51 protein-coding genes and 1 pseudogene (1 of these 52 cut by a window edge) are annotated in these 56116 nt (G+C 62.5%); 24 read left to right on the forward strand and 28 right to left on the reverse strand.

The annotated features are described in order from the left end of the window. On the reverse strand, positions 1 to 3203 hold a 3203-nt coding region (locus tag ACZ3GY_RS20550; RefSeq protein WP_465911796.1), incomplete at its 3' end, for a two-partner secretion domain-containing protein. Positions 3204 to 3516: 313 nt separating this feature from the next. Between ACZ3GY_RS20550 and ACZ3GY_RS20555 the strand changes: the two genes are divergently transcribed. Continuing rightward, entirely contained in the window at positions 3517 to 4200 is a 684-nt protein-coding gene (locus ACZ3GY_RS20555) for a response regulator (RefSeq protein ID WP_465911797.1), read from the forward strand. 74 nt (positions 4201 to 4274) lie between these two features. Beyond that, on the forward strand, positions 4275 to 6017 hold the full coding sequence (locus tag ACZ3GY_RS20560) for a sensor histidine kinase (RefSeq protein WP_465911798.1): 1743 nt from the start codon (positions 4275 to 4277) through the stop codon (positions 6015 to 6017). Here ACZ3GY_RS20560 and ACZ3GY_RS20565 read toward each other — a convergent pair. From ACZ3GY_RS20565 to ACZ3GY_RS20625, 13 genes and pseudogenes are all read right to left on the reverse strand, one after another. After that, positions 6014 to 7081, reverse strand: a complete 1068-nt coding sequence (locus tag ACZ3GY_RS20565; RefSeq protein WP_225836457.1) for a protein-glutamate methylesterase/protein-glutamine glutaminase — start codon at positions 7079 to 7081, stop codon at positions 6014 to 6016. The two genes, ACZ3GY_RS20560 and ACZ3GY_RS20565, sit on opposite strands and share 4 nt — an antisense overlap. 11 nt (positions 7082 to 7092) lie before the next feature. Then, positions 7093 to 7593, reverse strand: a complete 501-nt coding sequence (locus ACZ3GY_RS20570) for a chemotaxis protein CheD (protein ID WP_463563115.1) — start codon at positions 7591 to 7593, stop codon at positions 7093 to 7095. Beyond that, a complete protein-coding gene (locus ACZ3GY_RS20575; RefSeq protein ID WP_225836453.1) occupies positions 7586 to 8407 on the reverse strand; it encodes a CheR family methyltransferase in 822 nt (273 codons plus the stop codon). The genes ACZ3GY_RS20570 and ACZ3GY_RS20575 overlap by 8 nt, the downstream gene beginning before the upstream one ends. A 1-nt stretch (position 8408) precedes the next feature. Beyond that, complete coding sequence (locus ACZ3GY_RS20580) at positions 8409 to 8936, reverse strand: chemotaxis protein CheW (protein WP_463563117.1); 528 nt, start codon at positions 8934 to 8936, stop codon at positions 8409 to 8411. Between the two features lie 3 nt (positions 8937 to 8939). Next, positions 8940 to 10598, reverse strand: coding sequence for a methyl-accepting chemotaxis protein (locus ACZ3GY_RS20585; protein WP_225836446.1), 1659 nt, complete (start codon positions 10596 to 10598; stop codon positions 8940 to 8942). Positions 10599 to 10636: 38 nt separating this feature from the next. Beyond that, the gene (locus tag ACZ3GY_RS20590; protein WP_225836443.1) at positions 10637 to 11149 is read right to left on the reverse strand and encodes a chemotaxis protein CheW; all 513 of its coding nucleotides are present in this window, start codon (positions 11147 to 11149) and stop codon (positions 10637 to 10639) included. Next, positions 11146 to 13317, reverse strand: a complete 2172-nt coding sequence (locus ACZ3GY_RS20595; RefSeq protein ID WP_465911799.1) for a chemotaxis protein CheA — start codon at positions 13315 to 13317, stop codon at positions 11146 to 11148. Before ACZ3GY_RS20595 ends, ACZ3GY_RS20590 begins: the two co-directional genes overlap by 4 nt. Before the next feature lie 5 nt (positions 13318 to 13322). After that, positions 13323 to 13643 (reverse strand): STAS domain-containing protein, encoded by a 321-nt coding sequence (locus ACZ3GY_RS20600; RefSeq protein ID WP_172137506.1) that lies wholly within the window; start codon positions 13641 to 13643, stop codon positions 13323 to 13325. Beyond that, entirely contained in the window at positions 13640 to 14008 is a 369-nt protein-coding gene (locus ACZ3GY_RS20605; protein WP_225836435.1) for a response regulator, read from the reverse strand. The genes ACZ3GY_RS20600 and ACZ3GY_RS20605 overlap by 4 nt, the downstream gene beginning before the upstream one ends. Before the next feature lie 9 nt (positions 14009 to 14017). Then, a pseudogene (locus tag ACZ3GY_RS20610) lies at positions 14018 to 14632 on the reverse strand (methyl-accepting chemotaxis protein); the annotation flags it as partial. Positions 14633 to 15359: 727 nt separating this feature from the next. Further along, on the reverse strand, positions 15360 to 15983 hold the full coding sequence (locus ACZ3GY_RS20615) for a response regulator (RefSeq protein WP_465911800.1): 624 nt from the start codon (positions 15981 to 15983) through the stop codon (positions 15360 to 15362). Beyond that, positions 15980 to 16720: a sensor histidine kinase gene (locus tag ACZ3GY_RS20620; protein WP_465911801.1), complete on the reverse strand. Its 741-nt coding sequence runs from the start codon at positions 16718 to 16720 to the stop codon at positions 15980 to 15982. Before ACZ3GY_RS20620 ends, ACZ3GY_RS20615 begins: the two co-directional genes overlap by 4 nt. A gap of 687 nt (positions 16721 to 17407) precedes the next feature. Further along, a complete protein-coding gene (locus ACZ3GY_RS20625; protein WP_225836427.1) occupies positions 17408 to 18604 on the reverse strand; it encodes a class I SAM-dependent rRNA methyltransferase in 1197 nt (398 codons plus the stop codon). 297 nt (positions 18605 to 18901) lie between these two features. On the opposite strand from ACZ3GY_RS20625, the gene ACZ3GY_RS20630 reads away from it, so the two are divergent. The 4 genes from ACZ3GY_RS20630 (at position 18902) to ACZ3GY_RS20645 (ending at position 22978) form a co-directional block, all read left to right on the forward strand. Next, entirely contained in the window at positions 18902 to 19714 is an 813-nt protein-coding gene (locus ACZ3GY_RS20630) for an HDOD domain-containing protein (RefSeq protein ID WP_463565969.1), read from the forward strand. 80 nt (positions 19715 to 19794) lie between these two features. Continuing rightward, the gene (mutM, locus tag ACZ3GY_RS20635; protein ID WP_463563123.1) at positions 19795 to 20607 is read left to right on the forward strand and encodes a bifunctional DNA-formamidopyrimidine glycosylase/DNA-(apurinic or apyrimidinic site) lyase; all 813 of its coding nucleotides are present in this window, start codon (positions 19795 to 19797) and stop codon (positions 20605 to 20607) included. A gap of 116 nt (positions 20608 to 20723) precedes the next feature. Further along, complete coding sequence (locus tag ACZ3GY_RS20640) at positions 20724 to 21065, forward strand: multidrug transporter (protein ID WP_463563124.1); 342 nt, start codon at positions 20724 to 20726, stop codon at positions 21063 to 21065. Positions 21066 to 21160: 95 nt separating this feature from the next. Next, complete coding sequence (locus tag ACZ3GY_RS20645; protein WP_465911802.1) at positions 21161 to 22978, forward strand: Na/Pi cotransporter family protein; 1818 nt, start codon at positions 21161 to 21163, stop codon at positions 22976 to 22978. 12 nt (positions 22979 to 22990) lie between these two features. On the opposite strand, the gene ggt is transcribed toward ACZ3GY_RS20645, so the two are convergent. The 8 genes from ggt to ACZ3GY_RS20685 form a co-directional block, all read right to left on the reverse strand. Beyond that, positions 22991 to 24682 carry a gamma-glutamyltransferase gene (gene ggt, locus ACZ3GY_RS20650; RefSeq protein WP_465911803.1) on the reverse strand — a complete coding sequence of 564 codons (1692 nt, stop codon included), beginning with the start codon at positions 24680 to 24682 and terminating at the stop codon, positions 22991 to 22993. A gap of 2 nt (positions 24683 to 24684) precedes the next feature. Then, positions 24685 to 24936, reverse strand: coding sequence for a YfhL family 4Fe-4S dicluster ferredoxin (locus tag ACZ3GY_RS20655; RefSeq protein ID WP_463563126.1), 252 nt, complete (start codon positions 24934 to 24936; stop codon positions 24685 to 24687). Positions 24937 to 25088: 152 nt separating this feature from the next. Then, on the reverse strand, positions 25089 to 25571 hold the full coding sequence (gene coaD, locus ACZ3GY_RS20660; RefSeq protein WP_463563127.1) for a pantetheine-phosphate adenylyltransferase: 483 nt from the start codon (positions 25569 to 25571) through the stop codon (positions 25089 to 25091). A 123-nt stretch (positions 25572 to 25694) separates the two neighbouring features. Further along, positions 25695 to 27122 (reverse strand): coniferyl aldehyde dehydrogenase, encoded by a 1428-nt coding sequence (locus ACZ3GY_RS20665; RefSeq protein WP_465911804.1) that lies wholly within the window; start codon positions 27120 to 27122, stop codon positions 25695 to 25697. Between the two features lie 11 nt (positions 27123 to 27133). After that, entirely contained in the window at positions 27134 to 28156 is a 1023-nt protein-coding gene (locus ACZ3GY_RS20670) for a hydrolase (protein WP_465911805.1), read from the reverse strand. Between the two features lie 27 nt (positions 28157 to 28183). Then, the gene (rsmD, locus tag ACZ3GY_RS20675) at positions 28184 to 28786 is read right to left on the reverse strand and encodes a 16S rRNA (guanine(966)-N(2))-methyltransferase RsmD (protein WP_465911806.1); all 603 of its coding nucleotides are present in this window, start codon (positions 28784 to 28786) and stop codon (positions 28184 to 28186) included. Beyond that, positions 28786 to 30276: a M16 family metallopeptidase gene (locus tag ACZ3GY_RS20680; RefSeq protein WP_465911807.1), complete on the reverse strand. Its 1491-nt coding sequence runs from the start codon at positions 30274 to 30276 to the stop codon at positions 28786 to 28788. Before ACZ3GY_RS20680 ends, rsmD begins: the two co-directional genes overlap by 1 nt. Beyond that, a complete protein-coding gene (locus ACZ3GY_RS20685) occupies positions 30269 to 31624 on the reverse strand; it encodes a M16 family metallopeptidase (RefSeq protein ID WP_465911808.1) in 1356 nt (451 codons plus the stop codon). Before ACZ3GY_RS20685 ends, ACZ3GY_RS20680 begins: the two co-directional genes overlap by 8 nt. A gap of 266 nt (positions 31625 to 31890) precedes the next feature. Between ACZ3GY_RS20685 and ftsY the strand changes: the two genes are divergently transcribed. The 4 genes from ftsY to rpoH all read left to right on the forward strand — a co-directional run bounded on the left by ftsY (position 31891) and on the right by rpoH (position 35992). After that, positions 31891 to 33321: a signal recognition particle-docking protein FtsY gene (gene ftsY / locus ACZ3GY_RS20690; RefSeq protein ID WP_465911809.1), complete on the forward strand. Its 1431-nt coding sequence runs from the start codon at positions 31891 to 31893 to the stop codon at positions 33319 to 33321. Further along, the gene (ftsE, locus tag ACZ3GY_RS20695; protein ID WP_225836414.1) at positions 33321 to 33992 is read left to right on the forward strand and encodes a cell division ATP-binding protein FtsE; all 672 of its coding nucleotides are present in this window, start codon (positions 33321 to 33323) and stop codon (positions 33990 to 33992) included. The genes ftsY and ftsE overlap by 1 nt, the downstream gene beginning before the upstream one ends. Then, complete coding sequence (gene ftsX, locus ACZ3GY_RS20700) at positions 33989 to 35005, forward strand: permease-like cell division protein FtsX (protein WP_463563134.1); 1017 nt, start codon at positions 33989 to 33991, stop codon at positions 35003 to 35005. Before ftsE ends, ftsX begins: the two co-directional genes overlap by 4 nt. Positions 35006 to 35137: 132 nt before the next feature. Then, positions 35138 to 35992, forward strand: a complete 855-nt coding sequence (gene rpoH, locus ACZ3GY_RS20705) for an RNA polymerase sigma factor RpoH (protein WP_463563135.1) — start codon at positions 35138 to 35140, stop codon at positions 35990 to 35992. Between the two features lie 203 nt (positions 35993 to 36195). Here rpoH and mtgA read toward each other — a convergent pair whose 3' ends face one another. Beyond that, positions 36196 to 36918, reverse strand: coding sequence for a monofunctional biosynthetic peptidoglycan transglycosylase (gene mtgA, locus ACZ3GY_RS20710; RefSeq protein ID WP_463563136.1), 723 nt, complete (start codon positions 36916 to 36918; stop codon positions 36196 to 36198). 149 nt (positions 36919 to 37067) lie between these two features. Between mtgA and ACZ3GY_RS20715 the strand changes: the two genes are divergently transcribed. From ACZ3GY_RS20715 to trmB, 4 genes are all read left to right on the forward strand, one after another. Beyond that, complete coding sequence (locus tag ACZ3GY_RS20715) at positions 37068 to 37439, forward strand: DUF423 domain-containing protein (RefSeq protein WP_465911810.1); 372 nt, start codon at positions 37068 to 37070, stop codon at positions 37437 to 37439. Positions 37440 to 37521: 82 nt separating this feature from the next. Then, positions 37522 to 37722, forward strand: coding sequence for a sulfur carrier protein ThiS (thiS, locus tag ACZ3GY_RS20720; RefSeq protein WP_465911811.1), 201 nt, complete (start codon positions 37522 to 37524; stop codon positions 37720 to 37722). 45 nt (positions 37723 to 37767) lie between these two features. Continuing rightward, positions 37768 to 38562, forward strand: coding sequence for a thiazole synthase (locus ACZ3GY_RS20725; RefSeq protein ID WP_225836404.1), 795 nt, complete (start codon positions 37768 to 37770; stop codon positions 38560 to 38562). A 149-nt stretch (positions 38563 to 38711) separates the two neighbouring features. Beyond that, positions 38712 to 39383 (forward strand): tRNA (guanosine(46)-N7)-methyltransferase TrmB, encoded by a 672-nt coding sequence (gene trmB / locus ACZ3GY_RS20730; protein ID WP_463565972.1) that lies wholly within the window; start codon positions 38712 to 38714, stop codon positions 39381 to 39383. Between the two features lie 154 nt (positions 39384 to 39537). Here the strand turns inward: trmB and ACZ3GY_RS20735 are convergent, their stop codons facing one another. Together ACZ3GY_RS20735 and crc are read right to left on the reverse strand one after the other, a co-directional pair. After that, positions 39538 to 40422 (reverse strand): EamA family transporter, encoded by an 885-nt coding sequence (locus ACZ3GY_RS20735; RefSeq protein WP_465911812.1) that lies wholly within the window; start codon positions 40420 to 40422, stop codon positions 39538 to 39540. A 153-nt stretch (positions 40423 to 40575) separates the two neighbouring features. Further along, positions 40576 to 41355 carry a catabolite repression control protein Crc gene (gene crc / locus ACZ3GY_RS20740; protein ID WP_225836400.1) on the reverse strand — a complete coding sequence of 260 codons (780 nt, stop codon included), beginning with the start codon at positions 41353 to 41355 and terminating at the stop codon, positions 40576 to 40578. A gap of 93 nt (positions 41356 to 41448) precedes the next feature. On the opposite strand from crc, the gene pyrE reads away from it, so the two are divergent. Together pyrE and ACZ3GY_RS20750 are read left to right on the forward strand one after the other, a co-directional pair. Further along, complete coding sequence (gene pyrE, locus ACZ3GY_RS20745) at positions 41449 to 42090, forward strand: orotate phosphoribosyltransferase (RefSeq protein WP_225836398.1); 642 nt, start codon at positions 41449 to 41451, stop codon at positions 42088 to 42090. Between the two features lie 28 nt (positions 42091 to 42118). Beyond that, positions 42119 to 42712 (forward strand): DUF4124 domain-containing protein, encoded by a 594-nt coding sequence (locus ACZ3GY_RS20750; RefSeq protein ID WP_463563141.1) that lies wholly within the window; start codon positions 42119 to 42121, stop codon positions 42710 to 42712. A 48-nt stretch (positions 42713 to 42760) separates the two neighbouring features. On the opposite strand, the gene ACZ3GY_RS20755 is transcribed toward ACZ3GY_RS20750, so the two are convergent. Next, positions 42761 to 43162: an acyl-CoA thioesterase gene (locus tag ACZ3GY_RS20755; RefSeq protein WP_179539366.1), complete on the reverse strand. Its 402-nt coding sequence runs from the start codon at positions 43160 to 43162 to the stop codon at positions 42761 to 42763. A 302-nt stretch (positions 43163 to 43464) separates the two neighbouring features. On the opposite strand from ACZ3GY_RS20755, the gene ACZ3GY_RS20760 reads away from it, so the two are divergent. From ACZ3GY_RS20760 to ACZ3GY_RS20785, 6 genes are all read left to right on the forward strand, one after another. After that, positions 43465 to 44433, forward strand: coding sequence for a PstS family phosphate ABC transporter substrate-binding protein (locus ACZ3GY_RS20760; RefSeq protein ID WP_465911813.1), 969 nt, complete (start codon positions 43465 to 43467; stop codon positions 44431 to 44433). Positions 44434 to 44600: 167 nt separating this feature from the next. Continuing rightward, positions 44601 to 46886: an ABC transporter permease family protein gene (locus ACZ3GY_RS20765; RefSeq protein WP_465911814.1), complete on the forward strand. Its 2286-nt coding sequence runs from the start codon at positions 44601 to 44603 to the stop codon at positions 46884 to 46886. A 13-nt stretch (positions 46887 to 46899) separates the two neighbouring features. Further along, the gene (gene pstA, locus ACZ3GY_RS20770; protein WP_463563143.1) at positions 46900 to 48576 is read left to right on the forward strand and encodes a phosphate ABC transporter permease PstA; all 1677 of its coding nucleotides are present in this window, start codon (positions 46900 to 46902) and stop codon (positions 48574 to 48576) included. A gap of 87 nt (positions 48577 to 48663) precedes the next feature. After that, positions 48664 to 49497, forward strand: a complete 834-nt coding sequence (gene pstB, locus ACZ3GY_RS20775) for a phosphate ABC transporter ATP-binding protein PstB (protein WP_463563144.1) — start codon at positions 48664 to 48666, stop codon at positions 49495 to 49497. Positions 49498 to 49670: 173 nt separating this feature from the next. Beyond that, positions 49671 to 50399 carry a phosphate signaling complex protein PhoU gene (gene phoU, locus ACZ3GY_RS20780; protein ID WP_225836376.1) on the forward strand — a complete coding sequence of 243 codons (729 nt, stop codon included), beginning with the start codon at positions 49671 to 49673 and terminating at the stop codon, positions 50397 to 50399. Positions 50400 to 50542: 143 nt separating this feature from the next. Beyond that, positions 50543 to 51445, forward strand: a complete 903-nt coding sequence (locus ACZ3GY_RS20785; RefSeq protein WP_463563145.1) for a response regulator — start codon at positions 50543 to 50545, stop codon at positions 51443 to 51445. A gap of 66 nt (positions 51446 to 51511) precedes the next feature. Here ACZ3GY_RS20785 and ACZ3GY_RS20790 read toward each other — a convergent pair whose 3' ends face one another. After that, complete coding sequence (locus ACZ3GY_RS20790; protein ID WP_463563146.1) at positions 51512 to 52945, reverse strand: DASH family cryptochrome; 1434 nt, start codon at positions 52943 to 52945, stop codon at positions 51512 to 51514. Between the two features lie 156 nt (positions 52946 to 53101). On the opposite strand from ACZ3GY_RS20790, the gene ACZ3GY_RS20795 reads away from it, so the two are divergent. Continuing rightward, the gene (locus tag ACZ3GY_RS20795; RefSeq protein ID WP_463563147.1) at positions 53102 to 53695 is read left to right on the forward strand and encodes a MarC family protein; all 594 of its coding nucleotides are present in this window, start codon (positions 53102 to 53104) and stop codon (positions 53693 to 53695) included. Continuing rightward, the gene (locus ACZ3GY_RS20800) at positions 53692 to 54474 is read left to right on the forward strand and encodes an N-acetylmuramoyl-L-alanine amidase (RefSeq protein WP_465911815.1); all 783 of its coding nucleotides are present in this window, start codon (positions 53692 to 53694) and stop codon (positions 54472 to 54474) included. Before ACZ3GY_RS20795 ends, ACZ3GY_RS20800 begins: the two co-directional genes overlap by 4 nt. A gap of 55 nt (positions 54475 to 54529) precedes the next feature. Here ACZ3GY_RS20800 and ACZ3GY_RS20805 read toward each other — a convergent pair whose 3' ends face one another. After that, on the reverse strand, positions 54530 to 56116 hold the 3' portion of the coding sequence (locus ACZ3GY_RS20805) for a KinB sensor domain-containing domain (RefSeq protein WP_465911816.1). The gene runs 198 nt beyond the window's last position; the window shows 1587 of its 1785 coding nt (coding positions 199–1785); the start codon falls outside the window, past its right edge; its stop codon occupies positions 54530 to 54532.

Consider the following 56116-nt stretch of genomic DNA (forward strand, 5'->3'; position numbering starts at 1 on the left):
TAGCTCACACCGTTACCGCCGCTCCAGGCCTGGCCGTTGTAGGTCTTGCTGGCGTCGTTGGCGGTGATGGTCAGTGCAGCCTTGCCGATGTTCGCGGTTAGCCCGGTGGGTTGAACGATGCTGTAGTTGCCGGCATCGGTGCCGCTCAGGGTGTAGCCGCTGACGGTCACGGCTTTGCCAGTGTCGGCGTTCTTGTCGACGAACGTGCCGGTGCCGGTTCCACTCACGTTCACTATATCAGCGCCAATGGCCGTGACGATGGCAATGCCAGAGAGGGTGGCCGCGCGGGCGCCGTCGTAGGTCTTGTCGCCGGCGGTGATGCCGGTGACAGCCAGATCCGCTTTGGCGATGGTCAGGCTAGTGTCGACATCGGCATAGCTGATGTCATAGCCGCGCTGGCCCGAGTATAGGCCGGCAACGAGAATCAACGTGCTATCGGCGCTGCTGTAGGTGCCAGCGTTCTTGCTACTGCTCGTGTAATCCAGGCTGCCCAGCAGTTTACTGGCGTCCGGCGTGTTGCCCTGGCTGTCGGTATAGGTGCCCACACCCGTGGCGGCGTTGCCGTCATAAGTTTTATTACCGCCGCTGACATCGACGGTCAGCGTGACACTCTGCAAGAAACTACGCAGCAGCGGGCCGGTGTGGCCCTCGTAGATACGCCAGATGGTGTTTTCACCGCCGTTGGCGGATATATCCCAGCCGGAAAAGGTGCTGGCTTGCTGCATTTGTTGCGTGGTTTTGGCCGTGCCGCCGGCACTGCTGGCTTGGCCGGTTGTTTGAGTGTCCCAGAAACTGTTCTGGATTAGGCCGTTGTTCGCACCGACCAGTCCGCCGGTAAAGGCGGCGCCGAAACCGAACCTGTTGACGCTGACGCTGCCGCTGGCATAAGCATTGCTAATGCTGCCGTCGTTGCTGCCGACCAGTCCGCCGGTAAAGGCATCGAGGAAACCGAGCGTGAGGACGCTGACGCTGCCGCTGGCATAAGCATTGCTAATGCTGCCGTTGTTGTTCGCACCGACCAGTCCGCCGGTAAAGGCGCCACCGCCATCGGTGATGCTGTTGACGCTACCGGTGGCGTAAGCGTTGCTAATGCTGGCGTCGTTTCTGCCAACCAGTCCGCCGATAAGGATGTCACCACCACTGACACTGCTGGCCTCGACGCTGCTGGTGGCGTAAGCATTGCTAATGCTGCCGTCGTTTCTGCCGACCAGTCCGCCGATAACGATGCCACCGCCACTGCTGCCGTTGACGCTGCCAGTGGCGTAAGCATCGCTAATGTTGCCGTTGTTCAATCCGACCAGTCCGCCGGTAACGATGCCACCTCCACCTCCACCTCCCCTGACACTGCTGACGTTGCCGGTGGCGTAAGCATTGCTAATGCTGCCGTCGTTTCTGCCGACCAGTCCACCGATAACGATGCCACCGCCACCGCCACCGCCACCGTTGACGCTGCCAGTGGCGTAAGCATTGCTGATGGTGCCGAGGTTCCAGCCAACCAGCGCACCGCTGAGCCCGTCGCCCCGCACGGTGCCGCCCACGAGCCCGATATTGTGTATAACGCTGCCGCTGTCGGTAGAGCCAAACAGGCCGGAGTAGCCAGAAGGGGCAGAGACGATGGTGAGGTTGCTGAGGGTGTGGCCCAAGCCATCCAGCCTACCGCTGAACTTTGTTGAGCTATTACCGACTGGCTGCCAATTGGTGATGCTGCTCAGGTCGATATCGCTGCCCACGGCGTAGTTGCCGCTGAGGTTGTTGTTCATGGCTTGCAGCGCAGCGGCATCATTGACCACGGAGTAGGTGATCACGCTGCCGCTCGAGCCTTTCTGGGTGCTGAAGTTGTTGCCGCTTTGCAGGTTGATGGGCGCCTTTATGTTGTAGTCCGCTGCGCCGCCATTGGTGCTGGCCTGGCCGTACTGCAGGGCGACCTTGCCGCTGGCGTGTTCGGCAGTCATGGCGGCGTTGACATTGATATTGCGCTCGGCGGTGAGGGTCAGCGTGTTGCCACTGCTCCACGTGATGGCATCATTGATATGGATATCGCCATTGCCACCCGCCGTACCCATCGTGGCAGTCTGGATCTCGAAGTTGTTGTTCTGCACCGCCGCCGACACCGCTGCGCCGCTCATATCGCCGCCCGTGGCGGCGACGGTGAAGTCGTTGGGGTCGATCAGCCAGGTACCGGTCTTGCCGTTCTGCGCCTTGGTGGTGACCTTGGCGCTGTCAGCCACCTTGACGTGGGCGCCGGAGGTTTCGATAAAACCGCCGTTGCCGCCATTGGGTGCGCTGGCATCCAGGGTGCCGGCCACCTGCACACTGCCGCCGTCAAAGCTGCCAAGCAGAACGATCTTGCCGTCCTTCTCGCCCAGGGTCTGCGCCTCGATCACCCCGGTGTTGTTGACTACTGTCTTGAGCAGCGCTTCGCCGGCATCCGCGGTCAGCAGCACCTGGCCGCCATCGGCCTTGATCAGCTTATGGTTTTCCACCAGCGCATCGACCACCGCCTCATCGACCTGAACGTTGAGCAGGCCATCGCCGGCAAAATCCAGGGTGACCTTGTTGCCTGCCGCCAGGGCCACGCTGCCCTGGTTGGCGACGATTACGCCGTTGTTGCTCACCGTGCCGCCGAGCAGGGCCACCGCGCCGCCGTCGGCGGCAGTGATCTTGCCGTTGTTGATCACGCTGGCATTGCTGCCGTTACCCTTGAACTGGTAGTTGCCGGCTTCGAAGTCGCCGTTGCTGATATCCAGCGTGGAGGCCACCAGGCCGCCGACATTGACCTGTGCGCCCTGGCCGAACAACACGCCATTGGGGTTGATGATAAATACCCGGCCATTGGCATCGAGCTGGCCCATGATTTTCGAGCCATCGGCGCCGAGCACGCGGTTAAGCGCAATCGAGTCGGTGCCGGGTTGGTTAAAGGTCACCTTGTTGCCACTGGCGATATCGAAACTCTGCCAGTTGATGGCGAGTTTGTTACTGGCCTGGTCGATCACCATTTGGTTGGTGCTGGGCGTGCCGATCTGGCCCTGACCCGCCACCACTTGGCCGCCGGTGGGCAGGTCGGCAGCGAGTACCATGGCTGGCAGCAGCAAGGCCGCCGCGAGTACCGCACCGGCGCCCTTGCCGCGCCGGCGGGCGTGCTCATGGGCGACAGTCCAGGTGGCGAGGCTGGGGTTCCAGACAAGAGCGTAGGTACGGTTCATGGAAACTCTCCAGAGCGATGAAAACCGACCAGGCTGCCGATGTGCTGGGCGACATGAAGCGAGTCGGGAGTGGATATGGTGTGCAGGCGAGCGCGGGTCTGCACCTCTGATAGTAGGCGCGTATTAGACGTGAAGGTGTTGGCAATTGGCTATCACTGAAACTAGGTAATTTCGGCCAGAATTTGTTCTGGCCTGGTGAGGGCTGTTATCGCAATCCCCTGCTGGGCAATACCTGATTCTGGTGATAGTCGGATGCCACTACTGCGTGCCACACTCATCGTCCTTATTTACCTTCATGGAGTGCTGCTCGCCGATGTCGACCGCCAGCCTTCCTCCCGATGATGTTCTGCTGCCCGCACCGGTACTGGTTGTCGAGGACGATCCGTTGATGCGCCAGCGGCTGTCGCGGGTGCTCAGCGAGATTGGTTATGCGCACGAGGCGGTGAACTTCTCGATGAGCCTGGCCGAAGCACGGGCGCATGTCCGTAGCCAGCCCGTGGCGATGGTGCTGGTGGATCTGGGCTTGCCGGATGGCAATGGCATCGAGCTGATCCATGAGTTGCGCGTGCTGGATCCGACCTTGTGGGTTTTGGTGATCTCGGCCTGGAGCACCGAGGAGGCGATTCTCGGTGCGTTGCGCGCCGGGGCGACTGGGTACGTGCTCAAGGAGCGCGATGACCTGGAGGTGAGCCTGTCGATTCGTAGCGTGCTGCGTGGCGGTGCGCCAATCGATCCGTTCATTGCCCGGCGTATTCTGACCTTGTTGCCAGCTGCGCCCCGGTCTAACGAGTTGGCGGAGATTGAAACGCTCAGCGCCCGCGAGAGCGAAATTCTCGAATTGGTTTCCCGTGGGTTGAGCAACCGGGAAATCGCCGAACAGTTGACCATTTCCCGCCATACCGTCGAATGCCATATCAAACGGATTTACCGCAAGCTGGCCGTCTCCTCGCGCACCCGCGCGGTGAGCGAAGCCCGGCAACGCGGCTTGTTGTCCTGACGCTGCTGCTCGTCCTGCTGCCATGGTTTTCCAGCCTGGCGCAGGCGAGCTGCCAGCCGCTTATCAGCAGCGTGATGGCGGCCCCCGAGCGGGCTGGTGATGGTGTGCGCCCGCTTGATGGCTGGCAGCCGGTGAGCCTGCCGGATCTATGGCAACGCCACTGGCCAGGCTTTCTCGGGCCGGTGTGGTATCGGTTGGACTGGCAGGCCGACTGCTCAGGTGAGCCGCTGGCGCTGAATATAAATCGCATGGTTATGGCCGGTGAGGTGTGGCTCAACGACGATCTGATCTGGCGTGACGAGAGCCTGGTCGAGCCCTTGTCGCGTAGCTGGAACCTGCCACGCTACTGGCTGTTACCAGCCTCCGGCCAGCAGGAAAGTAATACCCTGTGGATTCGCCTGGTCGGCTCGGAGCATGCGGCGCCTGGTCTGGGTGCGGTGCGCCTGGGTGTGTCCGAGCAGGTCTGGCCCGAGTACCGCCTGCAGTTGCTGCTGCAGCGCGAACTGATTTTCATCGGCCTGCTGATCTCCCTGGTACTGGGTGTGCTGTTCCTGACGTTCTGGCTGTTCCGCCGTCAGGAGCATGCTTTCGGCTGGGTCGCACTGGCTTCGCTACTGTGGTCGTTCGGCATCCTCAATATGCTGCTGACCTCGTCCTGGCCGTTCGCCAATGGCGAGGTTTGGGATCGCCTCAGCCTGGTGGCGTTGTCACTGTATTGCCCGGCGTTCTGCATGTTCATCTGGTCGCTCGGTAGCATGCGTTTTCCACGCTTAGGGCGTGTGCTCTGGGGCGTGACTATCGTGCTGTGCATGGCCACGCTGCTGGTGCCGAAGGCGCAGATTTCGGTGCTGCAGATGCTCTCTGCCTTTGTCCTCAGGGCTGCCTTGCCGGTGGTCTGCCTGCAACTGCTGTGGCATGCCTGTCGTGCACGTGAGGCCTACCTGATCCTGCTTGGCACGTGCATCTTTGGAGGGACTGTCTTCGAGGTTCTGGCTTTTACTGGTGTTTTGGGTGTTCCAGGAGTCTACGCGCTTCTGTCTGCACCGTTGATGTCGGTGGTGATGTTCCTGATCCTGGCCGCGCGCTTCTCCAGCAGCCTGCAACGCATCGAGCGTTTCAACGACGATCTGCAGGCCAGGGTCGACAGCACGCGCGCAGAGCTGACCCAAACACTACAGCGTGAGCACCAGTTGGAAGCCGACAACATTCGCCTCAACGAACGCCTGCGCCTGACCCACGATCTGCATGACGGTCTGGGCAGCTCGCTGATGCGCTCGATTACCACCATGGAACATGGTTCGGGGCTACGCGGTGAGCAGTTTCTGTCGGTGCTGAAGACCTTGCGCAGCGATCTGCGCGATGTGATTGACGGCTCCTCGGCGGTGCCCAGCTGGCAGTCACCGCAGGAGTGGCTGGCGCCGTTGCGTCGGCGCTTTATCGACCTGTTCGACGACCTTGGCATTGAGTCGCACTGGAGTCTGCCGGCGCAATGGCCGGGAGTATTCACGCCACCACAGTTGCTAGCCCTGACGCGCTTTCTCGAAGAAGCCCTGACCAACGTGCTCAAGCATGCCGGCGCCACCCGGTTGGAAGTGGGCGTACGCGCCGAGGCGGAGCATGGCCTGAGCCTGTGGGTTCGTGACAATGGCCGCGGCTTTGCCGTGGATGATGTGCTTGCTGCGGCCGCTGGCGTCGGCATGAGCAGCATGCGTATGCGCATCGAGCGCATGGGGGGGCAACTACGGATCGAGTCGGCCCCTGGTGAGACGCTGCTGACGGCGACTATCCAGGGCGACCAGGCGACTGCTCAGCACTAACCCCGCAGGATGGCAGTGGGGATCTGTTCCAGCGGTATCTCGCGGCTCACGGCGCCGAGTTTCATGGCCTCTCGGGGCATGCCGTAGACCACGCAACTGGCTTCGTCCTGGCCGAGGGTGAGGGCGCCGGCCTCGTGCATCTCGCGCAGGCCGCGGGCGCCGTCGTCGCCCATGCCGGTCATGATGATGCCCGTGGCGTTGGCGCCTGCAGCGCGGGCCGTTGAGCGGAACAGGACGTCCACCGAAGGCTTGTGACGACTCACCGGCGGGCCGTCGACCACCTCGACCAGATACTGGGCGCCGCTGCGTTTGAGCAGCAGATGGCGGCCACCGGGCGCTATCAGCGCACGGCCGGGCACCACCCGGTCGCCATGCCGTGCTTCCAGTACTTCCAGTTCGCAGAGGCCGTTGAGGCGTTCGGCGAAGGCAGCGGTGAAGCGTTCTGGCATGTGCTGGACGATGACCAGCGCAGGGCACACCCTTGGCAGGCGGGTGAGAATGTACTCCAGTGCCTGGGTGCCGCCTGTGGACGTGCCGATGGCGACGACACGTTCGGTGGTGCGCGCCATGGCGCCCTGGCCCGGTGGCAGAATGACGTCTGCGCTGAGCTTGCTCTGCACGGGCGCAGGCGGCGCGGCCTTGTTCTTTACCAGGCGGCTGACATTGGCGCGTGCCGCCGCCTTGACGGCATTGACCAGGTCATCGCTGGCATTGACGAGAAACTTGCTGAGGCTGGCCTGGGGCTTGGTGACGATACTCACCGCTCCGGCGGAGAGTGCCTGCATGGTGGTAGTCGCACCTTTCTCGGTCAGCGTCGAGCAGATCACCACCGGCGTGGGGCGCTCGGCCATCAGCTTCTTGAGGAAGGTGATGCCGTCCATACGGGGCATTTCCACGTCCAGCACGATGACGTCAGGCCACTCGCGCTGCATCTTGTCGAGGGCAAAAAGTGGGTCGGCGGCGGTGCCGATGACCTGGATCGCCGGGTCGCTGGCCAGCACCGAGGACAGCACCTGGCGTACCACGGCGGAGTCGTCGACGATCATGACTTTTATAGGTTTCATGCGTATCGCTCTCAGGTGTGACCGGATACGGCTGTTGGCGCCGTTTGTTTCAAGGCCAGATGGCCACTCCAGATGTCGAAGATCAGGTTGCGATGACCGACACCTCCCACATGTTCGCCGTGGCAACTGAGTTTCTTCTCGGCGATTAGACGCCTGGCCATGTCAACGTTCTGTAGACCCACATGCCGGCGGTTGCTATTCATGAGCGCGGGAAACATATGCCCGCCCCCGAAGATGCGTGCCTGGTAGTCGGACACTTTCGTACCACTGAGGCCTATGGCTTCGCACAGCAGGTTCATGACCTCATCGCCGTAGCGGCCGTCCGGATGGGCGGTTGGGCGGCCGCGCGTCGGCAACATGAAATGGCACATGCCGCCAAGGCGGGCATGGGGGTGCCAGAGCACCAGTGAAACGCAGGAGCCAAGCAGGGTTCGTACACGGGTGTAGGGGCCGCCGAAATGGTAGTCGCCGGGTTTCAGATAAACCTCGGCGATGGAGGGGGTGTTAGGCATCTGGTTTGCGGTAGATCGAAGGTTTGACGACCTTGAGCGTATCGTTGACGCCGTTCAGGCTCTCCGAGTGACTGATGAAGAAATGTCCGCCCGGGCGCAGGTGCTTGACCAGGCGAGCCACTACCTGGCGCTTGGTGTCAGCGTCAAAGTAGATCATCACGTTGCGCAGGAAAATTACATCGAACAAGCCTAGATCCGGTAGTGCGCTGTTCAGGTTGATCTGCTCGAAGCGGATGCGCTGGCGCAGCGACGGAGCGATCATCATGCGCCCCTGATTATCGTCGACGCCGCGCAGGCAATGCTTTACCAGCAGGTGGCGGGGGATGTTCTGGCTGTCTTCCAGGTCATAAACACCGCTGCGGGCCTGCGCGAGGATACGTTGGCTGATATCCGAGGCAAGAATCTCCCAGGGCCTTTCGCCGAGCCGTTCGGCCAGCAGCAGGGCCAGGGTGTAGGGCTCCTCGCCGCTGGAACAGGCGCCGCTCCATATGCGCAAGGGCCGTCCGCTGGGAATGGTGGCGGGGTTCTGCAGCAGTTCGCGCAAAAAGTCGAAATGCTTGGGCTCGCGAAAGAAATAGGTTTCGTTGGTGGTCAGCAGATCCACGCAGGTCTGCAGTTCCGCCGCGTCTTTGCTTATGCGGTTGAAGTAGTCGCCATAGCTGGCCATGCCAAAAGAGCGCAGGCGCTTGTTCAGGCGGCCGGCCACCAACGGTTTCTTAGCTTCGGAAAGGTGGATGCCGGCAATCTCGTGGATCAGGTGGCGGAACTGGCCAAATTCCCGGTCGGAAAGGGTGGCTTGAGTGGTTTCGCGCATATCAGCCCCGCGCGCCTTCGAGGCCATGCTGCTCGGCCTGACTGAGCGCCGCATGTTCTTCAGCGGAGATGATCCGGCCGATATCGAGCATTACCACCAGCCGCTCATCGAGTTTGCCCATGCCACGAATGAAGTCGGCGCGGATGCTGCCACCGAAGCTGGGCGCCGGTTCGATCTGCTCAGCGTTCAGCTCGCGAACTTCGTTGACGGCGTCCACCACCATGCCGATCACCTGGGTGCCGGTCTGGTTGAGTATCTCCAGAATCACGATGCAGGTTCTCGGCCCGATGGCGGTGGCCCGGCCGCCGAAACGCTGACCGAGATCCATCACCGGCACCACCGCGCCGCGCAGGTTGATCACACCAAGAATGCTTGGCGGCATCATCGGCACCGTGGTCAGCCGGCCGTACTCGATAATCTCCCGCACGGCACGGATTTCAACCGCGAACAGCTCCTGAGCCAGGGTAAAGGTCAGGTACTGGCCCGACACCGCGGTAGCGTCGTCGAGCAGTCGGGTTTCGGCGCTCATGGCCTACTCCTGAAAGCGCACGTAACCGGCCGGCAGGCCCGTTCCATGGCCTTGCTGGCCTTCGTCGCCGCGCAGTTGGCGTGCGGCATTGTTGCCACGGCTGTTCTGCTGCTTGTTGCGGGGTGGGTTGGCGGTCGTGATGCGCTCTCCACTGCCGCTGAGGCGGAAGAAGTCCATCAGTTGCTGCAGCTGTTCGGCCTGGCCGCTCATTTCCTCGGCAGTGGCGGCGAGCTCCTCGGAGGCCGAGGCGTTCTGCTGAGTCAGCTCGCTGAGCTGGTTCATGGCCGTGCTGATCTGGTTGACGCCGCTGCTCTGCTCGTCGGAGGCGGCAGCGATTTCCTGTACCAGGTCGGAGGTCTTGGCGATGGATGGCACCATCTCGTCGAGCAGGGTGCCGGCACGTTCGGCCAGGGCCACGCTGTTCTTGGCGACTTCGCCGATTTCCTGAGCGGCTACCTGGCTGCGCTCGGCCAGCTTGCGTACTTCCGCGGCGACCACCGCGAAGCCTTTGCCGTGCTCACCGGCACGGGCAGCCTCGATGGCAGCGTTGAGGGCGAGCAAGTTGGTCTGGTAGGCGATGTCGTCGACGATGCCGATCTTGTCGGCGATGGTCTTCATGGCGCGCACGGTGTCCTTGACCGCCTGGCCACCTTCACCCGCTTCGTTGGCGGCCTTGCTGGCCATGCCATCGGTCACCCGGGCGTTCTCGGTGTTCTGCGAAATGGAGGCGGACATCTGTTCCATCGAGGCACTGGTTTCCTCGACCGAAGCAGCCTGTTCGGAAGCGGCCTGGCTCATGCTCTGGGCGGTCGAGGAAATTTCCTCGGAGGCGCTGGACAGCGAGTCAGCGGAGCCACGGACTTCGGCAATGATCTGCGTGAGCTTCTCGCTCATATTACCCATCGATTTCAGCAACTGGCCGGTCTCGTCGCGAGCGGTGCTGTCCAGTTTCACACGCAGGTCACCTTCGGCCAGCAGGTTGGCGGCTTCCACCGCGCGGCTGAGTGGGCGGGTGATGCTGCGGCTGATCAGCAGACCGAGAACGATACCGATCAGCAGGCCACCGATGATGACCGCGATCATCATCGTACGGCTCTGCAGATACAGCTCGGTGGTCTTGTCGTTGGCGATCCGGGCGTTGTTTGCCTTGTCTTCCGAGAGTTCGCCGATGATCTCATCGAGCTTGTCACCCTTTTCCCGTACCAGTGCCAGCTGGCGCTGCAGCTCCGGGTTCTCCGCGTACAGCTCCTGTGCTGCTGCGGTTTGCAGGGCCAGGGCCATGTTGCGCTGATACTCGACCCAGATGGTGTCGATTTCCCGGAAGCGTTCGAGGGAGCGCTCGTTGTAGAACAGCTCGCGGGATTCATCGATGTTCTTGCGGGCGGCCTCACTGTAGCGGGCGATATCGGCGAGGATGCGCTCGCGATCCTGCTCGGTTGTCGCCAGCAGGAAGTTGGAACGGGCACGGCCGATGAAGATGATATTGAGGTTGGCTTCCTTGATCTTGGAAAGCCCGACCAATTCCTTCTCGTACATGTTGTCCGCAAGGTCGTTCATGGTGGACGTATTGGCCAGGCCGATCATGCCAACCACGGCGCTGATACTGGCGACCAAGATGAACGCGACGATGAGCCGGGTACCGATCTTGAAATTGCTGAGCATGCTGGAGATCCTTTCGAATGGGAGAGTCGCTAGTGAGATCAAGGCCGTACGGTTCTGCCGACGTCGCTGGTGGTTGAGGTGCCAAGTGTTTCCAGATCGAGTACCTGGTCGAGTGCCAGGAGCGTGACGAAACGGTCGTCCAGACGAACGACACCCGTGATGAATTCGCTGCGCAGATGGCTGCCGAACGCCGGTGCCGGCTGGATCTCGTGCGGGCTGATCTCACGTACTGCGCTGACCGCATCGACCAGCACCCCGAGAGGTTGCGGGCGATCTTCGTCGGGTACGTCGAGGATGATGATGCAGGTGCGTTTGCCGAGCTCGGTACGCTTGCCGTTAAAGCGCGCCAGAAGGTCGATCACCGGCACCACGGCACCGCGCAGGTTGGTTGCGCCGCGTACCGTGGCCGGCATGCGCGGCACCGGTGTGAAGCGGGTGTACTCGAGAATTTCCCGTACGCTCAGGGTGTCGACGGCGTAGTGCTCGCCAGCGAGGATGAAGGTGAGGTACTGGTGCGCGGTTGACTCGTGCCCAAGTGTTGCCATGTTCATGCTTCGAGCCTCGCCCGGCGCGGGGCTTCCGGGGTGCTGGTGAGTTGGGTGAGCAGGCTGGGAATGTCGAGGATCAAGGCCACCGCGCCGTCACCGAGGATGGTGAAACCGCCGAGCCCCGGGCAGCTGGAGAACACCTTGCCCGGTGGCTTGATCACCGTCTGGAATTCACCGAGCAACTGATCGACGACCAGCCCGGCTCGCAGACCTGCCTGTTGCACCACCACCACGCTCTCGCGCCGCGGCGCCGGGCTGTCGTCCGCGAACAGCTCGCGCAGGCGGACGATGGGCAGCATCTGTCCGCGCAGTTCGAGATGGCCACCTTCCGGCAAGGTGTCGGCCTGCAGCTCGATGCATTCCTCCACCAGCTCCAGCGGAATCACGTAGCCAGCCTGGCCGACGCTGACCAGAAAACCGTCGATGATCGCCAGGGTCAGGGGCAGGCGGATACGGATGCGCGTGCCCTGGCCGAGGCTGCTGTCCAGTTCGATGGTGCCGCGCAGGGCGGCGATGTTGCGCTTGACCACGTCCATGCCGACGCCGCGTCCGGACAGGTTGCTGACCTGCTCGGCGGTGGAGAAGCCGGGCTCGAAGATCAGCGCGAAGATTTCCTTCTCGGTCAGCGTCTGGCCTTCGCCGACCAAGCCGCGTTCACGGGCTTTGGCGAGGATGCGCTGTGAGTCGAGGCCGCCACCGTCGTCACTGACCTCCAGGATGATGCTGCCGGCATCGTGGTAGGCGTTCAGCGATACGTTGCCTTGGGCGGGTTTGCCCCGTGCCAGGCGCGTGTCGACCGGTTCGATGCCATGATCCATGGCGTTGCGTACCAGGTGCGTCAGCGGGTCGGTGATGCGTTCGACCACGGTCTTGTCGAGCTCGGTTTCCCCGCCGCTGATGGACAGGGTGATGTCCTTGCCGAGCTCGCCGGATACGTCGCGCACCACGCGCTGGAAGCGGTTGAAGGTGCTGCCGATCTGCACCATGCGCAGCGGCAGTGCCGAGTCGCGCACTTCCTCCACGAGGCGTGACAGCAGCTCGGTGGCTTCGAGCATTTCCGGGTGGCCGCAGTTCTGCGCGGTCATCCGTGCGCCGGCGCCAGCGATGATCAGTTCGCCCACCAGGTCGATCAGCCGATCCAGCTTGCCGGCATCGACGCGGATCAGGCTGTTCTCGTTGCTGCGGTTTTCCTTGATCTGTTGTTGCTTGTGCAGCGCGGCGGCGATCACCGGTGGTTGCACCAGGCTTTCTTCCACCAGCACTCGGCCGATCGGGCGCGGCTCGTCACGCTCCTGGCCCTGCACCTGGGTGTGCAGCACGTCCTGCAGTTCGCTGGCGGTCAGGGTGCCGCAGCGCATGAGAATTTCGCCCAGGCGCATGTCTTCCTCGGGCAGGGCGCGGATCAGCTCCAGGTACTCGTCCGACTTGCTGTTGGGCGGCAGGATACGGATCAGGCTGTCTTCACGGACGAACTCGAAGGCACCGTCGATGGTGGCCTTGTCGGCGTCACTGGCAAAGGCGACCTCGAAACCCAGGTAGCAGGTTTCCGGATCCATCTCGGCGGCTGCGGGGATGCGATCAAGCAGCGGCACGATGCTGATGATGCGGCCAAAGGTATTCAGGTAGCGGAACAGACCCAGCGGATCCATGCCGTTGCGCAGGGTGTCGGGGCCGAAGCGCAGGGACAGGTGCCAGTGATCGGCACCCACGCCCGGGCCATGGCCGCGTTCGATACGCGTGGCGGCGGTCAGCACCTGCTCGGTGCCGGGCGCAGGTGGCAGATAATGTGTGAGGCGTTCGGCCAACTGTTCGTGCAGCGCCTGAGTGTCGGGCTCCATGTTTGCCAGATCGATGCCGTCGTCGACCAGCGCAACCAGGCGCGCCAGGTGATCGCCTACCTGCAGGAAGAGGGCGGTCATCTCCGTGTCGAAGTGCAGCTCGCCGGTGCGTACGCGGTCGAGCACGCTTTCGGCGATATGGGTGAAGGCGACGATCACGTCGAGGCCGAACAGCCCTGCCGAGCCTTTGATGGTATGCGCCGCACGGAAAATGGCATTGATGGTGTCGGCATCGCCCGGGCTGTTTTCCAACTGCAGCAGGGCTTCTTCCATCTGCTGCAACAGTTCCTGGCTTTCGGCGATGAAGATCTGCAGCACTTCGTCCATATCCATGGTGACTACTCGCTCGCCGGCTTGATCAGAATGGGGTCACCGAAAAAGGTGCCGAGCCCGCTCAGCTCGAAGGCTTCGATCACTGCCGGGCTGTGGTTGGTCAGGCGCAGGTCACAGGTCATGCGGGCCGCTTCCTGCTTGGCCAGAATCAGCAGTTGCAGGCCTGCGCAGTCCAGTTCGTCGACGGCACAGAGATCGAGCTCCACTTCCGTATCCGGCGCGAGAACCTGCATCAACAGCTCCATGTGTTCGGCCGCGCTGTAGATGGTCAGGCCACCTTCCAGTGGCAGGATGCGGTAGAGGTTCTCGGCCGGCGCGTCGGTCATGGCAGGATCAGCTTGGACACGGCAGTGAGCATCTGCGCTGGCTGAAAGGGCTTGACCACCCAAGCCTTGGCGCCCGCTGCGCGGCCTTCTTCCTTCTTCGCTTCGCCGGCCTCGGTGGTGAGCATGATCACCGGGGTGAACTTGTAGGCGGGCATTTGCTTGACGTTCTTGACGAAGGTGATGCCGTCCATGTTCGGCATGTTCACGTCACTGATGATCAGGTGAACCTTGCGACCGTCCAGTTTTGTGAGGGCGTCCTTGCCGTCACAGCCTTCGATGACCTGATAGCCAGCCCCCCTGAGCGTAATGCTGACGACCTGACGGATGGAGGTGGAGTCGTCGACGATGAGTACGGTTTTGCTCATGGGGGAACCTCAGAAAAACGTGATTTCAGAATCGTTGCGCTTGGTGGAGCTGTCGCCGCGATGCACGTCGTGTTGCTCGGGCATGGTGTAGGTCTGCGCCAGTTCATACAGCCAGCGATCAACGTCCAGGGGCTCTGGGGTCAGGCCCTGGCGGCGTTGGGCGTTGCGTTCATGGAGATGGGCGAGCAGCTTGTCCTGGTCGCCGGCGATATGGCCGAGCATCTGGCTGGTGCGGTCCTGGAACTGCAGCGCCACCAGCACTTCGGCGATGTCCTGGGCGACCGCTTCGCTCTGCGCGCGCATCGTTTCGTTGTGATTGACGATGTCGGTGGCGTTCTGGTTGAAGCGGTTGATTACCCCGGCGATCACTTCGCTGGCCTTGTTCAGGGTGGCCGTGTCGGTCTTGGTGTATTCCTGGGAAATGCTCAGGGTCTTGTGGATGGCGTCGTTGACGATCACCACGGTTTCGCCGATGCGCTGTCCGGTGTCACCTGACATCGACGAGAGCTTGCGCACCTCGTCGGCGACCACGGCGAAGCCGCGGCCGCTTTCGCCCGCCCGGGCGGCTTCGATGGCCGCGTTGAGGGCCAGCAGGTTGGTTTGTTTGGCGATGTTGGCGACGTCCTGCGCCATGTCCTGCAACTGTTCGGTGAAGGTGGACAATTGCATCACTTCCCTGAGCAGCGATTCCTTACTGGCCAGTGCTTCGCGTAGGGCCAGGACGATCATGTCCAGCTCGTACTCACAGGTCGACAGCAGCGCCACCAGGCGTTTGCCTGCCTCGCGCTCGGTGTTGCCGCCTATGCTGTTCTGGATGCGGGTTGCCAGTTGGGCAAAGCGTTCGCTGAGGGCGCTGATGGATTCTTCGGTGTGGCTGCGAGCCGTCTGGATTTGCTGCGACCAGAGCGGCAGCGTTTGCTCACACAAATGGCCGAGGTTGTCGACTTCGCTTGGCGCGGGCGTTTCGTGAGCTTGGGGGAGCTGTTGCACGGAGGCATTGCCTGGCAACGCCAGAATCGCCACCGCACCCACCACAATCAGGCCGGCCAATGCGGGCAGCGTACCCAGTGTTCCCTGGCCAACCAGTATTACGGCGGCGCTGCCGATGACCAGAATCAGCAAGGGGGCAATCAGGTGATGGATTCGCTCGCGCACTTCTTTGCTCCGCGGTGGGCTGGGATCAGGCTCCACGGAACGGGGATCGGCGGGGGCTTCCTGCGCAGTGACCAGTCATTCCTTTGGACGCCCGCAGCATGCATTAACCTTCTTTGCTGAAGGCATCAGGGTTTACTGGTTTATTGGCGCCAAAATTCTTGCAAAGAGCTAAGGATATTCTTATCTTTTGTCGGATTCAGGAAAGGGTTGAGGCGAACTTGATCAAGTCTGCGTTGCTGGAGAAAGACATTTTCTCCATCAGATTAATCTTATGTGTGCTGACCGTTTTATTGCTGATCATCAACTGCTCCGCAATGTGATTCACGCTCAGGCCTCCGGCAAGTAGCCGCATGATCTGGAACTCTCGGTTGGTGAGGCTGTCGAGCCCGCTACGGGTGGACGGTTTGAGGCTGCTCAACGCGATGGGCTCGATCAGTTCGGGGTCGATGTAGCGGGCGCCAGCGCTGACTTTTCTCACCGCATCAATGAGCACTTCCGGTGATTGGCTCTTGGTCAGGTAACCGCCGGCTCCGCAGCGCAGCACGCGCATGGCGACCTGGGGATCGCTGTGCATGCTCAGCACCAGAATCGGCAGGGCCGGATGATGGTGGTGGACGCGTGTGATCAAGGCTTCACCGCTCAGGCCGGGCATGCTGATGTCGAGCAGTAGCAGATCCACCTTGGTGGTGCGCAGGCGTTCCAGGGTTTGCGGTCCATCGGCTGCTTCTGCGGCGATGTGGACGTCGTCGTAAAGCTCGAACAGGCGCTTCAGCCCTTCGCGCATGATCATGTGGTCGTCTGCGATCATCAGGTTGATCATGGCTGGAGTCCTTGAGAGCGAGGTTTTACCGGGAATATCGCCTGCACGATGGTTCCCTGGCCGGGGTGGCTGAAGATGATGACTGGCCCGCCGAGGCGCTTGCCGCGCTCGCGCATGCCAGACAGCCCGGTTGAATCCGGCAGGGTATCGCTGAGAGTGAAACCGCAGCCGTCGTCGGAGATCTCCAGTACGTAATCGTTGTCGCGGCGCTCGAGGCTGACGGCGGCCCAGCCTGCGTTGGCATGCCGCACGATGTTGGTCAGCGATTCCTGCACGATCCGGTACAGATGCGAAGCCTGCTCCGGTTTCAGGTCGATCGGTTTGGCCGGCAGGCTGCAGCGGCAGGGGATGCCAGACAGTCGCTTGAAATCCTCGGTAAGGTTTCGCAGGGTATTTTCCAGATCATGTCGCAGACGCCCGATGGGGCCCCCGAACTGTACGTCGCGTATGGCATTGATGGCACTGTGAGAGATGCTGATCAAGTGCAGGATCTGTTCGCTGAGATCCGGGCGCTCGCGCTTCAGGTGAATGCGCAGCACGCCCAGTCCCTGCTGCAATGCGGTCAGTTGCTGGCCCAGTTCGTCATGCAGTTCACGGGCTATGCGCTTGCGTTCCTGCGCTCTTGCCATGGCATATAGCTTGGCCTGGCGCTTGCGATGTCGGGCCGCATCGGTGTCCTTGTTTTGCTGCGTTCTGCTTTGGCTGCACTGCTGGGAGAGCATCGTTGCGTCGTTCACGTGGGCTCTTCTCTATTTTTATGACGGGGTACCGCGCCTCAGTCACCGGAACGTATGCACTGTGGTGGGTCGGTCTCCGGTACGGCAGAGCTGGCAAGAAGTAGCGTGAGCGACGCGCCCAGTAATGGCGTGTGCGTTTACCTGCTACCAACCCGGCGTGAATCATTCCCAGAGGCGCGTTCGTGTCATGCATCACACCAGACTTGGCCATGCGCGAAAGCAGATATCGCTGTCGCACCCGCCACACGAGTGTGGGCTGGCCTTGTTTGCGCCTGCCAGGTAAGCGTGGGCCGTGCTGTCAGCAGTTTTTGCTGGCACATGTTTGCCCACTGCGATCACTGGCGTGTGCAGGAGGTGGTGCGAGCGCCGTGACGATCAAACGTCGGGCGTTGCGAGAAGAGGAGTAGATCATCTGGCTATGAACTCTGTGCTGCTGAGAACTTAGCATATCGTCCGCGCCGCTCGTGATAACAGAGGAAGATGCATCATCACGTAAATCCGGGCGTTTCAGATCTGCCCAGTGCAGACCGCAGTCGAGCGCGAGGGTTCGACGAGCCCCGGCCACCCACTGTTGGCGTAGGCTGTCTTCGACGCAGAAGACAGCCCTGTGCGCAGTGGTTCGCCACTCAAGTGAGGCCAGATTGCACGTGACACGTGCTCTGCCCGCTACAGCCGGCAGGGCTGCTATCAGCTATTGGGCAGCAGGCGCACGGTCATGCTCTTGATGTAACGGGTTTCGCCAATGGCCGGATGCACCGGGTGATCCGGGCCCTGGCCGCCGCGCTCGAGCAGTTGGATGTTGCGATCCAGATGGCGAGCGCTGGTCAGCAGGATGTTCTGCAGGTTGTCTTCTTCCAGGTGCATCGAGCAGCTGGCGCTGACCAGGATGCCGTCCTTGTTGAGCAGGCGCATGGCGGTTTCGTTGAGGCGGCGGTAGGCGGCCTCGCCGTTCTTGATGTCTTTCTTGCGCTTGATGAAGGCGGGTGGGTCGGCGATCACCACGTCGAAACGCTCTTCGGCCGACTTGAGCTCGCGCAGGGCGGCGAACACGTCACCTTCCACGCAGGTCATCTTCTCGGCGAAGCCGTTGAGCGTGGCGTTACGCTCGACACCGTCGAGTGCGAAGGCCGAGGCGTCCACGCAGAACACTTCACTGGCGCCGAACGCCGCAGCCTGCACGCCCCAGCCCCCGATATAGCTGAACAGGTCGAGCACGCGTTTGCCCTGCACATAGGGCGCCAGGCGGGCACGGTTCATGCGGTGGTCGTAGAACCAGCCGGTCTTCTGGCCTTCGATCACCGGCGCTTCGAACTTCACGCCGTTCTCTTCCAGGGCGACCCACTCCGGCACCACGCCGAACGCGGTATCCACATAGCGCTCGAGGCCTTCGGCGTCGCGTGCGGCAGAGTCGTTCTTGAGCAGGATGCCGCTGGGCTTGATCACCTGGATCAGCGCAGCGAGTACGTCATCCTTGTGGCGCTCCATGGTCGCGGAGGCCAGTTGCACTACCAGGATGTCGAAGAAACGGTCGACCACCAGACCCGGCAGCAGGTCGGAGTCGCCGTACACGAGGCGATAGCAGGGTTTGTCGAACAGCCGCTCGCGCAGGCTCAAGGCCACGTTGATGCGGTGCACCAGCAGGGATTTGTCCAGCACGTGCTTGACGTCACGGGACAGCAGGCGGGCGCAGATCAGGTTGTTCGGGCTGACGGCGACGATGCCCAGCGGCTTGCCGCCTGCCGCTTCGAGGATCGCCTGGTCGCCCGCCTCGAAGGCGTTGAGCGGCGTGACGGCCACATCGATCTCGTTGCTGTAAACCCACAAATGGCCGGCGCGCAGGCGTCGGTCGGCATTGGCTTTCAGGCGCAGGCTGGGCAGGGACATGGTGGGCTCCGTCGTAAAAAACGCGCATTCTAAACGAGCAGCCCGTCGGGTGCTCGGTGGCAGGTGAAAAAGCTGGCAGCAGCGGATCGGCTTTGTCCCGGTGCTCGGCCTGTTCTATGTCGCTTGGCCTTTTTGTTTAGCCTTTATCGATGACCGGTATATTTACTCTGTAACCGCCGGGCAAAAGTCATCTGCCACAGGGTAAACTGTGCGCTCCATCACCTTTCATGCCCCGCCGCCCCTATGGAAAAAGAACTCTCCGCCGAGCAGATCCAGACGTTTCTGCAGGGCATCAGCGTGCCGCCGCAACCGCAGATCATGGTTGATCTGCAGTTCGAGCAATACATGCCCAACCCGGATCTCAAGGCCATTGCGCGGCTGATCAGTCAGGATCCGGGGCTTTCCGGTGCCTTGCTGAAGATCGTCAATTCGCCGTATTTCGGCCTGGCCAACCGCATTGGCTCGATCCAGCGAGCGGTCAATCTGCTGGGCAGCCGCTCGGTGATCAACATGGTCAACGCGCTGTCGATCCGCGGCGAGATGACTGACGACACCATCGTCACCCTCAACCGCTTCTGGGATACCGCCCAGGATGTCGCCATGACCTGCCTGACGCTCGCCAAGCGCATCGGCTACGAGTCCGTGGACGAGGCCTATACCCTGGGCCTGTTCCACAACTGCGGCATTCCGCTGATGCTCAAGCGCTTTCCCGATTACATGACGGTGCTCGAAGAGTCCTACGCCAGTGCGAGTGCCGAGCGCCGCATCGTCGACACCGAGAATCGCCTGCTCAATACCAACCACGCGGTGGTCGGCTACTACACGGCCAAATCGTGGAACCTGCCTCTTCATCTGTGTGATGCCATCGCCAATCATCACAACGCTCTGGCCATCTTTGCCGATGACAACGATCGTGATGCACAACTGAAAAACCTGCTGGCGATCCTCAAGATGGCCGAGCACATCTGCCGCAGTTATCAGGTACTGGGCAACCAGAGTGAAGATCACGAGTGGCAGAGCATCGAGCCGCTGATCCTCGATTATGTCGGGCTCTCCAATTACGACTTCGAGAGCCTGCGCGAGAGCATTCGCGACCTCGGCGCCGCCTGATCCGCCCCGCGCCCGACAGTTGACGTCACGACCTGGCAGCCCCTAGGGTGCTGCCTTGCCACTCTGCTGAAGTAGCCGCCATGCCTGAATTGCCAGAAGTCGAAACCACTCGCCGTGGTATCGCGCCCCACCTCATCGGTCAGCGCGTCAGCCGAGTCATCGTCCGTGAGCGTCGCCTGCGCTGGCCGATCCCCGAAGATCTCGATGTGCGCCTGTCCGGCCAGCGTATCGAGGCGGTTGAGCGCCGCGCCAAGTACCTGTTGATCAAGGCCGAGGTTGGTAGCCTGATCAGTCACCTGGGGATGTCCGGCAATCTGCGCCTGGTCGAGGTCGGGTTGCCTGCGGCCAAGCACGAGCATGTCGACATCGAGCTGGAGTCGGGGCTGGCGCTGCGTTACACCGACCCACGGCGCTTTGGCGCGCTGCTGTGGAGCCTGGCTCCGCTGGAGCATAAGCTGCTCGCGGGGCTGGGGCCGGAGCCGCTGACCGATCTGTTCGATGGCGAGCGCCTTTATCAGCTGTCCCGCGGCAAAGCGGTGGCGGTCAAGCCATTCATCATGGATAACGCCGTGGTAGTCGGGGTGGGCAATATCTATGCGACCGAGGCGCTGTTCGCCGCGGGCATCGATCCGCGCCGTGCCGCCGGCACCGTGTCGCGGGCGCGGTACGTGCGCCTCGCCCACGAGATCAAGCGCGTGCTGGCCCACGCCATCGAGCGCGGCGGCACCACCCTGCGTGATTTCGTCGGCGGCGACGGCCAGCCCGGCTACTTCCAGCAGGAGCTGTTCGCTTACGGTCGCGGCGGCCAGTTCTGCAAAGTCTGTGGCAGCACGCTGCGTGAGGTGAAGCTGGGCCAACGGGCGAGCGTGTATTGCTCGAAATGCCAGCGATAGCTCAATTCGTCAGGAGATGCGACCAGTTGCTCAGCGATTGACGGCCATCACGCTGACAATTGCCAGAGCGCTGTTATAGTTAGCGCATCGTCCGTATATCTTCGAAGGATCGTCCCATGAAACTGTTTCGCTCTTGCGCTGCTGTTCTGGCGCTGACTGCCGCCTCCCTGGCGCTGACCGCCAACGCGCAAGAGGCGCAGCAGAATGCCAGCGGCGACCCGCTCTACACCGTTCAGGCCCCGGATGCCTTCTCGATGATCGGGGATCTGCTAATCGCCCGCCCACTGTTGATCGGTGCCACGGCGATCGGTGCTGTCGCCTTCGTCATCGCGCTGCCGTTCTCGGCTGCCGGCGGCGGTATCGGCGCGGCGGGTCGCGCGCTGGTGGTCGAGCCCGGCAAGGCGGCTTTCGTCCGCTGCCTGGGTTGCACCGGTGATGGTTACAACCAGCGCCAGTAATCGCTGAATTACCAAGCGGCCCCTGACTCTTACAGAGTCAGGGGCCGTTTTCGTTTGCACGCAGGCAAAAGGAGATGCCATTGGGCAATAGATCGATGCTGTTCATTTTGCCACTGGTGGCGCTGGGGCTAGGCCTGTCGTTCTGGTTTAGCGCGCCCTGGACGCAGCTCTGTGCCGGGCTTGCACTGTTTCTGTTCGGCATGCAGTGCCTGGAGGAGGGGCTGCGACAGCTTGCCGGCAGCAAGCTGGAACAGTTGCTCGGGCGCAGTACGTCGACACCCTTGAGGAGCCTGCTGTTCGGTGTGGGCGGCACCTTCCTGTTGCAGTCCAGCACCCTGGTGTCGCTGCTGACCATCGCCTTTATCAGCACCGGGCTGATTCAACTGGCCGGTGGCATCGCCATCCTGTTTGGTGCCAACCTCGGTGCCACCAGCGGCATCTGGTTGCTGGCCATGGCTGGGCAGAACCTCAGCCTGTCGCCGCTGGCCCTGCCGCTGCTGGTTTTCGGCGTGCTGGCGAGTTTTCTGGGGCCGCGCAGCAAGGCTGCCGGGCGTATCGTGCTCGGTATCGCGTTCATCTTTCTTGGTATTGATCAGATCAAGGACGGTTTCGCCAGTTTCGGCGACGGCCTGGATCTGACCGCCTATCAGGTGCAGGGCATCCTTGGCAGCCTGTTGTTCGCGACCATCGGCCTGCTGGTGACGGTGGTGCTGCAGTCCAGCCACGCCACGCTGATGCTGACCCTGGCCGCGCTAGCCGGGGGCCAGCTGGAACTGAGCCAGAGCGTGGCCATCGCCATTGGTTCGAACATCGGCAGCAGCGTTACCACCGCATTCGTCGGCTCCCTTGGCGGTAACCGCAGCGGCCAGCGCCTGGCGCTGGCACACGTGCTGTTCAACGTAGTGACCGGTGTGCTGGCGTTCGTGCTGCTCGGCCCGCTGGCCTGGCTGGTGCATGCCATCGCCGGGCTCGTCGGCCTGGGCGACAACCCGCTGATCCAGCTGGCCATGTTCCATACCCTGTTCAACGCCATGGGCGTGCTGCTTTTCTGGCCTTGGCAGCGCCAGTTGGCGAAGCGGTTGACGCGCTGGCTGCCGGATCGCCAGGAGCCCAAGGTACTGATCACCGAGTTGGATCCCACCCGGGAGCCGGAACGCACCAAGGCGCGTTACCTGAACGAGCGTGCCCTGGACTCCGCCGATGCGGCGGCTGGTGCAGTGGTGCAGGAGCTCGGTCACCTCGGGCGCCTGAGTCTGGAGGTAATCTGCCACGCCCTCTACCTGCCGGTGGATCAGTTGGCCAGGGCTCGCGTCGAACCGGCGCTGTTGCAGGCGCCGCCTGAACGCTTCCACTTCGATGCCGAGGCCCTGTACCAGCGCCATATCAAGGGCGTGTATGGCGATCTGCTGAGTTTCATGGGGCGTCTCGAGCAGCCGCTGGACGAGCAGCACCAACAGTTCTGGATTGCTTGTCAGGTAGCAGCGCTGCAACTGGTGGATGCGGTGAAGGATGCCAAGCACCTGCAGAAGAATCTCGGCTATTACCTCGAGGCCGAGCCGTCGGCAGCCCGGGATGCCTACGTGGAGCTGCGCGGGCATCTGCTCACAGCGCTGCACGAGGTGCGTGAGCTGGCGCGTTCAACGCTGGACGAAGAACCCTGGCTCGCACACCTGGATGCGCTGGACGCCAAGGCGGGGCGTTTCGATGGTGATTTTCGACAGCGTCTGTTCGCCCAGGTACGCAGCGGCCTGCTCGATGGCCTGCAGACCAGCTCGCTGATGAACGATCTGGGTTATGCCAGCCGGATCATCCAGAGTCTGCGCAACGCTCTGATGATCGGTGCGCAGCAGCCCTTGCTGCGTGAGCTTCGGCAATTGGGCAGTCAGGAGGCGTCGTCCATCGTCACCGAGTGACAGGGGCGCCGGTCAGCGTGGTTGCACGTCGCTGCTGCCAACCCCGCGTGGATCGCTGGCCGCCTCCACCGCCCCGGTGGTCTTGTTCCAGCGCAGTACCTGCTGATTGCCGTATGTCCGCTCCAGCGCCTTCAGGCTGTAGCCGCGCGCCTGCAGGTCGGCGATCTGCGCGGCGCTGAAAGTCTGCGGTTCGTGTTCGATGACGTCCGGCAGGTACTGGTGGTGATAGCGCGGTACCGCCGGCCAGCGCTCGATGGGCTGGGCATCGAGGTACTCGAGGATCGACAGCAGCACCATACTGGGAATACGGCTGCCGCCTGGTGTGCCGAAGCTGGTGAATTCGCTGGGACTTTCCACGAAGGTTGGGCTCATGCTCGACAGCGGCCGCTTGCCGGCGGCGATGGCATTGGCGTGGCTGCCGGCCAGACCGTAGGCATTGGCGCCAGCCAGATCAGCGGCGAAGTCGTCCATTTCATCGTTGAGCAGCACGCCGGTGCCGGGCACGGTGAAGGCGGCGCCGAATGGCAGGTTGATCGACAGGGTGGCGCTCACCGCGTTGCCGCTGGCGTCCAGTACGGTGAAGTGGGTGGTGTGGTCGCCTTCTTTCCAGGTACCGGCGGGCGGCAGTTCGTTACTCGGCGTGGCCCGCTGCGGATCGATGCTGTCGCTCAGGCGTTGCAGGTAGTCCGGGTTGAGCAGGCTGGCGGTAGGGCTGTCCACGAAATCCGGGTCGCCCAGCAGGCCGCGGTCGCGGTAGACGCGGCGCAGGGTTTCCACTACCAGATGGCTGCGCTGTACCGGTTCTGCCTCACGCCACGGCAGGTGCTGCAGAATCAGCAGGCTCTGGGCGATAGCCAGGCCGCCGGCAGAGGGTGGCGGTGCACTGATCAGCTCGCGGTTTTCGGCCAGCGGTACACGGATGGGTTGGCGCTGCACGGTTCGATAGTTGGCCAGATCCTGCAGCGTCCAGATCCCACCCGCAGCGCGCACGCCGGCTACCAGCCGCTCGGCTAGCGGCCCGGCGTAGAAGCCATCGCGGCCTTCACGCGCGAGCGTCAGCAGGGTATCGGCCAGTTCCGTTTGGCGCAGCAGCGTGCCTTCTCTGGGTACCGTTCCGTCGTCCAGAAACAGCCGCGCGGTTTCGGCATCGTCGCGCATGGTTGCCAGGCGCATCTCGGCACGCTCGCGATACACGCGGTCGACCGGGAAGCCTTCGCGGGCGAGGCGGATGGCTGGGGCCAGGCTGTCGCGCAACGGCAGGCGGCCGTGTCGCTCGGCCAGCTCGACCAGCGCCGCAGGTAGGCCCGGAATGGCTGCCGCGAGCGCACCATCGCGGGACAGCGCCGCCTGCACCTGCCCATCGCGTCGATAGAGGTCGGCATGGGCAGCGCCAGGCGCGCGTTCGCGGGCGTCGAGAAAGTCGTAGCTGGCGTCGGCGTTGCGCAGCAGGAAGAAACCACCGCCGCCCAGTCCAGAGCCATAAGGCTCGACCACGGCAAGGGCTGCACTGATGGCCACGGCGGCATCGAAGGCGTTACCGCCCAGCGCCAGGGTTTCCCGACCGGCCACGGTGGCAGCGGGATGCGCTGTGGCGATGGCGCTGCGCCCGGGCTGTTCGCTGGCCTGCAGACCAAGGCTGCACAGCAGGAGCAGCGCGCTGAACAGCGCCGAGATAGCGTGCTGGCCGCAAGGAGAGCGGCGCACCCTCAGGCCTTGCCGGTGAGGATCTGGTACTTCTCCAGCAACTGCTCCTTGCTCTCGACGTTGTTTTCGTCGAGGGGAATGCAGTCCACGGGGCAGACCTGCTGGCACTGAGGCTCATCGTAATGGCCCACGCATTCGGTGCACAGGTTGGGGTCGATCACGTAGATCTCCTCACCCTGGGAGATCGCCGCGTTCGGGCACTCAGGTTCGCAGACGTCGCAGTTGATGCAATCATCGGTGATGATCAGGGACATGAAAGGCAAGCTCCTGCCGGGCCACTGGCCGCGACACATTCAAACAGGAATGCGCGATTGTGCCGGATTGTCGCCGTCAGCGCACGCTTGGGCGCCGTACGGAGTGACGCCCCTGCGCAGCGTGTGGGATTACCCGCGCGCTGCTCCCTGGATCACTGTGCCTTGAAGCGTTCGGTCAGGGCTTCGGCCACGGCGGGGTGGACGAATTTGGTGATGTCGCCACCCAGGTTGGCAATTTCCCGCACCAGGGTGGAGGAGATGAACGAGTACTTCTCCGACGGGGTGAGAAACAGGCTTTCCACCTCCGGTGCCAACTGGCGGTTCATGTTGGCCAGCTGGAATTCGTACTCGAAATCCGAGACCGCGCGCAGGCCACGCAGAAACACGTTGGCACCTTGTTCCTTGGCAAACGAGGCCAGCAGCGTGGAGAAGCCGATGACTTCCACGTTCGGCAGGTGTTTGGTGACTTCCCGAGCCAGCTCCACACGCTGCTCCAGGGGGAACAGGGGGTTCTTCTTCGGGCTGGCGGCCACGGCAATGACCACGGTATCGAACAGGCGCGCCGCGCGCTCGACCAGATCGCCGTGCCCCTTGGTAATGGGGTCGAAGGTGCCTGGGTATAACACTCGATTCATCGTGACGTCCTGGCGGAATGCCGTTGGGGAGTCGGATGGTAGCGCAGCAAGCCAGCGTGGGCCAAGTCGAGGCCCGGCGAGGGGCTGCGGATGTGGGCGTTAATCGCGCTGCCTGGCTGCCGCTCAGCGGATGAACAGCTTGTAGACTAGCTTCTGCAGCGCCTTGCCATAGGGCGGGTAGATCAGCCTGGCGGTGTTGAAACGCTGCTTGATGAGCACGCCTTTGGCCTTGCTGAAGGTGAGAAATCCTTCGTGGCCGTGATAGTGGCCCATGCCCGAGGCGCCGATACCGCCGAATGGCATATCGTCCTGAGCGACATGCAGCAGGGTGTCGTTCAGGCATACGCCACCGGAGTGGCTGTGGTGCAACACGTGTTGCTGCTCGCGGCGGTCGTAGCCGAAGTAGTACAGGGCAAGTGGCCGTGGGCGCGCGGCGATGTACGCCAGCGCGTCGTCGAGCCGGTCGTAGGGCACGACTGGCAGCAGCGGGCCGAAGATTTCGTCCTGCATCACTAGCATGCTGTCGTCGACATTCAGCAGCAGGCTATGGGGCATGCGCCGATCCGCGCACTCGGCGGCCAGAGGAATTACCATCGCGCCCTTGTCACGGGCGTCGGCCAGATAACCGAGCAGGCGCTGCTGCTGGCGTGTGTTGATGATGCTGGTGTAGTCGGGGTTGCCCTCGACCTGTGGATAAAAGCGCTGCACCGCACGGCGATAGGCATCGACGAAGCCCTCCACCCGCTGGCGCGGTACCAGCACGTAGTCGGGGGCTACGCAGGTCTGCCCGGCGTTCAGGGTCTTGCCGAAGGCGATGCGTTCGGCGGCATGCTCCAGCGGTACGTCAGCGGAGACAATGGCGGGGGATTTACCTCCCAGTTCCAGGGTCACCGGAGTCAGGTTCTCGGCGGCGGCGCGCATCACATGGCGGCCGATGCTGGTGGCACCGGTGAACAGCAGATGATCGAAGGGCAGCTTCGCGAAGGCCATGCCGATCTCGGCTTCGCCGAGCACCACGCTGACCAGGTCTTCCGGGAAGATGCCCGCCAGCATCTCCTTGAGGCGCTGCGACGTTTGCGGGGTGGCCTCGCTGAGCTTGAGCATCACCCGGTTGCCGGCGGCCAGGGCACCGACCAGCGGGGCGATAGCGAGAAACAGTGGGTAGTTCCACGGCACGATGATGCCTACCACCCCCAACGGCTGATAGATCACCCGTGCCGAGGCCGGCATGAAGGGCAGGCCGACACGCCGCCGCGAAGGCTTCATCCAGCGGCTCAGGCGTTTGCGCGTATAGCGGATGCCATGCACGGTAGGCAGCATTTCGGCGAGCAGGGTTTCATCGGCGCTACGATTGCCGAAATCCTCGCTGATGCAGCGAATCAGCTCATCCTGCTCGCTGAGCAAGCGTGCCTTGAGGTTGTCGAGCCAGGCGATGCGCTGGTCGGCCGAGGGCATGGGGTTGGCCTGGAAGGCCTCGCGCTGGGCCTGAAAGCGCTGTTGCAGTGCGTCGATTTGCTGCTCGCGCTGCATGAAACCTGGGTTGTCGGCCATACCTGGCTCCTCTACGAACCGATCGGGGTGGAGGATCTGGGCTGGATATTCTGATCCATCGCCAGTAACCATTGCGGAATCCGCCGCTCCAGGTAATAACCGGGCTGGCGCGCCGTGCCGTCGACGAAGCCGACGTGACCACCCTTGGCATGCAGTTCGAAAGTGATGCAGGGCGCCAGCTCATCGGCCTCGGGCAGGCTGTGGGGATATACGAACGGGTCGTCGCTGGACTGGATCAGCAGTGTCGGCGTCTGGATGCGCCCCAGGTAATAGCGGCTCGAGGAGCGACGGTAGTAGTCGTCGGCGTTTTCGAAGCCGTGCAGCGGCGCGGTGATGCGGCCGTCGAAATCCCAGAAAGTACGCATGCCGTCCAGCGGGCCGAGCTTTTCCAGGATCGACAGGCGGTCTGCCTGGCCCTGATGGGCGAACAGGCGCTGCTTGTCCTTCACGTAGGCGACCATGGCACGCATGAAATGGGCCTGATACACCCGCGAGAAACCCACGCCGATGCGGTCTGCACACTGATCGAGACGAAACGGTACCGACACCGCCGCAGCGCCCTGCAGGTCGCTTTCAGCGCCGCTCTCGCCGAGGTACTTGAGCAACACGTTGCCGCCCAGCGAGTAGCCCACTGCATAGAGCGGCGCCATGGGCCGTTTGGCGCGCAGGTGGCGTACGGTTTCGGCAAGATCTTCGCTGGCGCCGGAGTGATAGCCGCGCGGCAGCAGGTTGGGTTCGCCGGAGCAGCCCCGCCAATTGAGCGCCACGCTGGCCCAGCCCTGGGTGGCCAACTGCTGCTGGAGGCCGAGTACGTAATGGGAGCTCGATGAGCCGGTCAGGCCATGTAACACCAGCACCAGCGGGGTATGGGCGTCGTGAGGGCCGTGCCAGTCGAGGTCGAGAAAGTCGCCGTCCTCCAGCCACAGGCGCTCGCGCTCGCGCTGCAGGGCGGGGGCTCGTCGACCCAACGAGCCCCACAAGGTTTGCAGATGAGGGCCAGGTAACCACCAGGCTGGGGAGAAGTCATTGGCCATTACAGCCCTCAAGGGTGTCGTCGCAGGTTATGCGCTTCTCTGCCACAGCGCGTAATGCACCTGGCCGGCTTTCTGTTCGCGGTGCAGGCGCCAGTTACCGGGCATGCCCAGGCTCGACGGTGGCTGCTCGCTTTCGGTGTAGACCCAGGCGTTATCGACCAGCCAGCCGCGCTGTTCGAGCAGCTCGCAGGCCGGCAGGAGTAGATCCTGGCTGAACGGCGGGTCGAGAAACACCAGATCGAAGGGCGTTGCGGGCTGTGTCTGCAGGTAGGCGAGGGCATCGCTTTGCAGTACCTGGCCGTTGTCACAGTGCAGGGTCGCTAGGTGACCGCGCAGGCTGTTCACCGCCGCCGGGTTGAGATCCAGCGCCAGGGCACTGCCAGCACCGCGCGACAGCGCTTCTAGAAACAGCGCCCCACTGCCGGCGAACAGGTCGAGCACCTTGGCCGCTTCGACGTAGGGTGCCAGCCAGTTGAACAGGGTTTCCCGTACGCGGTTGGGCGTCGGGCGCAAGCCATGGGCCATGGGAAAGCCGAACTGCCGGCTGCGCCACTGGCCGGCGATGATGCGCAGTTGCCCGTCGCCGCCATGGGCGGCGACGGGCTTGGCGGGAGTGGGTCGTCTGGCCATCAGTGCTCCGGGACGCCAGTCGGTAATTCGGCGGGTTTGTCAGTGGGTGGCGGCAGCTCTTTCTGCTCGACCTTCGGCCCGGCCGTGACAATCACCAGCGCCTCAGGGTCGAGATGCTTGGCCATGGCGGTTTTCACCTGCTCGACGCTGAGCGCCTGCACCTGAGCCATGAAGTCTTCCAGATAGGTCAGCGGCAGGTCGTAGAAACCGATGGCACCGAGCTGGCCGACGATGGCGGCGTTGCTTGCGGTGGACAGCGGGAAGCTGCCGGCCGTCTCGCGCTTGGCGGCGTCCAGTTCTTCCTGGGTCGGGCCGTTGGCGATGAAGTCACCCAGCAGATCCTTGACCAGTTGCAGGGTGCCATCGCTGAGCTCGGCACGGGTCTGCAGGTTGATCATGAACGGCCCACGGGCCTGCATGGCACTGAAGCCGGAGTAGACGCCGTAGGTCAGGCCGCGCTTCTCGCGCACCTCGGTCATCAGTCGGGTACCGAAACCACCGCCGCCGAACACCTGATTGCCCAGGTACAGCGCGGCGTAATCCGGATCAAGACGGTCGATACCGAGCTGGGCGATCAGCAGGTGGGTCTGGTTGGACGGAAAGTCGATGTGGCTCAGGCCGGCTTTCGGCTCCTCGGGAGCGACGGTCTTTGCCAGCGCCGGGCCCTTGGGCAGTGCCGCGGAGACTTCCGCAGCCATGGCCTCGGCTTCCTCGCGCGACAGGTCGCCGACTACGGCGATCACCGCGTTGCCAGCGGCATAGGCCTTGGCATGGAACGCTTGCAGCTGTTCGCGGCTGATGCCGGGAACCGAGCTTGGGTTGCCTTCGCTGGGGTGGCCGTACGGATGGTTGCCGTAGAGGCGCTCGAACAGCTCAAGGCTGGCCAGCTTGCCGGGGTTCTGCTTCTGGAATTCGAAGCCGGCGAGCACCTGGTTCTTGATCCGTGCCAGGGAGTCGGCGGGGAAGGTCGGCTGACCGATGACCTGCTCGAACAGCTGCAGAGCCGGCTGGCGCTGCTCTGCATCGCTGAGGCTGCGTAGGCTGGTCACGGCCATGTCGCGGTAGGCGCCATTGCCGAACTCGGCGCCGAGGCTTTCGAAGCCCGCTGCGATGGCGCCGACGTCCTTGCCGGGTACGCCTTCGTTGAGCATGGCGTTGGTCAGCATGGCCAGGCCCTGTACGTCACCATCCTGGCTGCTGCCGGCGGCATAGGTCAGGCGCAGGTCGAACATCGGCAGTTCGCGGGCTTCCACGAACAGCACCTTGGCGCCTTCGGCGGTCTGCCAGCTCTGGATGTCGAGCTTGCGCCGCTCGGGCGCCTTGCCATCCAACTCAGCCAGGGATTGCAGCTGGGTGTCATCGCTCTTTGGCGCGTCGGCGGTGGTCGGTGCGGCGTCGGGGGCGCGCTGCACGGTGAAGGTCAGGGCCACCAGCAGGGCGATCAGGAACAGCCCCAGCAGGGCGTAGCGCGGGCCGTTACGCTTACTCATCGCGCTTCTCCTCGGGCAGTACGTGGGCGACGCTGAGGCGTTCGCGGGTGAAGTAGGTCTTGGCGGCGTTCTGGATATCGGCCGGGGTCACGGCTTCCAGCTCGGCCAGTTCCTGGTCGATCAGTTGCCAGGACAGGCCAACGGTTTCCAGTTGGCCGATAGCGGTGGCCTGGCTGGTGATCGAGTCGCGGTCGTAGACCAGTTCGGCTATCAGCTGAGCACGCACGCGGGCCAACTCTTCGGCCGACGGCGGGTTCTTCTGCAGATCCTGCAGCTCGCGCCAGATGCCGGCTTCGGTCTGCTCAAGGGTCTTGCCGGTTTGCACGTTGGGTGTGGCGGAGACCATGAACAGGCTGTCGCCGCGGGTGTAGCCGTTGTACCAGGCACCTGCGCCGGAAACCAATTCCTCGCCGCGCTCCAGGCGGGTTGCCAGGCGCGCGCTGTAGCCGCCGTCGAGCAGGGCACTGATCAGGCGCAGTGCATGCACTTCGCGCGGCGTCTTGGTCGTGGCCAGGCCGGGTACGTTGAAGCCCATCATCAGGCTTGGTAACTGGGTCTTGAGGTGCAGGGTGATGCGTCGCTCGCCCGGCGCCGGCAGTTCCAGGGGAATCTTGGCGGCCGGTATCTCACGCTTGGGGATCGCACCGAAGTAGCGCTGCGCGAGCGCTTTGACCGCGTCCGGGGTCACGTCGCCGACCACCACCAGGGTAGCGTTGTTGGGCACGTACCAGGTCTGGTACCAGTGGCGCAGTTCGTCCACGGTCATACGATCGAGGTCGGCCATCCAGCCAATGGTCGGGATGCTGTAGCCGCTGGCCGGGTAAGCCATGGCCTTGAAGCGTTCGAAGGCCAGGCCCGACGGTTTGTCGTCAGTGCGCAGGCGGCGCTCTTCCTTGATCACCTCGATCTCGCGGGAGAACTCGTCGGCCGGCAGGCGCAGGCTGGCCAGGCGATCCGCTTCCAGTTCGAAGGCGACGCCCAGGCGATCACTGGCCAGCACCTGGTAGTAGGCGGTGTAGTCGTCGCTGGTGAAGGCATTCTCTTCAGCGCCCAGGTCGCGCAGCACACGGGAGGCTTCACCCGGGCCGAGCTTGCGGCTGCCCTTGAACATCATGTGTTCCAAGGCGTGGGACAGCCCTGTCTGGCCAGCGGTCTCGTAGCTCGAGCCCACCTTGTACCAGAGCTGGGACACCACTACCGGGGCGCGGTGATCCTCGCGGACGATGACCTTGAGGCCATTATCGAGAGTGAATTCATGGGTCGGTTGTGGCGCCGTGGCCTGGGCTGCCAGGGGCAAGGCGCAGGCTAGCAGCAGGCCGGCGAGATGGCGGGCAAGTGAATTGGACAAACCTCTCTCCTCGTAGAACCACGTTGAGCGTGGCGATTGCGACGACGGCTGGGCCGCGGTCGTGCAGCAGGTACCGCGTAGCGCCAGATGGGGTGTTGGCTTAGCCGTGGCATGTGCGGAGGTGCTAGGATACGCATCCGTTTTACTGGCGACCACGTCTGTGCAGCGATGGTGTGCGAATCCCCTGCACGCCTGCCGCCAAGCACTGCCCTCAGCCCCACCGTGCAAGGGCCATGGCGTTCGCCCCTCTGAGATAGCCGTCCTCCATGTTTGGTTCAAAAGACGACAAGACCCCGGCCCCTGATGCCAGCGCCGAACAGGGCGCAGAGAAAGCCACTGAAAAGCGCGGCCTGTTCGGCTGGCTGCGCAAGAAGCCTGTAGAGCCCGCTCCCGCACAGCCTCAGGCTGAAACCGAGGCGCAGCCTGATGTGCTCGAAGCACCCGAGCCGGTCGCGCTCGAGGTGCCTGAGCAGCCTCAGCTGAGCGAGCCGACTGTGGTTGAAGTCGCTGCGCCAGAGCCGGTTGCTATTACCGAGCCGGCGCCCGCGCCAGAACCGATCGTGATCGACCCGCTACCGACCCGTCACGGCCCCGAGGCGCTGGACGAGCCGGTCGCCGAGCAGCCTGCCGCTGCGCTCGAGCACCCTGTCGAGCTGGCCACTGGTAGCGACATTCATCACGCCATGCCGGCGACCCCGGCTGCCGTGCTGGCAGCGCCTGTCGAAGTGCCCGCGCCGGTCGTCGAGCAGAACAAACCGTCGGACAACCAGGGTGGCTGGTTTTCCCGTCTGCGCCAGGGCCTGTCGAAAACCAGCGCCAGCCTGGGCGAGGGCATGGCCAGTCTGTTCCTTGGCAAGAAGGTCATCGACGATGATCTGCTCGACGAGATCGAGACCCGTCTGCTCACCGCCGACGTTGGCGTCGAGGCCACCACGGCGATCATCCAGAGCCTGACCCAGAAGGTCGCGCGCAAGCAGTTGACCGACAGTGATGCACTCTACAAATCCCTGCAGGAGGAGCTCGCCGCGCTGCTGCGCCCGGTTGAGCAGCCCTTGCGCATTGATACTGGCAAGCAGCCCTTCGTGATCCTGGTGGTGGGCGTGAACGGCGCCGGCAAGACCACCACCATTGGCAAACTGGCCAAGAAGCTGCAGGGCGAGGGCAAGAAAGTCATGCTCGCTGCTGGCGACACTTTCCGCGCCGCCGCAGTGGAGCAGTTGCAGGTGTGGGGCGAGCGCAACAAGATTTCTGTGATCGCCCAGCACACTGGCGCCGATTCCGCCTCGGTGATCTTCGATGCCGTGCAGGCTGCCAAGGCCCGCGGTATGGATGTGCTGATCGCCGATACCGCCGGGCGCCTGCACACCAAAGACAACCTGATGGAAGAGTTGAAGAAGGTGCGCCGGGTGATCGGCAAACTGGATGACACTGCGCCCCACGAAGTGCTGCTGGTGCTTGATGCCGGTACCGGACAGAACGCGATCAACCAGGCTAAACAATTCAACCAGACAGTGAACTTGACCGGTCTGGCCCTGACCAAGCTGGATGGTACGGCCAAGGGGGGGGTGATTTTCGCCCTGGCCAAGCAGTTCGGCCTGCCCATTCGCTATATCGGCGTTGGCGAAGGCATCGATGATCTGCGCACTTTCGAGGCCGAACCCTTCGTTCAGGCGCTTTTCCAGCAGCGGGAGCAGTGATGATCCGATTCGAGCAGGTCGGCAAGCGTTACCCCAACGGTCATGTCGGGTTGCATGAGTTGAGTTTCCGCGTCCGTCGCGGCGAGTTTCTGTTCGTCACCGGCCATTCTGGCGCCGGCAAGAGCACGCTGCTGCGTTTACTGCTGGCCATGGAGCGCCCGACGTCGGGCAAGCTGTTGCTCGCTGGTCAGGATCTGTCGCAGATCACCAATGCGCAGATTCCCTTCCTGCGTCGGCAGATCGGCGTGGTGTTTCAGAACCACCAACTGCTGTTCGATCGCAGCGTGTTCGACAACATCGCCCTGCCGCTACAGATCCTTGGTCTTTCCAAGAGTGATATCGGCCGCCGTGTCGGCGCTGCGCTGGAGCGAGTTTCCCTCAGCGACAAGGCCGAGCTGTACCCAGGCGACCTGTCGACTGGTCAGCAACAGCGCGTTGGCATCGCCCGCGCCATCGTCCATCGTCCGGCCCTGCTGCTGGCCGACGAACCCACCGGTAACCTCGACCCACGTCTGGCGGCGGAAATCATGGGCGTATTCGAAGACATCAACCGCCTTGGCACCAGCGTGCTGATCGCCAGTCACGACCTGGCCCTGATCGCCCGCATGCGCCATCGCATGCTCACCCTGCAGCGTGGCCGCCTGATCGGCGACGGGGAGGCCGCGGAATGAGTGCTTCCCGCGTACCACCACCGCAGCCCGCCCAGCGTGTCGGCGCGGCGCCGAAGAACGCCGAGCCCCAAGGGCCGAACGACGAACCGGATTTCCGTACCCTGACCCACGCTTGGGTGGAGAGCCACCGTGCCAGCCTGGTCGATAGCTTGCGCCGTCTCGGCAAACAGCCGATCGGCAGCTTCTTCACCTGCCTGGTGATGGCTGTGGCGCTCAGCCTGCCCATGGGGCTGTCGCTGCTGCTCAGCAATGTCGAGCGTCTTGGCGGTACTTGGGAGCGTGCCGCGCAGATTTCGGTGTTCCTCACTATCGACGCCAGCGATAGTCAGGGCCAGGCCCTGCGCGAAGAAATTGCCGGCATGGACGACGTCGCCGAAGCCGAATGGATCAGCCGCGACAAGGCCCTAGAAGAGTTCCAGCAGCAGTCCGGGTTGGGCGAAGCCCTCAAAGAGTTGCCGAACAATCCGTTGCCCGGCGCTGTGCTGGTAACGCCCAAGGAAGTCGACAAAGCCACTCTTGAGGCGTTGCGTTTGCGTTTGGCAGAGCTGCCCAACGTGCAGCAGGCACAGCTGGATTTGGTCTGGGTCGAGCGCTTGAGCGCGATCCTCAAGTTGGGTGACCGTTTCGTTTTTGGCCTCACGGTTTTGCTGATCATGGCGCTGCTGCTGGTGATCGGTAACACCATTCGCCTGCATATCGAGAACCGCCGCACCGAGATCGAAGTGATCAAGCTGGTCGGCGGTACCGACAGCTACGTTCGTCGTCCCTTCCTTTATATGGGCGCGCTGTACGGCCTGGGCGCCGGTGTGCTGTCCTGGCTGGTATTGGCCTTCGGATTGAACTGGTTGAACGATGCCGTGGTGCGCCTGTCCGGTTTGTACGGCAGTGACTTCGCGCTGGCCGGTGTGCCGTCAGGGGACGGCTTCTCCCTATTGCTGGGAGCGGTGCTGTTGGGGTATATCGGTGCGTGGCTGGCGGTGGCGCGACACCTAAGGGAGCTTGCCCCTCGCTGAGGCGCTAGTTTGACGCCTCGCCAACTTATTGATTTGGTTGATATTGACTATTGATCGGGGAACCAGGATGGGGGCTTCCGGTCATATTGCGCAGTGCTACACTGCGTACGTTATGTGAATCGGAGGATTCAAATGTCCACTTCTTTGCAACCTGTTCATGCTCTGGTTCCAGGCGCAAACCTGGAAGCATACGTGCATGCAGTCAACAGCATTCCGCTGCTGACGCCTGAGCAGGAGCGCGAACTGGCCGGCAATCTCTTCTACAGCCAGGATCTTGAGGCCGCCCGCCAGATGGTGCTGGCCCACCTGCGTTTTGTTGTGCACATCGCGCGCAGTTATTCCGGCTATGGCCTGGCTCAGGCTGACCTGATCCAGGAAGGCAACGTCGGCCTGATGAAGGCGGTCAAGCGCTTCAACCCGGAAATGGGTGTGCGCCTGGTGTCTTTCGCCGTGCACTGGATTCGTGCCGAAATCCACGAGTTCATCCTGCGCAACTGGCGCATCGTCAAGGTCGCGACCACCAAGGCTCAGCGCAAGTTGTTCTTCAACCTGCGCAGCCAGAAGAAGCGTCTGGCCTGGTTGAACAACGACGAAGTCAACGCCGTAGCCGAAAGCCTGGGCGTCGAGGCGCGTGAAGTCCGCGAGATGGAAAGTCGTCTGACGGGCCATGACATGGCCTTCGATCCAGCCGCTGATGCCGACGACGACAGTGCTTTCCATTCGCCGGCCCAGTACTTGGAAGACCACCGGTACGACCCGGCGCGGCAGATGGAAGACGAGGACTGGAGCGATACCTCCAGCGCCAACCTGTACGACGCCCTGCAGGGGCTAGACGAGCGCAGCCGCGATATTCTCCAGCAGCGCTGGCTGGCCGAGGAAAAGGCCACGCTGCACGAGCTGGCAGCCAAGTACAACGTCTCGGCTGAGCGTATCCGTCAGTTGGAGAAGAACGCGATGAACAAGCTCAAGGGCTCCATCGCCGCCTGATTCCAGCCAGCAACGCCCGAAGCGCCCCGACTCTGCTCGGGGCGTTTTTGTATGCGCAGTATTCTCTGAGTGTGCCACCAGTAGGGTGGCCGGGCGCGATACGCTTCAGCCCATCAGTCAGTCGGTGATGGCAACACATAGACGTAGGGTGGGCTTCAGCCCACCAATGACCGCATCACGCCCGTTATGTATCCCGGTCCAGCCTACTTCTCCCACCAACCCGGCCGTGGTGCCTGTAGCTGGTTCAGGTAGTGGCTGCCGCCCAGCTGGCGCATCTGTCGGCGAATCCAGCTAGCACGCTGGTTGACATAGCCGCTGGGGCGGCCCGCATTGAGTTGCCGTGGGTTGGGCAGCACGGCTGCCAGCAGGCTTGCTTGGCGCGCCGAGAGGTAGGACGCGCCGGTGTTGAAGTGATGCTGCGCCGCCGCTTCCGCGCCGAATACGCCGTCAGCCCATTCTGCGCTATTGAGGTAAACCTCGAGGATGCGTTGCTTCGGCCACAGCAGCTCGATCAGCCCGGTGAACCACACCTCGAAGCCCTTGCGCAGCCAACTGCGGCCAGACCAGAGGAATAGATTTTTCGCTACCTGCTGGCTAAGGGTGCTGGCGCCGCGCACCGAGCCGCCTTCCTGGTTGTGCGATACCGCGGCCTTGATGGCGGCGATATCGAAGCCCCAATGCTGGGCGAACTTCTGGTCTTCGCTGGCAATGACGGCGATCTTCAGGTCGTCGGGCAATTGCTCCCAGGAGCGCCAGCTACGTTGCAGGTCGATGGGCTGGCCGTCGATCCAGGATTCGATCTTGCGCTCGACCATCAGCGCCGTGCCTGGCGGCGGAACCCAGCGGAAGGCGAGCACCAGCAGGACGGAACCGGCGATGAACCAGAACAGCAGCTTCAGCAGGACGCGGCGAATGGATCGGAGCATGCGCAGGGAGCCAGGCTTGATTGGCCGATCATTATACGGTTCCCAGCGCTCTTGCGGGCAACGCTGCCGCCGCTGCGGCAATTGCGAGCGCGCTAAGGGACGGTCGAGGGCGTAAACTGCCTCATCCCATGATGATCGGTGAGGACGCTATGGTTCGCCTGTGGTTGCTGTTGTCGGCGTTTGCCGGCTTTTCCGGGGTTGCTCTGGGGGCGTTCGCGGCTCATGGCCTGAAGAGCAGGCTGAGCCCCGAATACCTGGCCGTGTTTCAAACCGGTACCCATTACCAACTGATCCATGCCCTGGCATTGCTCGGCGTGGCCATTCTTGCCCTGCTGGTGCCGGGCCGCTTGGTGAACCTGGCGGGCAGCTTCTTCGCCGTGGGCATCGTGCTGTTTTCCGGCAGCCTCTATCTGCTCACCCTCAGTGGCGTCAGCAAGCTGGGTATCGTCACTCCGTTCGGCGGCCTGGCTTTTCTGGCCGGCTGGGCGTGCCTGGGGTTGCTCGCCTGGCGCATGGCCTGAGACGAATGGCCGGCCAGTGCCTTGGTCATCGTCGGTGATCGGGCTAGAATGCCGGCCCTTTCTCCTGTTGTGACGTGTCGCCATGCATATCCAGTTGAACGGTGAAGCCCTCGAGCTGCCCGACGGCGCCAGTGTCGCCGACCTGATCGAGCACCTGCAGCTAGCGGGCCGTCGCGTTGCTGTCGAGCGCAACCTCGATATCGTTCCGCGCAGCCAGTACGCCAGCACTACGTTGGCCGACGGCGATAGCCTCGAAGTGGTACATGCCATCGGCGGCGGTTGAGCCCTGCGCCACGCCCTTCCAACTCTTCCGTGCAGAGGAATCCCCATGAGCCACGTTGTCAGCGACAAGCCCTTCACCCTGGCCGGCCGTACCTATCAGTCGCGCCTGCTGGTCGGTACCGGTAAATACAAGGATCTCGACGAGACCCGTGCAGCCATCGAGGCCTCGGGCGCGGAGATCGTGACCGTGGCGGTGCGTCGTACCAACATCGGCCAGAATCCGGGTGAGCCTAACCTGCTCGACGTGATTTCGCCGGATCGCTACACCATCCTGCCGAACACCGCCGGTTGTTACGACGCTGTCGAAGCCGTGCGCACCTGCCGCCTGGCCCGTGAGCTGCTCGATGGCCACAAGCTGGTTAAGCTGGAAGTGCTGGCCGACCAGAAGACCCTGTTCCCCAACGTGATCGAAACCCTCAAGGCCGCCGAGGTGCTGGTCAAGGAAGGGTTCGACGTGATGGTGTACACCAGCGACGACCCGATCATCGCTCGACAGCTGGCGGAAATGGGCTGCATTGCGGTGATGCCGTTGGCCGGTCTGATCGGCACCGGGCTGGGTATTTGCAACCCTTACAACCTGCGCATCATCCTCGAAGAAGCGACCGTGCCGGTGCTGGTGGATGCCGGCGTGGGCACCGCTTCCGACGCGACCATCGCCATGGAGCTGGGCTGCGAGGCGGTGTTGATGAACAGCGCCATCGCCCATGCCCAGCAGCCAGTGCTGATGGCCCAGGCGATGAAATACGCCATCGAGGCCGGCCGCCTGGCCTACCTGGCCGGGCGCATGCCGAAGAAGCTCTATGCCAGCGCGTCGTCGCCCCTCGACGGCATGATCCGCTAAGCCGTGAACAGACGCTAAGTTCAGCCTGCCACGCAGGTGCCGAGCGGGGACAGGCAGTCCCCGTTCGCGGTTTTCTCTTTCCTATTCCGTGTCCCGAGTACCCCATGAGCGATATCGAACAAACCCCAGCCGAAGAAATCCCACGGCATATGCGCGCCATCAAAAGCTTTGTGATGCGTGCCGGGCGCATGACCGAAGGCCAGCAGCGTGGCTTCGATCAGGGCCTGCCGAAGTTCGGCCTGGAGTTGAGCGATGGCCTGCAGGATTTCGATGCGGTATTCGGGCGTCAGGCGCCGCGCACTTTCGAGATCGGCTTCGGCATGGGCCACTCCACCCTGGAGATGGCCGCCGCAGCGCCTGAGCAGGACTTCATTGGCGTGGAAGTACACCGGCCAGGCGTGGGTGCGTTGCTCAATGGAGTGATGACCCAGAACCTCAGCAACCTGCGCGTTTACAGCTGCGATGCGCTGGAAGTACTGCGTCAGTGCGTGGCCGACGCCAGCCTCGACCGCGTGCTGCTGTTCTTTCCAGATCCTTGGCACAAGGCGCGTCATAACAAGCGTCGCATCGTTCAGCCGGCGTTCGCCGAACTGGTACGTCAGAAGCTCAAGGTCGGCGGTGTGCTGCACATGGCCACTGACTGGGAGCCCTATGCCGAATACATGCTGGAAGTGATGAGCGTCGCTCCAGGCTATCGCAATCAGGCAGCCGATGGCCGCTGCGTGGAGCGCCCGGCCGAGCGCCCGGTGACCAAGTTCGAGCGCCGCGGCGAGCGCTTGGGGCATGGGGTCTGGGACTTGAAGTTCGAGCGCATCGACTAAGCGGTGCCCGGGGCACACTTTCGTAGTCTGTCACTGAGCGCAGCGATGTGCAGGGAGCAATCTTGAATGTGCTCTGCGGCAAGAGTCGCTTCCCGGGTTTCGCTGCGCTCTGCCCGGGCTACAAGCGTATTGCGGCGGCTCAGCTAGTAGATGGTCAGGCCGCGGCGCCACGCAGGCGTTGTAACAGGCGAGCACCAAACACGTTGATCAGCAGCCCCAGCATGACGATGGCTGCGCCGATCCACTGCACGCTGCTCAGGCCTTCGCCCAGTAGCAGCCAGGCCGAGCTAAGACCCACTACCGGCACCAGCAGCGAGAAGGGTGCCACCTGGCTGGCCGGGTAGCGTGACAGCAGGCGGCTCCACAGGCCATAGCCGAGCAGCGTAGCGATAAAGGCGAGGTAGGCGATGACCAGCAGCGAGTTGAGGGAAATGTTGCGCAGCGCCGTTTCAATCTGTTCAGGCCCTTCAAGCATCAGTGACAGGGCGAAAAACGGCAGCGGTGGAATCAGGCTGCCCCATACCACCAGGCTGACCAGATTCACCTTGCCGATGCGCTTGGTGACGATATTGCCCAGCCCCCACATCGCCGCCGCGCACAGGGTCAGTACGAACCCGGCCAGGGTGAAGCTGCGCCCGCTTTCGCTGCCGATCAGCAACAGCCCTGCGGCCGCCACGACCAATCCAATCAGGCTGCTGCGGCGCACCGTTTCGCCGATGAACAGCGCGGCGAAACCCAGGGTGAAGAAGGCCTGCGCCTGCAGCACCAGCGAAGCCAGGCCGGCGGGCATACCGGCGTACATGGCCGAGAACAGAAAGGCGAACTGGCCGAGGGAGATGGTCAGGCCATACGCGAGCAGCCAGCGCAGCGGCATGTCCGGGCGGCGGATGAAGAGAATCGCCGGGAACGCCGCCAGTGCGAAACGCAGGGCGCCGAGCAGCATCGGCGGTACGCCTTCCAGGCCGACCTTGATGATGACGAAGTTGACGCCCCAGGCGACGATCACCACAGCGGCCAGCAGCATGTCCTTGGGTGTCATGGGCGCGGCCTCGTGTGGTGGTATGCGGACGCGCAGGCTAGCGCGGATGGTTCGCGCTGACACGCCACAGTTGGCGGCGTTTTTCCCCATACAGCACAGCACAAATGAAAACGCCCCGAACAGGTCGGGGCGTTTTCGTGTCGGCGACATCGATCAGACGGTGAGCGTCCAGTCGTAGTCGACGATCAGCGGCGCATGCTGAGAGAAGCGCGGCTGACGCGGCAGGCGTGCGGTGCGAACACTGCGGCGCATACCTGGTGTGAGCAACTGGTAGTCGAAGCGATAGCCCAGGTTGAGCATCTCCGCCTGTTCGTTGTCTGGCCACCAACTGAACTGGTCAGCCTCGCGGTTGACCTCGCGCACGGCGTCGACATAGCCCATGGTGCCGGTGATCTCGTCCATCCAGGCGCGTTCGGGCGCCATGAAGCCGGGGGATTGCTGGCAATCGCGCCAGTTCTTCACGTCCAGTTTCTGATGGGCGACATACAACGAGCCGCAATAGATGTAGTCGCGGCGCTTGCGGCGCTGCTTGTCCAGGTACTTGGAGAAATCGTCCATGAACTTGAATTTCTGATTCAGGTTCTCGTCACCGCCCATGCCTGATGGCATCAGCAGTGTGGCAATACTCACTTTGTCGAAATCTGCCTGCAGGTAGCGCCCGTAGCGATCGGCCGTTTCAAAACCGAGCCCGCTGATTACCGCCTTGGGTTGCAACCGCGAGTAGAGCGCCACGCCACCTTGGCTTGGTACTTCTGCATCGCAGGCATAGAGGAAATAGCCATCCAGTTGGAGGGCTTGGTCGTCCAGCTCAAAGGCGGAGGCACGGGTATCCTGCAGGCAGATCACGTCGGCATTCTGTGCTTGCAGCCAACTGAGCAAACCGCGCTCGACTGCAGCATGAATACCATTCACGTTCACACTGATGATCCGCATAAATGGCCCCCAAAAACACGTGCGTGTATGATACCTGAGCTAGACGCCATTTAGTAATTCCAAGCCACATCCAGTGCCGCCTCAGGGTCATTCATGCAAACGTATCAGCGCGATTTCATTCGTTTCGCCATCGAGCGAGGCGTTCTTCGCTTCGGCCAGTTCACCCTCAAGTCGGGACGCGTCAGCCCTTACTTCTTCAATGCCGGGCTGTTCGCCAGCGGCCTTGCGTTGGCTCGCCTCGGGCGCTTCTACGCGGCCGCGGTAGTCGACAGCGGCATCCAGTTCGATGTGCTGTTCGGCCCGGCCTACAAGGGTATTCCGCTGGCCGCCAGCACCGGCGTGGCGCTCGCCGAGCATCATGATCTCGACCTGCCCTGGTGCTTCAACCGCAAGGAAGCCAAGGATCATGGCGAAGGCGGCACTCTGGTCGGCGCCCCGCTCAATGGTCGCGTGCTGATCATTGATGACGTGATCACCGCCGGGACCGCGATCCGCGAGGTGATGCAGATCATCCAGGCACAGAACGCCCAGGCTGCTGGTGTGCTGATTGCCCTGGATCGCCAGGAGCGCGGTCGTGGGGAGCTGTCGGCGATCCAGGAAGTGGAGCGCGACTTCGCTATTCCGGTGGTGAGCATAGTTTCTCTGCAACAGGTGCTGGAATATCTGGCCGATGATGCTGAACTGAAACAATACCTACCCGCTGTGGAAGCCTATCGGGCCGAATACGGTATCTGACCCCTGGCAAGCCGAGAGAACGTGCTTCATGTCGAAATCGCCCACCATGCGTCGCACCCTCTGGCTTAGTCTGCTGCTGCCGCTATGGGCGAGTGCCAGCGAGATGTATCGCTACACCAATGCCCAGGGCATCACGGTAATCGACCGTCAAGGCGTGCCCAGTGAGTTCATCGGCAAGGGCTATGACGTGCTCAACGAGAACGGCCGTGTCGTGCGCGTCGTACCGCCGGCGCCGACGCCCGATGAAATGAAGAAGCTGCTGGCTGATCGCGAGCGTGCCAAGTCGGATGTGCAGTTGCTGCGTCTATATAGCAGCCCGGCAGACGTCGACCGTGCTCGCGCTCGCAAGTTGGCCGAACTGGACGGGCTGATCGGTGTGGCCAATGGCAACCTGCAGTCGGTTCGCCTGCAGCAGGCCAACTTGCAGAAGCAGGCTGCGGATCAGGAGCGGGCAGGGCGTCCGGTACCCGAGCAGTTGCTTGTCCAGATCAACGGTCAGCGTGATGAGCAGGTGCGTTTGAAGAAGGAAATCGAGCGCCATCAGGCGTCGCGCAAGCAAGCGGAAAGCAGCTTTGCAGCGGATCGCGCGCGGGTCAGCGAGCTGATCGGGCAGGGCCGTTAAGGGCTGAAGGGGCGGTTCTGCAGCCGGCCTACGTTGGGCCGACTGTGCTCAGCGGCGCGGGGGCACCGAGCGGGTGCGGCCACTGCCGTCGATGGCGACGAACACGAATACCGCCTCGGTGACCTTGCGCCATTCGCTGGAAAGCGGGTCATCACTCCACACCTCTACCAGCATCTGGATCGAGCTACGGCCGATTTCCAATGCCTGCGTATAGAAGGACAGTTGCGCGCCGACCGCCACCGGAACCAGAAAGGCCATGCGATCGATGGCCACGGTAGCCACGCGGCCAGCCGCGACCTTGCTCGCCATGGCTGTGCCAGCCAGATCCATTTGCGAGACCAGCCAGCCGCCAAAGATATCGCCAAAACCATTGGTTTCACGCGGTAGGGCGGTGATCTGTAGTGCCAGATCGCCCTGAGGTATCGGGTCTTCCTGTTCGAAGTCTTTCATCGGTTCACGGCTCGCGGCGCTGTGGTTGGCCCTGTGGGTAGGGCCGGGAAAGTATACCGACTGGGTGGTCGCCCCGCGACCTTAGCGCGTTGCGAGCGCCCGTGCACCCGGATTGTATCGCCGATGTCTGTCTTGCGCCGTCATCCAACTGTCATATTGATTACATAGAGTGGTCACATCGGCTGACGATACTGAGCCCCGTTCCAACCAACACGACCCCAATCGTGAGAAGGCGGTAAATCGGGCGCTACGACCACGGCACGCCGGCCTCTCAATGATTACCACTCTGCTAGGAGCAAGGCATGAAACTGAAGCGTTTGATGGCGGCCATGACATTTGTTGCAGCTGGCGTTGCCACTGCCCATGCGGTTGCCGCTGTCGATCCGGCTCTGCCGACCTATGAGAAGACTTCGGGCGTATCGGGCAACCTGTCCAGCGTCGGTTCCGACTCCCTCGCCAACCTGATGACCCTGTGGGCTGAGAACTACAAGCAGTCCTACCCGAACGTGAACATTCAGATTCAGGCCGCCGGTTCCTCCACCGCGCCACCTGCACTGACCGAAGGCACCGCCAACCTGGGCCCGATGTCACGTGCCATGAAAGACAGCGAGATCCAGGCTTTCGAACAGAAGTACGGCTACAAGCCGACTGCCGTTCCGGTCGCCATCGATGCCTTGGCCGTATTCGTGCACAAAGACAACCCGATCAAGCAACTGACCATGCAGCAGGTCGATGCCATCTTCTCCAGCACTCGTCTGTGCGGTGAGCCGAAAGAGCTGAAAACCTGGGGTGAAGTGGGTCTGACCGGTGAGTGGGCGGCCAAGCCGATCCAGCTGTTCGGTCGTAACTCGGTATCCGGCACCTACGGCTACTTCAAGGAAGAAGCCCTGTGCAAAGGTGACTTCAAGTCCAACGTCAACGAGCAGCCAGGTTCGGCTTCCGTTGTGCAGTCGATCTCCAGCACCGTCAACGCCATCGGTTACTCGGGCATTGGCTACCGCACTGCCAGCGTCCGTGCCGTTCCCCTGGTGAACAAGAAGGGCGAGGTCGAAGAGGCCAACGAGAACAACGCGCTGTCGGGCAAGTACCCGCTGGCTCGCTTCTTCTACATCTACGTGAACAAAGCGCCTAACAAGCCGCTGAGCCCGCTGGATGCAGAGTTCCTGAAGCTGATCCTGTCCAAGCAGGGCCAGGACGTCGTGGTCAAGGATGGCTACATCCCGCTGCCTGCCAAGGTAGTCGAGAAGACTCGCAAGGAACTGGGGCTGTAAGCCGCCTGAAGTAAGCAATCCCCGCAGCCCGCCTCTCTTCGAGAGGTGGGCTTCGCTACGTCACCGTGCTGTAACTTTTCTGTCACACGAACGCGCTAGATTGGCCCGGCTCGTGAAACAGACGAAAAATACGGCGCGCTCATGGCCGCGCAGAGACGCTCTCCACTATGAATGACTTGGCAAGTGAACCCATGACCGCCTCTCCAAATTCCCTCGGGCTGGACTTCAATACGCCGGCCCTGCAACGCAAGCGCCGCATACGCGCCTTCAAGGATCGCCTGGCACGCTGGTGCGTGTCGATTGGTGGCCTGGCCGTACTGGGCGCCATCACTCTGATCTTCTTCTACCTCGCCTATGTCGTGCTGCCGATGTTCCAGGGTGCAGACATCGAGAAGCGCGATGCCATACAGCCAGCGTGGCTGGCCGATGCAGGCACCCCGCTGTTGATGTCCCTGGAAGAACAGAACCAGGTCGGCATGCGCCTGGCGAGCGACGGCAAGATCCAGTTCTTCGATGCCAAGAGCATGGAGGCGCTGACCAGTGTCGAACTGCCTCTGCCTGCAGGCAGCGAAGTGGTGTCCGTCGGTGAAGATCAGCCGGGCAGCCACCGCGTTGCCCTCGGTCTCTCCAATGGCCAGGCGCTGGTATTCGAGCACACCTATCGCATCTCCTACCCGAATGATGTGAAGACCATCACTCCGGCCATCGTCTATCCGTTCGGCGAAGCGCCGCTCGATATCGACCCTCAGGGCCGCCCGCTGGAGCACATGGGCATAAGCGTGAACAGCGGTACGCTGCTGATCGCAGGCTCCGTGGGTAGCGAGCTTCAGGTGCTGAGCCTGAGCCGTGAAGAGAACATGATGACCGGTGAAGTCAGCACCAGCGAGGAGCGCCTGGCGCTGCCGCAGATTGCCGAGCCGATCAAGGAACTGACCATCGACCCACGTCAGCATTGGCTGTTCGTGGTCAACGGTCGCGCCACCGCCGATGTCTTCGATCTGCGCAGCAAGGCTCTCAACGGTCGTTACAAACTGCTCAACGATGGCAGCCGCGAAATCACCTATGCAACCTCGTTGCTGGGCGGCATCTCGCTGCTGACTGGCGACAGCAGCGGCGGCATCCAGCAGTGGTTCATGGTGCGTGACGAAGACGGCAATTCTTCGCTCAAGCCGGTTCGTGAATTCAAGATGGCCGACAGCCCGGTCACCCAGATCATTTCGGAAGAGCGCCGCAAAGGCTTCATCGCCCTGGACGACGCGGGCAACCTGGGCATCTTCCACAGTACGGCGCACCGTACCCTGCTGGTCGAGCCGGTCGCCGAAGGGCACAACATCGCCGCACTGTCGCCGCGTGCCAACCGTGCTTTGGTCGAAGCCAATGGCAAGATCGAGCGCATCCTGATCGATAACCCGCACCCGGAGATTTCCTGGAGCTCGCTGTGGGGCAAGGTCTGGTACGAGAACTACGACAAGCCGGCTTACGTCTGGCAGTCGACCTCGGCCAACACCGATGCCGAGCCGAAGCTGAGCCTGGCACCGCTGGCATTCGGTACTCTCAAGGCCGCTTTCTACGCCATGTTGCTGGCTGCTCCGCTGGCCATCGCTGCGGCGATCTACACCGCTTACTTCATGGCGCCGGCCATGCGCGGCAAGGTCAAGCCGGTCATCGAGCTGATGGAAGCGCTGCCGACGGTGATCCTCGGCTTCTTCGCCGGTCTGTTCCTCGCACCTTATGTGGAGGGGCACCTACCCGGCATCTTCAGTCTGTTGATATTCACGCCAATCGGCATTCTGCTGGCGGGCTTCCTGTGGAGCCGCCTGCCTGAGTCGGTACGTCTGCGTGTGCCGGATGGCTGGGAAGCGGCGCTGCTGATTCCGGTGATTCTGCTGGTCGGTATCGTCTCGCTGAGCATGAGCGGCTACCTGGAGAACTGGCTGTTCGACGGCAACATGCGTGCCTGGCTGAGCGATGACCTGGGCATTCCGTTCGATCAGCGCAACGCTCTGGTAGTCGGTCTGGCCATGGGTTTCGCGGTGATCCCAAACATCTACTCGATCGCCGAAGACGCGGTGTTCAGTGTGCCGAAGAGCCTGACATTCGGCTCTCTGGCCCTGGGCGCCACGCCGTGGCAGACCCTGACACGCGTGGTGATCCTGACAGCCAGTCCGGGTATCTTCTCGGCGCTGATGATCGGCATGGGCCGTGCTGTCGGCGAGACCATGATCGTGCTGATGGCCACCGGTAACACGCCGATCATGGACATGAACATCTTCGAGGGTCTGCGCACCCTGGCAGCCAACGTGGCGGTAGAGATGCCTGAGTCGGAAGTGGGCGGTACCCATTATCGGGTGCTGTTCCTCTCCGCCCTGGTGCTGCTGTCGTTCACATTCGTCATGAATACGCTGGCCGAGCTGGTGCGTCAGCGCCTGCGCGTCAAGTACGCTTCGCTCTGAGGACTGCAAGACTATGTCCGTGAAACAGCACAACATGAAATCCTGGTTCAAGAGCGGTTCGCCCTGGATCTGGATGAACGCCGGTGCGGTATCGATCGCCATCATCATGACCTTGGGTCTGCTGTCAGTGATCGCCACCCGTGGTCTGGCCCACTTCTGGCCGTCCGACATCATCGAGGCCACCTACCAGATCCCTGGCCAGGAAGCCAAGATCATGGCGGGCGAAGTGGTCCAGAAGGAAGAGATTCCCCGTGCCCGCCTGGCCTCCGCTGGTCTGCCGGTGAATGTCGAGGGCGGCGAGTTCATGACTCGCGAACTGCTCAAGGTCGGCAACCGCGATCTCTATGGCGCCGACTTCTCCTGGGTGGTTGGCGAATGGCTTGGTGAGCAGCGCAAGCCCGCAGACCTGACCGCCTTCGAGCGCCGTGAGTGGGGCAACTTCTACGGCTACCTGCTCAACGTCAAGGAAGACGGCAAGCTGGTTGCTGAAGGCGATGCCGCCTGGTCGGAGCTGCAGAAGCGTATTGATCGTGTCGACGATCTGCACGGCCAGATCGTGCAGCTCGAGAAGCGTGATATTGGCCGCATCAACGCCGGTCTCGAGCGCGTCCGTCTACAGACCCGCAAGCTGGAACTCAGCGGTCAACTGACTGAGGCGGCCCAGGCCGACCTCGACGCCGAACGGGCCCGCTGGGATGCCGAGTACAAGGTGCTGGAAACCGAGCTCAATGCCCGCCACCAGCAGTTCAATCGCGACAGCATGACCGTTCGTTCGGCCGATGGCCGTGAGCAGGAAATCAGCCTCGGTAAAGTGGTTCGTGCATTCCGTCCGAACGCCATGTCGAGCCTCGACAAGCTCAGCTTCTACGGCAGCAAGCTGTGGGAGTTCGTCAGTGATGATCCGCGTGAGGCCAATACCGAGGGCGGCATCTTCCCGGCGATCTTCGGCACCATCATGATGACCCTGATCATGGCGGTCATCGTCACCCCGTTTGGTGTGATCGCAGCGATCTACTTGCGTGAATACGCCAAGCAGGGGCCGCTGACCCGGGTCATTCGTATCGCCGTGAATAACCTGGCCGGTGTTCCGGCGATCGTCTACGGCGTGTTCGGTCTGGGCTTCTTCGTCTACGTGCTCGGCGGTTCCATCGACCGGCTGTTCTTCCCCGAGGCCGCTCCGGCACCGACCTTCGGTACTCCCGGCCTATTGTGGGCCTCGCTGACCCTGGCGCTGCTCGCCGTGCCGGTGGTGATCGTCGCCACCGAGGAAGGCCTGGCACGGATTCCGCGGGCGCTGCGTGAAGGTTCTCTGGCGCTGGGTGCCACCAAGGTCGAAACGCTGTGGCGTGTGGTGCTGCCGATGGCCAGCCCGGCGATGATGACCGGACTGATCCTCGCCGTGGCCCGCGCTGCTGGTGAAGTGGCGCCGCTGATGCTGGTCGGTGTGGTGAAGCTGGCCCCGAGCCTGCCGGTGGATGGCAACTATCCTTACCTGCACCTTGACCAGAAAATCATGCACCTGGGTTTCCATATTTATGACGTCGGCTTCCAAAGCCCCAACGTCGAAGCTGCGCGACCGCTGGTTTATGCCACTGCGCTGCTGCTGGTAATGGTCATCGCGATTCTCAACCTGACGGCTGTCTACATGCGTAACCGTCTGCGCGAGAAGTACAAGGCCCTGGATCATTAAGGCGGCTGCAGGCCGTAGCGTGAAGCGTCAGGCGCAAGCCGGCTCACGCTGCAGCTTGAAGCCTGTAGCCCCCGAAGGAGATTATTCATGCAACACGAAACCGCTTCCCACGGCATCGATATCTCGGCTCTTGGCCGTGACAAGCAGAGCCTCAACCTGGCCAACGAAACCGTGGCCATCGAAGTGCCGGGCCTGAACCTGTTCTATGGCGACAAACAGGCCCTGTACGACGTCAAGATGAACATCCCCAAGCAGCGCGTGACAGCCTTCATCGGCCCGTCCGGTTGCGGCAAGTCGACCCTGCTGCGTACTTTCAACCGGATGAACGATCTGGTCGACGGTTGCCGTGTGGAAGGCGAGATCAACATCGACGGTCGCGACATCTACCGCAAGGGTGAAGACGTCGCCGAACTGCGCCGTCGCGTTGGCATGGTGTTCCAGAAGCCTAACCCGTTCCCCAAAAGCATCTACGAGAACGTGGTCTACGGCCTGCGTATCCAAGGTATCAACCAGAAACGCATCCTCGACGAGGCCGTGGAATGGGGCCTGAAGAGCGCGGCGTTGTGGGATGAGGTCAAGGATCGCCTACATGAATCAGCCCTCGGTCTTTCCGGTGGTCAGCAGCAGCGCCTGGTGATCGCCCGTACCGTGGCAGTGCAGCCGGAAGTGCTGTTGCTCGATGAGCCGTGCTCGGCCCTCGACCCGATCTCGACACTGAAGGTCGAAGAGCTGATCTACGAACTCAAATCCAAGTACACCATCGTTATCGTTACCCACAATATGCAGCAGGCGGCGCGGGTTTCCGATTACACGGCGTTCATGTACATGGGTAAGCTGATCGAATTCGGCGACACCGATGCACTGTTCACCAACCCGGCCAAGAAGCAGACGGAAGACTACATCACCGGCCGCTACGGCTGAGGCCATGGCAAATACTCCCTGGCTTTGTCGGGCGCGCTTGCCGTACTACTCGTACTGTCAGTGCACGCCCTTCGCGCCAGTGAGCATTTTCCAAGGGCCTTGGTGCTGAGATAAACGTGGAAGGTGCGGGCGCACCATGGCCACTCAAGCGTAGCTTTCGCGGAGCGAAACAGATGATCAACAAAGACAGCCTGACCCATCATATTTCCCAGCAGTTCAACGCCGAGCTGGAGGAAGTTCGCAGCCATCTCCTGGCCATGGGCGGCCTGGTCGAGAAACAGGTCAACGACGCCGTCACTTCACTGATCGAGGCCGACTCCGGCCTGGCTCAGCAGGTGCGCGAGATCGATGACCAGATCAACCAGATGGAGCGCAACATCGACGAAGAGTGCGTACGCATTCTCGCCCGTCGTCAGCCGGCGGCTTCGGATCTGCGCCTGATCATCAGCATTTCCAAGTCGGTGATCGACTTGGAGCGCATCGGCGATGAAGCGACCAAGATCGCCAAGCGCGCGATCCTGCTGACCGAGGAAGGCGAGTCGCCGCGCGGCTACGTCGAGGTTCGCCACATCGGTGATCAGGTGCGCAAGATGGTGCAGCAGGCGCTGGACGCTTTCGCTCGTTTCGACGCCGATCTGGCGCTCTCGGTAGCGCAGTACGACAAGACGGTCGACCGCGAATACAAGACCGCGCTGCGCGAACTGGTCACCTACATGATGGAAGACCCGCGTTCGATCTCCCGCGTGCTCAATGTGATCTGGGCACTGCGTTCGCTGGAGCGTATTGGCGATCACGCGCGCAACATCGCCGAATTGGTCATCTATCTGGTACGCGGCACCGACGTTAAACATATCGGTCTGACCCGCATGCAGGAAGAAGTACAGGGTGGCGCCAAGGAGTGATCCTGGCTGCTCTGGAACCCTGAGAGTGCGTGGATGCCCAGCATGGGTTGGCCAGCTTCAGGTGTTCCCGCAGGCTTGCGCTTTAGTGTTGGCCTTAGGCCAGTGCTGGCGTCTATGCTAATGACCATTCGAGGGAGTGGTCGATGAGCAAAGTCAGTGTATTGGTGGTGGACGACGCCACCTTTATCCGCGATCTGGTGAAGAAGGGGCTGCGCGACCATCTTCCCGGTGTCCAGATCGAGGAAGCGGTGAACGGGCGCAAGGCCCAGCAGGTGCTCGGTCGTAATCCGATCGACCTTATCCTCTGCGATTGGGAAATGCCGGAGATGTCCGGCCTTGAGCTGCTGCAGTGGTGCCGTGAACAGGAAGCGCTGAAGGGTGTGCCGTTCATCATGGTCACCAGCCGTGGCGACAAGGAAAACGTCGTGCAGGCCATTCAGGCCGGCGTCTCGGATTTCATCGGCAAGCCGTTCTCCAACGAGCAACTGATCACCAAGGTCAAGAAGGCCCTGCAGCGCAGTGGCAAGCTGGCGGGGTTGATGGCCGCTGCACCGCCGAAAATGCTCAGCAGTGGCGCCTTCGCCAATGATTCGCTGTCGGCGCTGACTGCCGGTAAGACCGAGGTAGTGCGCCCGGCCAGCGCTGCACAGCCTGCGGCGGCGTTCAGCGCCAGCCCGGCGGTTGCCAAGGCCGCGCCGAATACGCCGATGGGGCGCAGTCAGGGACAGCTGCGTTTACCTGGTGGCACGATGGCTTGTGTAGTCAAGGCTCTGAGCCTCAAGGAAGCGTTGCTGGTGGTCAAACGCGGTGAGCTGATCCCACAAGTGCTGGAAAGCGTGGTGCTTGATCTGGAGCAGGGCGAATCGTCGGAAGTGGCACGGCTCAACGGCTATTTGCATAGCGTGGCTGCCTTCGAGCCGAAGCCCGACAGTGAATGGCTGCAGGTTGTGTTGCGGTTTGTCGACCGCGATCCGCAGAAGTTGGATTACCTGTCACGGTTGATCGCCCGTGGTACCACCCAGAAACACTTCACGCCAGGCGGTTGAGTCACGCCTGAGCATCGACGCGCTCTTCACTTGCAAGCCGAGTAGCGCGCCTACTCGGCTTGCTCCTTATGCCACGTCGTTAAGATGCGGCTGCCAGGATTCTGGAATCTGTTCCAGCCTTGGATAATGGATTGCCTCCAACTCTAGGTGCGGCAGCAGGAATGGGGTATGCCGCAGGTGCTCCGGTAGGCTGCGTAATTCCGGAATCCACAAGCTTACGTACTCGCCTCGAGGATCATACTGGCGGGCCTGCCTGAGTGCGTTGAACGTGCGCTTGAGCCGTGGATCACTGCCAGCCCCGGCGAGGTAGGCCCAGTTGCCCCAGTTGCTGGCCGGGTCATAATCGATCAGGTGTTCCTCGAACCAGGCCGCGCCATGACGCCAGTCCTGTTGCAGGTCGCTGACCAGGTAGCTGGCGACCACCTGCCGCCCCCGGTTGGACATGTACCCTGTCGCGATCAGCTCGCGCATGTTGGCGTCGACCAGTGGCATGCCGGTGCGTCCATGCGCCCAACGCTCGAAGCGTTCGTCGATCTGCTGTGGAGCGCGTTCGGTGGCCTTCAGGCCACCGGCCTCAAAGAGCGCCTGGCCGTGACGCTGCAATGTGCAGCGGAAGAATTCACGCCATAGCAGCTCCAACCACAGCCAGTAAGTAGACTCATTGGCGCCGTGGAGTGCCTCATGACGGCGTAACTCGGCGGCGGCACGGCGTGGAGACAGGCTGCCGTTGGCCAGCCAAGGCGAGAATTTTGACGAGTACTCGCTGCCGATCATGCCGTTACGGGTTTCCTTGTAGTGGCGAACGCCTTGGCTGTCCCATAGGTAATCACGCAAGCGTGCTTGAGCGGCGATTTCGCCACCCGAAAAGGGGAATGCGCTAGGCGCAATGCTCAGCGTATCGCCAAGCCCGAACTGGGATTGGGTCGGCAAGCCGAAGGCCTGCGCATCGACGCCATCTGGCAGCGGCGGCAACTGATCGGGTGCGGCCTGGGGTTGGAAGACGTACTGGCGCGTATCGATCAGCGTCCGGAACTGGCTATACACCTGGGGCAATTGCTGCAGAGGGCATGGCAGTTCGGCTTCGCTGAACAAGCTGTTGCCTTGCGCCGTACGCAGGGGAACGGAGCCAAGGCCCTCGCGTACACGGGCAATCTGGGCGATCTCCTGTGGAGCGATCTCGTCGAGGGTCAGAACCTGCTGCAGGTCGAATTGTTCGACCATCTGCACGATCATCTCTTCTGGTTTGCCCATCAGTACCAGAAGCTTCGAGCCGCGTTGGCGCAGGGCACTGTCGAGAGCCGTCAGGCTTTCCAGCAGAAAACGCGCACGCTGGACGCCAATGCGTCGGCTACCGAATGCGTCCAGCTGCAGCAACGCTGGGTCGAGCACGTACAAGGGCAGAAGGTGTGTGGCACTAAGGGCCGCCTGCAGTGCGGGATGATCGTCGAGGCGGAGATCCTGTTTGAACCAGAGCAGCGCACGCATGGAATGTTCTCTCATAGTGGACTCACTATGGATTGCTGAGAGGTATGACAAGTTCAGCGCCGTCTGGCGCCGACCGCTGGTAGGTCGAGGCTGGTAATACGACGGCGCATTGCTGACAGACGTCGGCGGTTACAGCCACTAGACTGTGCGGCTGTTTTCAGGAGCCCGAACATGGACATCTTCAGCATCGCCGTGCTGCTTTTTCTGGTCACCGATCCGTTCGGCAACATCGCTATCTTCATTGCCGCTTTGAAGAACGTCGCCCCTGAGCGGCGCTTGCGGGTGGCCGCGCGTGAGCTGTTGTTCGCCCTGGGATTGCTACTGCTGTTCCTTACCTTTGGTGACAAAGTGCTTAGCTCGCTGGGCCTGTCGCGGGAGGCAACCGCGATCGCGGGCGGTATCATCCTGTTCGTCATCGCCATGCGCCTGATATTTCCCAGCCCGAACGGCGTGCTCGGGGATGTCCCAGACGGTGAACCGATGCTCGTGCCGCTGGCCACGCCTGCAGTAGCCGGGCCATCTGCACTAGCGGTGCTGATGACCTTGCGCAATACCCACGAAGGCGAGCTCTGGGAGCTCTACCTCGCGCTGATCCTGGCCTGGGCCGCGACAGCGTTCATCCTGTTGCAGGCTTCGTTCCTGCAGCGTTTCCTTGGCCCTCGCGGGCTGACCGCAGTGGAGCGACTGATGGGCATGTTGTTGATCATGCTCAGCGTCGACATGCTGTTGGACAATCTACAAAGCGTATTGCATATCCAGCCATGAAATTCTTCAGTCTTACCTTGTTCGCCCTTCTGCTCGCTGGCTGTGCCAGTGGGCCTCGTATCGATCACAGCTACACGTCCAGCGGCCAGAGCAGCCGGGTGCAGTACATCGTGCTGCACTACACCTCGGCGGATCTGCCACGATCCCTGGAGCTGCTGACCAAGGAAGAGGTCAGTGCCCACTATCTGATCAATGCGGTGCCGCCGACCATCTACCAACTGGTCGACGAGAATCGCCGTGCCTGGCACGCCGGGGTCAGTGAGTGGCAGGGCCGCACCTGGCTCAACGGCACTACCATCGGCATTGAGCTGATCAATCAGGGCTACTTCGACACGCCCAAGGGCCGTTACTGGCAGCCTTATGCCCAACAGCAGATCGACACGCTGATCGTGCTGCTCAAGGACATTATGCAGCGCCACCAGTTGCCGCCTGGCAGCATCATCGGGCATAGCGATATCGCACCACAGCGCAAGGTCGATCCGGGCCCACTGTTTCCCTGGAAGCAACTGGCCGATGCCGGCCTGATGCCTTGGCCGGACGCCGCCGCAGTCGCGAGCGAGCAGGCCGTTTACACCCTCAGCCTGCCAGACGTCGCATGGTTCCAACAGCAGTTAGCCGTGCAGGGCTACGTGGTCCCGGATAGCGGCGTGCTCGACGAAGCGACCCGCAACGTGATCCGCGCCTTCCAGATGAAGTACCGGCAAGCGCTCTACGATGGTCAGCCTGATGCGGAAACGGCGGCGCTGCTGTTGGTGCTCAATCGCATGAGCAAGGCATAGCGCTGAATTGATGGGGGCAGGCGCCGTGACGGTGGCGCCGTACCTTGTTTTCCCGCTACAGCGGTAAGGACATATGGAATCGCGCGCCCTGGCCTGGGTGGGATTCGGCGCCGATGCGGCCGCCATGCAACTGGACGATTTCCTTGCACAGCGCCAGGCCGAGCCCGGCGCCGCCTTTCTTGCGGCCAATCTGCACAAAGGGCTCGAACAGCCTGGCCTGCTGGCCATAGGCAATACCTTCGCCCTCATCCTCGATACTGATCAACAGCCGCTCATCTTGGCGTTGCGCCAGCAGGCGAATGGTGCCGGCTTCTGGGCTGTGGCGCAGCGCGTTGTCGATCAGGTGGTCGAGCACGCGGTCGATCTGTGTCCGATCAAGGTGGATGCGCGGTAGCGCCTCACCGGCTTTCAGCACCAGGCTGATCTGCTGTGCTTGCGGTTTACCCGTGTGCCGTTTGGCGGCCTGTTCGAGCAGGTCGGGAATGTCGCAAGGTGCCAACTCGAGTTTTTGCACGCCGCTCTGGTAGCGGGAGAAATTGAGCAGGTCTTCGATCAGGTGCACCAGACGTTCCATTTCCTCGTCGACGATACTCACCAGATCCGCTTCCCGGGACTCCTCCGCGAACTTGCTGCGCTCACGCAGCAGGCCGAACGCCATGTGCATGCCGGTTACCGGGGTGCGCAACTCGTGGGAGGCGCGCAGCACGAATTCGTTCCTGGCCCGTTCGAAGGCACGCTGTTCGGTCACGTCATGCAGCACCATCACGGCGCCGAGGATATGCCCCTGGCCCTGGCTGACCGGTGTCAGGCTGTAGTTGAGCAGGCGGGTTTCGCCGTTCGCCTCGACCTGCAGATCTGCCAGCCGCTGCTCCAGGCTGTGGCCCTGCAGTACGTGCTGCAGTTGGTCATCCAACTCCGGGCGCGCCAGGGCCTGGCTGGGGCTCTGGCCGAGGGGCTGGTCATGCCAGCCGAGCTGCCGCTGGGCGACCGGATTGAAGTGTTCGAGCAGGCCATCGCGACCGAAGATCAGCAGGCCGTCGTCGATGCTGTCGAGCACTGCCTGCAGGCGGTGCTGCTCAGCCATCAACGCCTCCACGTTGCTGCTCTTGAGCTGGCGCAGGCTCTCCGCCATGAGACCGAAACGGCGGCTCAGCGCGGACAGTTCGGCAACCGGGGTAATTGGCAAGGTCACCTGAAAGTCGCCGCGGCCAATCTGGTCTGCAGCGCGGGCCAGCGCATCGATCGGCTGACCGACTCGGCGGGCGATGGTGTGCGCGGTGATGAAGCCGATCACCAGCACCGCGAGGCCGACCAGCCCCAGTAGCCCGGCGATCAGCCAGGCACGGTCGCGGGATGCGGCTTCCGACTGCTGTACGGCCGTCACGTAGCTGACCTGCAAGGCGTTGAGGCGGTCGCGGACAGTCTCGATGGTTCTGGCGAAATCATCGTTGGTAAGCAGTTGGTGGCGTACGGTCAATGGATCTTCGAGAAGTTGACTGAATTTCTGGTAGGCGGCCTGGATATCGACGATCGCCTGACGATCCGCTTCTGTCGGACTCGCATTCAGGCCATCGTCAATCCATTTGCGGATGCGCAGATCGGACTCCTTCAGGTTCTGCACTGTCTGCTGATTGAAATCCTC

The organism is Pseudomonas sp. PME37.24/006, assembly GCF_055556635.1.

Bases quoted from the DNA above. Each gene is read 5' to 3' on its own strand.
- ACZ3GY_RS20555 (WP_465911797.1), top strand. From the start codon at position 3,517: ATGTCGACCGCCAGCCTTCCTCCCGATGATGTTCTGCTGCCCGCACCG.
- ACZ3GY_RS20560 (WP_465911798.1), top strand. From the start codon at position 4,275: ATGGCGGCCCCCGAGCGGGCTGGTGATGGTGTGCGCCCGCTTGATGGC.
- ACZ3GY_RS20565 (WP_225836457.1), bottom strand. From the start codon at position 7,081: ATGAAACCTATAAAAGTCATGATCGTCGACGACTCCGCCGTGGTACGC.
- ACZ3GY_RS20570 (WP_463563115.1), bottom strand. From the start codon at position 7,593: ATGCCTAACACCCCCTCCATCGCCGAGGTTTATCTGAAACCCGGCGAC.
- ACZ3GY_RS20575 (WP_225836453.1), bottom strand. From the start codon at position 8,407: ATGCGCGAAACCACTCAAGCCACCCTTTCCGACCGGGAATTTGGCCAG.
- ACZ3GY_RS20580 (WP_463563117.1), bottom strand. From the start codon at position 8,936: ATGAGCGCCGAAACCCGACTGCTCGACGACGCTACCGCGGTGTCGGGC.
- ACZ3GY_RS20585 (WP_225836446.1), bottom strand. From the start codon at position 10,598: ATGCTCAGCAATTTCAAGATCGGTACCCGGCTCATCGTCGCGTTCATC.
- ACZ3GY_RS20590 (WP_225836443.1), bottom strand. From the start codon at position 11,149: ATGAACATGGCAACACTTGGGCACGAGTCAACCGCGCACCAGTACCTC.
- ACZ3GY_RS20595 (WP_465911799.1), bottom strand. From the start codon at position 13,317: ATGGATATGGACGAAGTGCTGCAGATCTTCATCGCCGAAAGCCAGGAA.
- ACZ3GY_RS20600 (WP_172137506.1), bottom strand. From the start codon at position 13,643: ATGACCGACGCGCCGGCCGAGAACCTCTACCGCATCCTGCCACTGGAA.
- ACZ3GY_RS20605 (WP_225836435.1), bottom strand. From the start codon at position 14,008: ATGAGCAAAACCGTACTCATCGTCGACGACTCCACCTCCATCCGTCAG.
- ACZ3GY_RS20615 (WP_465911800.1), bottom strand. From the start codon at position 15,983: ATGATCAACCTGATGATCGCAGACGACCACATGATCATGCGCGAAGGG.
- ACZ3GY_RS20625 (WP_225836427.1), bottom strand. From the start codon at position 18,604: ATGTCCCTGCCCAGCCTGCGCCTGAAAGCCAATGCCGACCGACGCCTG.
- mutM (WP_463563123.1), top strand. From the start codon at position 19,795: ATGCCTGAATTGCCAGAAGTCGAAACCACTCGCCGTGGTATCGCGCCC.
- ACZ3GY_RS20640 (WP_463563124.1), top strand. From the start codon at position 20,724: ATGAAACTGTTTCGCTCTTGCGCTGCTGTTCTGGCGCTGACTGCCGCC.
- ACZ3GY_RS20645 (WP_465911802.1), top strand. From the start codon at position 21,161: ATGCTGTTCATTTTGCCACTGGTGGCGCTGGGGCTAGGCCTGTCGTTC.
- ACZ3GY_RS20655 (WP_463563126.1), bottom strand. From the start codon at position 24,936: ATGTCCCTGATCATCACCGATGATTGCATCAACTGCGACGTCTGCGAA.
- coaD (WP_463563127.1), bottom strand. From the start codon at position 25,571: ATGAATCGAGTGTTATACCCAGGCACCTTCGACCCCATTACCAAGGGG.
- ACZ3GY_RS20665 (WP_465911804.1), bottom strand. From the start codon at position 27,122: ATGGCCGACAACCCAGGTTTCATGCAGCGCGAGCAGCAAATCGACGCA.
- ACZ3GY_RS20670 (WP_465911805.1), bottom strand. From the start codon at position 28,156: ATGGCCAATGACTTCTCCCCAGCCTGGTGGTTACCTGGCCCTCATCTG.
- rsmD (WP_465911806.1), bottom strand. From the start codon at position 28,786: ATGGCCAGACGACCCACTCCCGCCAAGCCCGTCGCCGCCCATGGCGGC.
- ACZ3GY_RS20680 (WP_465911807.1), bottom strand. From the start codon at position 30,276: ATGAGTAAGCGTAACGGCCCGCGCTACGCCCTGCTGGGGCTGTTCCTG.
- ftsY (WP_465911809.1), top strand. From the start codon at position 31,891: ATGTTTGGTTCAAAAGACGACAAGACCCCGGCCCCTGATGCCAGCGCC.
- ftsE (WP_225836414.1), top strand. From the start codon at position 33,321: ATGATCCGATTCGAGCAGGTCGGCAAGCGTTACCCCAACGGTCATGTC.
- ftsX (WP_463563134.1), top strand. From the start codon at position 33,989: ATGAGTGCTTCCCGCGTACCACCACCGCAGCCCGCCCAGCGTGTCGGC.
- rpoH (WP_463563135.1), top strand. From the start codon at position 35,138: ATGTCCACTTCTTTGCAACCTGTTCATGCTCTGGTTCCAGGCGCAAAC.
- mtgA (WP_463563136.1), bottom strand. From the start codon at position 36,918: ATGCTCCGATCCATTCGCCGCGTCCTGCTGAAGCTGCTGTTCTGGTTC.
- ACZ3GY_RS20715 (WP_465911810.1), top strand. From the start codon at position 37,068: ATGGTTCGCCTGTGGTTGCTGTTGTCGGCGTTTGCCGGCTTTTCCGGG.
- thiS (WP_465911811.1), top strand. From the start codon at position 37,522: ATGCATATCCAGTTGAACGGTGAAGCCCTCGAGCTGCCCGACGGCGCC.
- ACZ3GY_RS20725 (WP_225836404.1), top strand. From the start codon at position 37,768: ATGAGCCACGTTGTCAGCGACAAGCCCTTCACCCTGGCCGGCCGTACC.
- trmB (WP_463565972.1), top strand. From the start codon at position 38,712: ATGCGCGCCATCAAAAGCTTTGTGATGCGTGCCGGGCGCATGACCGAA.
- ACZ3GY_RS20735 (WP_465911812.1), bottom strand. From the start codon at position 40,422: ATGACACCCAAGGACATGCTGCTGGCCGCTGTGGTGATCGTCGCCTGG.
- crc (WP_225836400.1), bottom strand. From the start codon at position 41,355: ATGCGGATCATCAGTGTGAACGTGAATGGTATTCATGCTGCAGTCGAG.
- pyrE (WP_225836398.1), top strand. From the start codon at position 41,449: ATGCAAACGTATCAGCGCGATTTCATTCGTTTCGCCATCGAGCGAGGC.
- ACZ3GY_RS20750 (WP_463563141.1), top strand. From the start codon at position 42,119: ATGTCGAAATCGCCCACCATGCGTCGCACCCTCTGGCTTAGTCTGCTG.
- ACZ3GY_RS20755 (WP_179539366.1), bottom strand. From the start codon at position 43,162: ATGAAAGACTTCGAACAGGAAGACCCGATACCTCAGGGCGATCTGGCA.
- ACZ3GY_RS20760 (WP_465911813.1), top strand. From the start codon at position 43,465: ATGAAACTGAAGCGTTTGATGGCGGCCATGACATTTGTTGCAGCTGGC.
- ACZ3GY_RS20765 (WP_465911814.1), top strand. From the start codon at position 44,601: ATGAATGACTTGGCAAGTGAACCCATGACCGCCTCTCCAAATTCCCTC.
- pstA (WP_463563143.1), top strand. From the start codon at position 46,900: ATGTCCGTGAAACAGCACAACATGAAATCCTGGTTCAAGAGCGGTTCG.
- pstB (WP_463563144.1), top strand. From the start codon at position 48,664: ATGCAACACGAAACCGCTTCCCACGGCATCGATATCTCGGCTCTTGGC.
- phoU (WP_225836376.1), top strand. From the start codon at position 49,671: ATGATCAACAAAGACAGCCTGACCCATCATATTTCCCAGCAGTTCAAC.
- ACZ3GY_RS20785 (WP_463563145.1), top strand. From the start codon at position 50,543: ATGAGCAAAGTCAGTGTATTGGTGGTGGACGACGCCACCTTTATCCGC.
- ACZ3GY_RS20790 (WP_463563146.1), bottom strand. From the start codon at position 52,945: ATGAGAGAACATTCCATGCGTGCGCTGCTCTGGTTCAAACAGGATCTC.
- ACZ3GY_RS20795 (WP_463563147.1), top strand. From the start codon at position 53,102: ATGGACATCTTCAGCATCGCCGTGCTGCTTTTTCTGGTCACCGATCCG.
- ACZ3GY_RS20800 (WP_465911815.1), top strand. From the start codon at position 53,692: ATGAAATTCTTCAGTCTTACCTTGTTCGCCCTTCTGCTCGCTGGCTGT.